We start from the raw sequence: 57,671 nt of genomic DNA, 5'->3' as shown, positions 1-57,671 counted from the left end.
TCCCATAACTTTTCCAATTTCTTCTAAACTCTGATCTTCGAAATAAAATAAAGTCAATAAAAAATTCTCTTCTGCCGGCAGCAAATTCAAACAGTTCTGAATCGTTTGCTTTCGTTCTTTATCTTCTAAAGCACTCAAAGCATTGTCCATGGTCTTAATTAAATGTGCCGAAAATTCATCTATCGAAATATTCAGATCTTCTTTTTTACTTTTCTTCAAACGATCCAGACACGTATTATAAGCTACTTTGTAAACCCAGGTCGAAAATTTCGAATCTCCTTTAAATTTACTCAGCGAATTATAAATTTTAATAAAAGTGTCCTGCGAAACTTCTTCAGCCTCTTCTCTGTTTTTAACCATTTGAAGCGCCAGAGTAAAGATCATATTTTTATAGCGATCTACCAGCACGGCAAACGCATTGGTCTCGCCCCGCAAAATTCTATCGATATAATGTTGATCCGGTATTGTACTCATATTATATAGGACGACAGTTTATTATTGCAGGTTACAAGAATTTTAAAATAAATCTCAAAATCCAGGTTTCAAGTTTCAGGTTTCAAGTTTCAGGTTTCAGGTTCCAGGTTTCAAGTTCTAAAATCTGATTATTGAATACATTAGCGCTTTGTCAAAGTTTCAATATTCAAAATTAACTCATAATCAGCATGTTTTGGAATTTGGAATTTATTTTTTGATTTTTTTTACCTAAAGTTGTAACCTAAAATTTAAAGCTGTCGTCCTATGGAGTATCAATCAATTAAACAATAAAAAATATGGGACCAGAAATTTTAGTACCAATAAGCCTGTTTCTAATGATCTTCGGGATTATTTATCTTATTTATTCCACCAGAAACAGAGAGCGCTTAGCGCTTATAGAAAAAGGCGTTGATGCCAGTATCTTTTTAAAAGGAAGCGGAAAAGGCGTTCCAACCTGGAAGGTTCTTGTTTTAAACCTGGCCTTCTTATTAATAGGAAGCGGTGTCGGGATTTTCGTTGCTTTACTGATTACAACCTACACTTCACTGGAAGATTCAGCAGTATATCCTTCTATTATTTTTATTATGGCAGGAGTTGGTTTACTTGCCGGATTCAGCAAAGCAAAAGAATTAGACAAAGAGTAAAAACAGTCCGTAATACTTTTAACAACAAAAAACGCGTCGAAAGAATTGTTTTCGACGCGTTTTTTTTTATGATTTTGAACCTATGGTTTCGTAATAAACGTCTACAGAAAGTTTTTTCTGCATCGATGCCATAACAGCCAACTCATCACAGCGTTCGTTCTGCGGATGATTGTTATGTCCTTTAATCCATTTAAAATCGACCTGATGTTTGCGGTAAATAATCAGGAAGCGTTTCCACAAATCCGGGTTTTTCTTACCGGCATAGTTTTTTTTCTCCCAACCAAAGACCCATTTCTTTACCACAGAATCGATGACATATTTAGAATCTGAAACTACCAGAACCTTCATATTGGGCTTTTTTAGCTTTTCAAGCCCCACAATTACAGCCAAAAGCTCCATTCGGTTATTAGTAGTAAGGCGAAACCCTTCATAGAATTCTTTCTTATGCGGAGTTCCAACCAATTCCATCACCACTCCGTACCCCCCGTTTCCGGGATTCCCTTTTGCAGCACCATCTGTATATATATGTACTTCGTGACTCATTTTTTTTTAGACTTCTTAGATTTTAGATTGTTAGACTACTTAGATTTTTGTTTTTGGATCTCTTAGATTTTTATATTCCAGACTTCTTAAATTTTTATTATTTGAAATTAAAATCTAAGAAGTCTTATGTCTAAGAAATCTAAAGTCTAATCCTCTAATAGTCTCGAAATAATTTCCGGAAAGTACTTTTGTTCGAGCTCGTGAATCTTTTCAGCCACAGTTTCCGGGGTATCTTCTTCGGTTAAGGCCACACTTTTCTGAAAAATGATACCGCCTTCATCATAATTTTCATTTACAAAATGAATAGAGATTCCGGTTTCTTTTTCTTTATTATCCACTACAGCCCTGTGTATGTGCATTCCATACATTCCTTTGCCCCCGTAGTTAGGTAAAAGTGCAGGATGAATGTTTATTATTTGATCGGGATATTGCTCTATGATGTTCTCCGGAAATTTCAACAGGAAACCTGCAAGAACTATCAGATCCGGACCTATTTCTTGTATTTTTTGTAATACATTTCGCTCCAAAAGTTCGTTTTTAGAGAAGATTTCGACTGGAATTTGATGATTTTTTGCTCTTTCTATAACTTTTGCCGAAGCGTTATTTGTAAAAACCGAAACGACCTTCGCAATTTTGGTTCTCGCAAAATACTTTATAATGTTTTCAGCATTAGTCCCTGATCCTGAGGCAAAAACAATAATTTTTTTCATAATCCAATTTATTTTTAGACTGCAAAAAACGGAATAAAAATCGAAAATAAATAGTCTTAAAAAGTCTTTCTTGAAATTAATTTTATAAATTAGTGTTACATTTATAAACTAAATAGTTGTTTTAAAATAAAGTTTTTTATTTTTGCCAACAAATTAAATTCTAAAATTAAAGATTATGTCAGACATTGCATCAAGAGTAAAAGCGATTATCGTAGACAAATTAGGTGTTGACGAAAACGAAGTTGTAACAGAAGCAAGCTTCACTAATGATTTAGGAGCTGACTCATTAGACACTGTTGAGCTTATTATGGAATTCGAAAAAGAATTTGATATTCAAATTCCAGACGATCAAGCAGAAAACATTGCTACTGTTGGTCAAGCTATTTCTTATATCGAAGAAGCTAAAAAATAATAATACCGCACCCGATTTCTAAAAATCCCCATTTTTTGAAATTCCAAACTCCAGTTATTGGTATTTGTTTTTTAAAATTTGAAATTTTTAAGGATCGGGTGTTATTATTTTTTCTCAAAATTAAATTTCGATTGATTTTCAATCAAAAAGATATATTTATATTGTAATGCCCATGGCTCTTAAGTAAACAGTACAGTTAAGAAAGCGTGGGTTTTATTTGTTTAAAGTACAAAATACATATTTATGGCATTAAGGCGAGTTGTTGTAACAGGATTAGGTGCACTTACTCCTATCGGGAATAATATCCAGGAATATTGGAATGCACTTGTGAATGGAGTTAGCGGAGCCGCTCCTATCACATATTATGATACAGAGAAGCATAAAACGAAATTTGCCTGTGAAGTAAAAAACTTCAATATTGAAGATTTTATGGATCGTAAAGAATCTCGTAGATTAGATAAATTCGCTCAATATGCAGTTGCTGCAAGCGATGAAGCTATTAAAGATGCCGGACTTACTAATGATAATATAGACAAAACAAGAGTTGGTGTTATCTGGGGAGCAGGAATTGGTGGTCTGGAAACTTTCCAGGAAGAAGTAATTTATTATGCTAAAGGAGACGGAACACCAAAATTCAATCCTTTTTTTATTCCTAAAATGATTGCCGATATAGCACCTGCACACATTTCGATGCGTAACGGTTATATGGGACCAAATTATACTACTGTTTCTGCATGTGCCTCTTCTGCAAATGCTTTAATTGATGCTTTCAACTACATTCGTTTAGGAATGTGTGATGTTATTGTATCCGGTGGTTCAGAAGCTGCCATTACCATTGCAGGTATGGGAGGTTTTAACTCTATGCACGCTTTATCAACAAGAAACGAAAGCCCTGAAACAGCTTCAAGACCTTTTGACGGAACCAGAGACGGTTTTGTATTAGGAGAAGGAGCCGGAGCATTAGTTCTTGAAGATTACGAACATGCAAAAGCAAGAGGAGCAAAAATTTACTGTGAAATTGGCGGTGGCGGTATGTCATCTGATGCTTACCACTTAACAGCACCACATCCGGAAGGAATTGGGGTTATTGCAGTAATGAAAAATACTTTAAGAGATGCCGGAATGAATCCTGAAGATGTTGATCACATCAACACACACGGAACTTCTACTCCTCTTGGAGACGTTGCGGAATTAAAAGCAATTAGTGCTGTTTTTGGAGATCATGCAAAAACAATCAATATTAACTCTACAAAATCAATGACAGGTCACTTACTGGGTGCTGCCGGAGCTATTGAAGCAATTGCTTCTATTCTGGCTATGCAACACGGAATTGTACCTCCAACGATTAATCATACTGTAGTGGATGAGAACATTGATCCTTCATTGAATCTTACCTTAAACAAACCTCAAAAAAGAGAGGTAAATGTTGCTATGAGTAACACTTTTGGTTTTGGTGGACACAATGCTTGCGTATTGTTTAAAAAATTAGTGGACTAATTTCTGCATATGAATATTATCAAAAAAATATTTTCTAAATCCCGTTCTCAAGAAGACGGGATTTTTTTTGACACTATTCAGAAAATACTTGGATTTCAGCCTGTTTCTATCGATTTTTATAAGAAAGCATTTACACATCGCTCTTCCAATAAATTAGACGAATCAGGGCATCCGATTAATTACGAACGTTTGGAGTTTTTAGGAGACGCAATGTTAAGTGCCGTTATCGCAGCACATTTGTTTAATAAAGCGCCCAAAGGCGACGAAGGTTACCTTACCAAAATGCGCTCGAAAATTGTGAGTCGCGAACATTTGAATGAATTGGGCAAAGACCTCAATCTCGTTCGATTTGTAGAAAGCAAAGTTCCTATTCAGCATTTTGGCGAAAATATTCATGGTAATATTTTTGAATCTCTTATTGGAGCTATTTATCTCGATAAAGGATATTCGTTTTGCGAAAAATTTATTCAAAAAAGAGTGATCACTCCTTATGTCGATATAGCACGACTTGAAGGAAAAGTAATTAGCTATAAAAGTTTGGTTATCGAATGGTGTCAGAAAGAAAAAAGAATCTTTCATTACGACATTTTTGAAGATAACGGCATTGATGGCCAACGTTTGTTTGGCGTAAAATTAAGCATAGACGATAAAGTCATTGCAAGAGCAAGAGCAACCTCAAAAAAGAAAGCAGAAGAAAAAGCCTCACAAAGGGCATATTTTGCATTTCAGGAAAAAATAGACAAGAAATAGCTACAAAACACTTGTAACTATCTTAAAGCTATAACGTTTTCGTTTATAATTTAACAAAAACATACACTTCTTAACTATTGATGCTCCGTTAGAAATAGTATATTTACACTTTATTTTTCATGACATGGCTATTCATAGATTGGATTTAGACGAATTTGACGAAATTGATTATTATTTAATGGCAATTCACACTTCATTAGAAGATTACAGATTGGCCTATTTTATCAATAAAAACCTTCCGATAAACTTAAGTAAGAGCAAAAACGAGATCCATGCTCAGACTAAAGAAGGCGAGGCAAATTTTTCGAGATTTTATTATTATGACTCCGAAAAAGCAGTTTCATGGAATCTGATTCAGAATAAAAATGAGATCATTTCAGTGAGTAAAAATGATTCTCAAGATTTGTTTTCCAATGAAACAAGTGAGGTTTCAACAACAATTCATTTACTTCCTGAATTCAAAAAAGTAGATTTTTTCCTGAAAATAGACAATAGCGAAGAGGCTCTTGACTTTTCAGAAATTCAACAGCAATTAAACAAAATAGAAAGTATTGCAGCAATTTATGCTGTAGATACTGACAAGATAAAATCAAAAAACAATCTAATTTTTTAAAAAAAATGCTAAAAACAAACAAAAAAACCAAAATTGTTGCTACACTTGGGCCTGCATGTAGTACGAGGGAGATTATCAAGGATATGATCGAGGCAGGGGTTAATGTGTTTAGAATCAATTTTTCGCATGCTGATTACGACGGAGTAAAAGATAAAATTAATATTATTAGAGGTCTTAATGAAGAGTTTGGTTACACTACTGCAATCTTAGGTGATTTACAGGGACCAAAACTTAGAGTTGGGGTAATGGAGGAAGGAACAGTAGTAAATGATGGTGATGTTATTACTTTTACAACTGCTGAAGATATCATAGGAAACGCTCAGAAAGTGTTCATGAAATATCAAAATTTCCCAAATGATGTTAATCCGGGAGAACGTATTTTATTGGATGACGGTAAATTAATCTTCGAAATTCTTACCACAGACAAAAAAACAGAAGTTACCGCTAAAGTAATTCAGGGAGGAGAATTAAAATCTAAAAAAGGAGTTAATCTTCCAAACACTAAAATTTCTTTACCGGCTTTAACAGAAAAAGATATTGCTGATGCGATTTTCGCGATCGAACAAAAAGTAGACTGGATTGCGCTTTCGTTTGTAAAAACACCTCGTGATTTACAAGATCTTCAAGAATTAATCGCAAAACATTCAGAACATAAAATTCCAATTGTAGCTAAAATTGAAATGCCGGAAGCTCTTGAGAACATGGATAAAATTGTAGCATATTGTGATGCCTTAATGGTAGCTCGTGGAGATTTAGGGGTTGAACTTCCTGCTCACGAAGTACCATTGGTACAAAAAGATCTGATCCGCAGAGCAAAAACGGCAAGAATTCCGGTTATCGTTGCAACACAAATGATGGAAACAATGATTACTAGTTTAACGCCTACAAGAGCTGAAGTTAACGACGTTGCTAACTCAGTAATGGATGGAGCTGATGCAGTAATGTTGTCAGGTGAAACGGCTACAGGAAACTATCCGGTACAGGTTATTCAAAAAATGACACAAATTTGCGAGGCAGTTGAAGACTCTCCGCTTATTCAGGTTCCGCAAAACACACCACAAATTAAAACAAAACGTTTTGTTACTAAAACAGTTTGTCATCAGGCAGCTTTATTGGCTAATGAAATCAAAGCAAAAGCAATTTGTACTTTGACAAATAGTGGTTATACTGCTTTCCAAATTTCAGCCTGGAGACCATCTGCACATATTTTAGTATTTACTTCAAACAGAAGAATCCTGACACAATTGAATTTATTATGGGGAGTAAGATCTTACTTCTATGACAAAGACGAAAGTACAGATGATACCGTAACTGATGTTAACGAAATTGCAAGAGAAAAAGGATATGTTGTAAAAGGAGATTATTTAATCAATCTTGCAGCAATGCCAATTAAAGAAAAAGGAATGGTAAACACCATGAGAGTTTCTGAAATAGAATAGTTTACTTCTTAAAGTTTACATGGAAAGCCATTCGATTATCGAGTGGCTTTTTTTTTATTCCTGCATTTTAATACCAATTGTATATTGATAATAGTCCTGTTGCATTGTACTATTTTCATATTACATCGGCATTTATATCAGAAAACATTGGGCTAAAATATAAGTAAAATTGATTATACTCTCCTCTTTTCATCAAAAGCAAGGACCTCGCATTATGCCATTTAAATAAAATCATTTATCTTTGACAGAGAAGCAATTAACTAAATTACAACAACTTACAACAAACACCACTATTTTCATTTAACACAACTTTACCTATACTCCGGATTTAATCAATATTTTAATAATATCAAATTAAACTAATTTAATCATTAATTTAAATACCAAAAGATGAATATTAAAAGAAAGAATCTTCGTATAATCCCACTGTTTTTATTGGGTTTACTGTACAGCTGCTCTCCAACTGTACGAGTTACCACCGATTACGATCGTGACACCAATTTCAGCGAGTATAAAACTTTTGCTGTTTACGACTTAAAAGCACAGGAAGGTCAGATTAGTCAATTAAATGTTGATCGTGTTACAAAAGCCATCCGCAGCGAAATGCTGAGTAAAGGTTTTACAGAAACTACAGCTAGCCCGGATCTAAAAATCAATGCTATATCAATCTTAAAAAACAAAACTGAGGTAACGGCAAACACTGACTTCTATGGCTATGGTGGCATGTATCGTCCGTATGGATATTGGGGTAGAGGTGCCATGATGGGAGGTGCCAATACCATCGTCAACACCTATGATTATGTCGATGGCTCTCTAATCATCGATATTGTATCAACGAAAACAAAAAAACTGATATGGCAAGGAATAGGTAATGCAAAAATAGACAGCCAACCTAACAATCCGGAAGAGTTTATTGCGTCCTCTGTCAAAAAAATCCTGGCAGGATTTCCTCCCGGACTAGCAAAAAAATAAAATTATCTACTTCTAAATCTAAAATCTGTACAGATGCTAATACGGCAAAAAAACCTCAAGACTTAGCAACTAGTAAGAGGTTGCCTAGTAGATTCTCTATCAACATCAAACCCTACCGGTTGAAAAACTGGTAGGGTTTGATGCTGTTTGTATTTTGCGTATTTTGTAAGTTTATATAGCTTAACAAAAACATTTTATAAAAATTAACGGTTACAGGTTAGTTTTATTAGTTAAAATTTAATTGTTTTGTAACAAATTAGAAACACGAGAGACTAATTTATCAAAATCTTAAACATAAATTATGAATACATTTTCATTCAAATCAGTACTGGCAGCTTCTGTATTTTTTGTTGGGGCAACTGGATGTTTTGCACAGGACATTTTAGTGAATTCACTAAAACTGAATGCAAGCGAAAAAAGTAAAGAAAACTTTAAATTCACTGAAGTTATTAATCTTGGAACTACCTCAGTAAAAGCTCAGGGTTCATCAGGAACTTGCTGGAGTTATTCGACCAACTCTTTCTTAGAATCAGAAATGATTCGTTTAGGAAAACAACCGGTTGAATTGTCTCAGATTTTTTCGGCAAGAAACGTTTATGTTGAAAAAGGAATCAATTACGTACGTATGCACGGAGCGGTTAGCTTAGGCGACGGTGGTGCATTGCACGATGTAATTAATATGTACAAAAAATACGGAACCGTTCCGAGAGAAGTTTACACAGGATTAAACTACGGAACCGACAAAAATAAATTTGGCGAAATGGCCGCTCTTATCGAAGGTGTTTTGGCTGCTGTAGTGAAAAATCCAAACGGAGAATTAACTCCAAACTGGCAAAAAGCATACGCTGCTGTTATCGACTCTTATTTAGGAAAAACACCGGATAACTTTACTTACAAAGGAAAAAACTATACTCCGCAATCTTTTGCTAAAGAAGTAGTAGGAATTAATCCTGATGAGTATATCGAAATTTCATCTTTCACAACTTCTCCGTACTACCAAAAAACAACTATGATGGTACCGGACAACTGGTCATTTGATCAGGTTTACAACGTAAAAGTAAACGACATGACAGATGTTATCGACAATGCTTTGAAAAAAGGATACACTGTAGCATGGGCAACTGACGTAAGTGAGAAAAGCTTTAGCTGGAAAAATGGTGTAGCTTATGTAGCTACTAAAAAATTCGACGATATGACGGCTGAAGAAAAAGCAGACATGTTTAACGGACCAAAAGCCGAGCCAGAAATCACACCGGAAATGCGTCAAACAGCATTTGACAACTACACGACTACAGATGATCACGGAATGCACATCATTGGTTTAGCCAAAGATCAAACCGGAAAAGAATATTACATCGTTAAAAATTCATGGGGAGAAACAAACGACTACAAAGGTTTCTTGTTTGTAACTAAAAACTTCGTGAAATACAAAACAACTGCCTTAATGGTAAACAAAGGAGGAATTCCTTCTGATCTTGCTAAGAAATTAGGGGTATAATTACCTTAGAGTTTTAAAAAATAAAGAAGCGCTGCAATGAAAATTGTGGCGCTTTTTTATTTTAACCGAAAAGAGCGCAAAGGTTTACGCAAGGAACGTAAAAACACCTTATCAGTAACCAATATCAAAATACTGTGTCCAAATTAACATTACAAAAATGGAACGCGGATTACGCAGATTCGCTTTGCGAAAACGCTGATGAAAACGGATTTCTCAGAAGTTAACCAATAATAAAAAAAATCCGTGCTAATCCGCGTTTTCGCAAAGCGAATCCGTATAATCCGTGGGCTATTTTTTAACCGCAAAAACCGCAAAGGTTTACGCAAGGAACGCAGAAACCTTTTATAGGTAACCAATAATAAAAATCCGCGCTGATCCGTGCTTTCGTAAAACGAATCCGTACAATCCGTGGGCTATCTTTTTAACCACAAAAGGCGCAAAGGTTTACGCAAGGAACGTTAAGCTCTATTTTTTCGCCTAAATCAGGTATAAGTACTTGGATGAGTTGTTTTTAGTATCCATAAATTCGTCTTGCTTAAGCAATTAAGAGGCACCTCCGAAAAGCCTGAAAAGAGTAGGACAAACAAATCAACTATTAAAACATGTCAACATCACAAGTAATTACAGTACCTATTACAGAGCAGCAACATCTGCTATTTTTATTTCTTCCGTTAAAAAAAGGCCTTTTGGCAGAGGCACTAAAAGCTTCTCAGCTAATTAGAGAAGCTGCTGCTCCTGCAACAGCTCCAAACGGAGATCTCCGCAAAACAACCGGCGTTCATTATTTTACAATTTATGCACAAGAAGACGGAAAACCTACTCCGGGAATTCCGGTTCCGGGATTTCAATCTTTTCCGGGAAAAGACGTAATGGTGGTAATGTCAATCTACGACGGGCAATTTGATGCTTATATCAATGCTTTTTTTGAAATTGACGCCGTTGTAAATGGCTTAAATGGGCTGTTACATTTAATAGATGAAACAGGAATTCCTGGTGTAGACCCGGACGGACCAACCTCAGCAAAACATATCATAAAAAAGAAAGGAGTTAAAAAAAATGCAGCAGCATTCTTTTGTTTCCTAATGCGTTATAATTTTGGAGATCCTGTTTTTTCTGCCGGCGATAAAAACGGAAAATATACTTTTGGCACCAATTTCCCGGGTCTTACAGTCGCCAAGATTATTGATAAATATCCAAAAGCCAGTGAAATATGGCCACCGGCTCCAAGTGATGTCACTTATAGTTTTCCAAAAGCCCAAAAACCGGATTGCAAATAATTCCTAATCTTATTGCGATAAAAAATGAGCAATTCAAATCAGGCTGAGATGAATGATGTGCAGGGATTAATACTCAAAGGGTATAATTTCCCCCATATCAGGTACATTATTCTAAGCATAAAAGACATTAATGGAGCAAAAAAATTCTGTGCCGGTCTTGCTTCACAAAATAATACCACAGGTTTGCATATTACCACTGCTGAACCTTGGGAAAACATGGTTAAACCCGATTATTGTCTGAATATCGGGTTTACGTATTGGGGTTTGGAAAAACTTATAGGAACAGTCAATTGCGACGAAATAAATGATGATTCAAGTGCCGAAGTCTTTGCTTCGTTTAAAAAAGGAGCTATAGCTGACGCAACCGAAATGGGAGACACAGACGAAAGTGCTCCCGCTAACTGGTGGAAAAACGGAGGCTGGATACCAAAACAAAAACCGAAACCGGACGGCAGTGATCTTCATATTCAATTAACGCTTTTTACTTTAACACCCAAAAACAGAGAAAAATATTATACCGATTTGTTGCAAATGATTCCCAAAGCAGCATCGGGAGGAGCATCAGTAATTCCGGTTTACTATCAGGATTCAGATCCTATAACGGTCGATGGTAATTCAGATTATGTACATTTTGGTTATCGGGACAGTTTATCTCAGCCGCGTATTGATGATATTGTCTGGAACAAACCCAAACTAAAAAAATTAATGAGAATAAGCAGTATCGACGACAGACCAAAAGTTCCTCTGGATCGTTTTGTAATAAGTTCGGATGCCGATGATTATAATGCACATCCCCTTTTGGTAAACGGTTCCTTTGCGGCATTTAGATTATTGTATCAAGATGAAGCGAAGTTCAACAAATTCATCCATTCAGACCCTAAAACGTCACCCGAATTGATGGCTGCCAAAATGTGCGGACGCTGGCGCGATGGTACACCTCTTGTGGTCTCTCCTGACAAAGAAGATAAAACTCTGGGAGAACCAAGTTCTAAAAATTTCAATTTTACGAACTTCAATTATTTAGCACCAAGTCCCAACCAGCATGGCGATCAAAGCAGTGACGAAAATGGGTTAAAGTGTCCTTATGCAGCACATATACGAAGAGCAAACCCACGGGACGATTTTAATGTAACCGGAAACAGTAACAATGCCGAAACCCACAGAATTGTAAGACGCGCTTCACCTTATGGTCCCGTATACGATCCTAATGAAAAAGCCGGTATACAAAGAGGACTCGTTGGACTGTTTATTGGAGCTGTTCTCGATTTTCAATTTCGCTTCGTTACGAAACTCTGGTTAGAAATGGGTGGTTTCAGAAATCCCGATGATTCTCCAAATTACAGCGGTGTTGATCCACTATTTGGTCCACAAGTTTCGGATACCAATCCCTATGATTCCATTTTTGCTTTCAATAAAAACGGCACCTATAACGAAGTTCCAGGTCTGACCCGTTTCATTCGTACTGATGGAAGTTTGTATTTGTTTTTACCGGGAATTACCGGTTTAAAATATATTTCAGAAGGAAAAATTCCACCGTCATCATAGATTGAGAATTCTTTTTGATCTTGTTAAGAAATTAGGGGTATAATTACCTTAGAGTTTTAAGACTAAAGAAACGCTGCAATGAAAATTGTAGCGCTTTTTTTTTTAACCGCAAAGAATGCAGAGGTTTACACAAGGAACGCGGATTACACAGATTCGCTTTGCGAAAACGCTGATAAAAACGGATTTCTTAGAAAGAAGAATTATTCTCTAATCAATAATAAAAAAATCCGCGCTGATCCGTGCTTTCGTGAAACGAATCCGTACAATCCGTGTGCTATTCTAACCGCAAAGAGCGCAAAGGTTTACGCAAGGAATCTGTAACAAATTATTTTTTTATTCCAATTTGTTACAAAAGCTGTAACAATTTTAAAAAAATTTCAATTTTGTTTCAAAAACTGTAACAAAATATTTTTAATTTATTTTTTGTTACAAAAACTTTGAAATACAAACAGACACATTAAAACAAAAAAAGAGAGATCTCGTTTGAGATCTCTCTTTTATATAAATGATATGTTTTAAAAAGAATTACTTCTCTTTCAATAATTTTTCTAAATATTCTACTTTCTCTTTTTCAGCCAGAACCAAGCGTTCGTAAAGCTCCACCACTTTATCGAGAGGGTTGAAATTACAGCTATATGCACTTCCATTAACAACATTGCTGTCGTGATAAGTATTTCCAATAATATTTAAAACTGCCTCATCTGAAAAGTTTTTGATAGCTTCCGCAGAAACACCAAGTACCTCAGCAATTTTCGCCAATTTCTCCTCATCAACCGTTTCGCTTCCTTCGATATTAGAAACCGATTGCTGGCTTACACCAATAGCAATTGCTAGGGCTTCCTGTTTCATTCCTCTAAGCTCTCTGATTCGGCTAATGTTTCTGCCGATATGTTTTGGTTTTATTGCTGTGCTCATAATTCAAAGATATTTAAAATTGTTGAGAATTTATGACGATTGTGAAACACAAGCTTTGCTTAGTGGTTTACAATCTTACTTTTTTCGATACCACGCTATCTATCGCTTAATTGCGGCTCAAACAAAAGTACGTTTTTTCGTATAATTAATAATCATAAACTAAACGCCATGTCAAAAGAAAATCAAAGCCCTGAAGATCAAAATAACGTAATAACTGCTGTAGCTCAATTTCTCTCAGCACTCTGGATGGAAGGAGAATTTAGAGACCAGCCCGCTTATCTAACGGAGATTTTTGAAGAGATTCTTAAAACCGAAATTGGAGACGATCTTGATCTGCGAACCAAAATGATCAGCTGTATCAAAACCAGTAAAATGCTGGCAAAAGCCTTAGATCCTTTTACCGATCAGGAAATCGAAAAAGCCAGTATCGAAATGTTGAATACAAATTAGCACTAAAAAAAGGAACGCGGATTACGCAAATTCGCTTTGCGAAAACGCTGATAAAAACGGATTTCTAAAGGACATCTAAAAAGAACTTATAACATTAAGAATAAAAATTATCCTCAGACAAATAATATAAAAAAATCCGTGCTGATCCGTGTTTTCGTGAAACGAATCCGTACAATCCGTGGGCTATTTTTTAACCGCAAAGAGCGCAAAGGTTTACGCAAGGAGTGCGGAAACCTTTTACTGATCAGGAAACAGAAAAAACCTGCCTTAAAATCAGGAATATTTAGAAGGATTAAGCAGTCCGAAAGAGCGTTTTAACGTTTTTAAAAGGTCGTTGGTAGATTAAATAAAATATACCAAAGAACTATAAGTACCTTTAAGTAAAGTTCTGATATTTTCAACAAACTAATTTAAACATCATGAAAACGTATGCAACACTTTTACTCATTATGGTGCCTGTTTTTTCGTTTAACTCATTTGGTCAGCATTCAGCTCCCACTCCGGCAGCAATCGAAAACGCAACTTTACTATTGGACGGCACCCCTAAAGACGGACTTGTTATTGTGGGCTATTATGTCGAAGAAACCGTTAATATGGCTTTTGGAAAAAGAATTACCCAATACGAAGTCCCAAAAATAAGTATGATCGATACCTACAATCTGGGTCCGAACAACACCCGAACAGTAACTCCCATTTATGGAAAAGCAAAAGTAAAAATAGCGGAAGAAAACTTGCAGCCTAAAACTGTTTCTAAAACGGTTACTAATGTCATTAACCCCGTTAAAGTCGCGGTAATTGCTCCCACTAAACCTCAGAAATACATCAATGTAGATGTGGTAACGACCTACGAAAAAGTAATCGACAAAGGTTACAAAACACCGGAAATGCTTGCAAAAGTGGCTGACAGAGCTTATTTTGAAGGTGATTTGGTTACGGCTGCTAAATATTATGGCCAGCTTATTGAAATGAATGCTGATCTGGAGGCCATGTATTATTACCGCTATGCACAATCCTTAAAAGAAATTAATCAGATCGAAAAAGCCAATGAAATAATGAAACTGTTCGAAATTAAAAATTCGGCTAGTAAAGTGGCCCGAAAATAATATAACTGTAAAGTTGAGACTTCTACTTATTTGCTGTTGCTTTAAAATCACAGAAGTTCACTAACAGAAATAAAGGTTCTAAACCTCACAGCTCCCATGATGTGAAACAGGAAAATTGCAGGAATTGGCAATAAAACACAATTGGTTGGCCTTGGTATGAAGTGCATTGGCCTGTTCAATCTGATCGGCGTTTGCAATTTTTACTTTTGGATTGAGATGAACGGCAACAAAGCGCCCGCTTCCATCAGGAGAAACTTCAAGGGTTGCTTCTGCATGATCTGAATATTCCAGAACTTCTATTCCGTTTTGAGAACATACATACAGATAGGACATCATGTGACAGGAAACGAGACTGCTCAGCAATAAATCTTCGGGATTATACAATTCAGGATCTCCTTTAAAAGCTTTGGCAGCCGAAACCTTTAAAACTGGTTTCCCTTCTATGGTAATCTGATGGCTTTTGCTGTAAAATCTTTTTGTTGCGTCTTCTCCTTTTTCTTTAAAAGTCCATTTTACGGCTGCCTTGAATAAATGTTTCATCACGATTGCATTTTTGTTCTTGCGAAGTTAAGATTTTATATGGTTTGCGAATTAGTCTTATCTGAATGTGACGTTTTTTACAAACTCATCCCAAACAAAAAATGGCCGGAATTTCTTCCGGCCATACTTACTCAATTAGAAACTTGAGTTTACTATTATTTTGTTGGATGTGGAGCTATTAAATTAACTGTAACAGAACCTCCGCCATCTAAAGTAGTTCCTTTTTTGAAAGCTCCTGTAGCAGGATCAACTTCGTAAATTGAGGCTACAGCATCAACAGGACTAATTGCGGTGTAATACTTTCCTTTGTATACCAATGGTGAACGCACCATTGAAACCGGGCTTAAAGGTGTATTAATCAACGAAACTGTTTTGTTTTTCAAATCAATTCTAACCAACTGCCCTACGTTTTTTAAACGGTCTCTTACTGAAGTCATTAACTCTTCGTATTGAACGGTACCAATTGCAATTCCGTTACCCACATAATTGATTCCCATCAAACAGGCTTGTTTTCCTAATGGTGTTGTCACATCAATAAAATAATCTTTATCAAAATCTGCTGCGCCTTTTTTAATACGTACCACTCCTGATTTTCCGCCTACACCTGTCCAGAATTTACCGGCACTCGCTACAAAGTAATGGTTTCCTTCTTCGTCTTTGTCTAATGAATTTAAGTAGTCATAACCCACTCCACCTTCAGTTGCAGTACTTTTGATTACTTTTAAGTTATTCATTGCAGGATAATCATAAACTAAAGCTCTTACGCCATCAACAGTATATGATTTTGATTCGTTGTCGTAAAAATAACCTCCCAGAATAAGCTTTCCGTTGTCTACAAATGCTCTTCCAACAGAAAACTGAACTCCTTTTTTAGCAGCGTCGTATGGTACGGCCAATGTTCCTTTTGCTTCGATTGTGAAATCACTTAGTTTGATTCTGGCCCAGCCCACAGTACCATTATTGATATCCAGTCCTCCAAGAACCAACATGGTATTATCGTCTACAATATTCAGCGATTGAAAGTAATTCGGAACCACTCCGTCTGTAAGTATAGCCCCTTTTTCTTTTAAGCTTCCGTCTTTACCCATTTCGTATTGGATGAATTTTTTCTGCGGAAGGTTCATCAAATAAACATACTGTTTGTGCCAGATATAACGAGATCCGTTAGCCTCAATACCTTTGCCTTTAAAAGTTAAAGATCCTTCTGATAATGAAGGTACCGATGCGATATATTGCAAATCCTGAGTCCAGCTGGCAATTGTAAAATGCTGTGCCGTTTCGACTTCTACTTCATCTGACTTTGAACTGCAAGAACTTACAACTGCAGCAAACACAGTAACAGCAGAAACCATAAATGTTGTTTTCTTTAAGAACGATTTCATTTTCATTGATTTTAAATTTAATTGGTTATTGTAAAAAATATCTTAGTTTCAAACTGAAAAACCTTCCCGGCTTTTGCAGTAAGTAATTGTCATAAACTTGCTTGTCTAAAATATTGCGGCAGGCGAAATTGGCACTGTAACGTCCGTTTCCAAAAGTGTAACCAAAACCGGTATCCTGAACGAACTGGGTTGGAATGTACATTTTCTCGCGTGCTTCTCCCAGACTTGGCCAGCCTAAGTAATACTGATGAACATAATGTGTGCTAACAAAAAATGAAATTTTAGGTTTCATTTGAAACATCTCATCCAGAAATAATCTCGCCTCTGCATTTGCCATTACGTAAGGCGTATTTCGTAATCGGTCTCTATAAACATGATTTGGTGCACCGTTTCCTTCAAAACGTTGCATGTTTCTGATATCCTGATACGTAAAATTGAATGATGTTTCAAGCCATTGCTTTCGGGCATAATTGGCTTCAACCTCAACCCCAAGCGTACGTATTTTTCCTAAATTTTCGTAGCGGGCGGTTCCCATCAAGTCCCCCTCTGTTAACCAAATCAGATTTTTGGTGTCTCTGAAAAAAACATTAAGACCGAAATTTACATTCTGAACCGTATTACGGATTGTTTTCTGAAGGGATGCATTCACATTGAAACTTCTTTCAGGCTGTAAATCCGGTGCATTTACAATCGTATTACCATTGCCCAGAAGCTCTATGGCTTCAGGTAACCGGGCAGTATTTTCGGCAGAAAATTTTATGGTATAGTCTTTTGGTAATAACCATTTAGAGCTGTATCCAAAAGCCCATGCATTGTCTTTTGTATTCTGATAAAAAGTTTCCTTAGAACTCCCGCCATTGTAATCAAATACAACAGCATTGGCTTCATAAGCAAAATACTTTGTAAAGAAAATATTCTTCCAACGGTCCTCAAATGAAGAAATCTCATACGATAAACCTGCGATATGTTTGTTCAGATCCTGAGGTTGTCTAAGCGGAATTGTCCAATCAGCTTCCGCAATAGCGTCACTGCCTTTTCTTCTGGTACCGGTAAACACATAATTTAAGTTAACCTCCTGATTTTCTTTTAGGTGATATACAAAATTAATTCTCGCCAACTGTGTACGATCCTGAAACGAATAAATGGACTTTCCTGATCTAATTCCGCCCAATTCTCCATCTACTGTTCCGATAGGTTTTCCTGTCCAGTTGTATTTATAGGAACTGGTATCTGTAGTTGTACCTCTTAACTTGTTTATAGAAGCATACAGATCTACATCTAAATTTGAAAACAAAAACCCTTTCTTAGAATAGCGCAGAGAAGGCATAACAAACTTCTCATTATAGCGTACGTCTCCATACACATAAGCCATTGTTCTTCCGGTCTGTATTCCTCTGTCCTGATCTGCTAAAGTAAAACCTAACAGCAAGGCATCTGCCCATTTGACATTGGTAAATCCAATATCAGTTCTAATGGTGTACGATTTATAATCGTCGTTAAATCTTCTGAATCTTGGATAACCGGGAATAGGTCTTCCATTTTCTCCCGCAACTTCTACCGTTGGCCCCCAAACGGGATAATTATTATCGGAATAATTAAAAAAAGAATTGGTTTGCAACGTAAAACCGGATTCATTTCTCCATTTTCCGGAAACCGCTGTACGATAGGTATTAAATGAACCTATGGTTTGCGACACATCGATATAATTTTTAAGTCGGCTGCGTGTTACCAGGTTTACAGAACCTCCAAGTGCATCGGCACCAAAGGACACCGGAGTAACTCCTTTATAGATTTCGATTCTTTCGAGTGTATTGATGGAAAAATTATTGATGCTGAAGGATGATCCGAAGTTTTCCATCGGAATTCCATCTACAAAAAACTTTACGGCTTTACCGGATAATCCATTAATCGAATAATTGGTTTCAGAGCCCATTCCACCAGATTCCTGTACGCGAATACCGGATACTCCATCCATTAAACGATTTAAATCGACATCACGTTCGGCTAATTTTTTTGTACTGATAACAGAAACGGCAAACGGCTGTTCTTTGATTTTGGTTTCAATCGTTTTGCCAAACAAATCAACAGAATTTAACACAACCGAATTCGATTTTAACGCTATAACAATTTCTTCTTTTTGATTCTGTCCAACAACAACAGCCATTTCCCGGATTTGATAACCCGTCATCGATACCACTAACTGATATTTTCCTGATGCAATATTTTGAAAAACAAATTTCCCTGAGCTATTACTTTTCACTACTACAGCAGTATTTTGCAATTGAATTTCGGCACCGGCAACAGGCTGATTGTCATCGTCAAGTATATAACCTGTAAAACTGGCATTCCCATTATTCTGAGCATAAACTGCAGTACATATGATCGTTAAAATAACCGTTAAAAAAAATCTTTTAAATTGCATCACTGATAATTTGTTCCCAAAACCAATAACATCTCTATTTCAGTTATATCGGTTTTTCTTCTCTATTCTTCTTATTTGTATTTTCTTATAACTTAAAACGTTCCGACAGTCTGGAGCTAAATACTCTTGGCAAACCTTCGGCAATTTCATCTCTGGTTGCCGTTATCACCTCATAGTCAGCATCTGTCATGGCGAGATACGTTTGTCCTTTTTGCAGTTTTACCTTGTCCTGATACACCGTTGTACAACCTGAAGTTCCGGTGCCAATATTAAATTCCTGTACTTTTGCCGAATCGCTAATAACCGAAACGGCCCCGCAAAACTTAACATCGCTTGCCTCACCCAAAAAATCCATTGAAATGTTGCACTGGCTGCCCGGCTCAACCAAAAAAGATAAACTGCCAATATTTATTTTCTTAATCTCCTGACCGTTTAAATTGTTCACTAAAATCTGCGAAGCAAATGTTGATGAATTGTAGTAATGTAAACTGACAATCCCAAATAACACACAGGCCGCAGTTGTTAGTGCAGCATAAAGAAATCTGTTCTGAGATTTTGGTTTTGCAAGAATCGTTCTGGAAGCAATATTGCTCCAGATCTCTTCTTTTAACCCGGCTTGTTGCGGAGAGGTAATAACTTCACGTTCTAAATCTATAACACTTAACCATTGCTCCACTGTTACCCTTTCGGCAGCATTGCATTCCTTTCGCGCATATTTTTCTAATAAATCGGATGTAATAAACACAGTCTTGGTTTTGTTATATAATGATGTAGTTGCACAAGTCCTCGCTAACCCTACATAGGGGAGTAAAAAAAATGACCAAACTGCGAAAAACTTTTAAATGGTCGCGAATATGCCTAAGCGCTCTAGTGATATTTCCTTCAACGGCTTTCTCTGTAATAACAAGAGAGGCGGCAATAGAGCGATTGTCCATCCCGTCTTCTCTGCTCATTAAATATACCTGCCTGCAACGTTCCGGAAGTGTGCTGATGGCTAACTGTAGTTCCCGAAGCAAATCTTTATGCAAAATATGCTCTTCTGTATTGTTTGAAACTTTATTCATTTCGGCAAAATGAGTACTTTCGTGCTTCTTTTTAGTAACCTGCTTTCGATGATATTCTACTATTTTGAGTTTTGCAGCACCGTATAAATATGCTCTGACGGAGGTTTCGATTTGTAGTTGTTCCCGCCTTTCCCAGATACTGATGAAAATTTGCTGTACAATTTCCTTTGCTGCTTCTTCATCGCCTGCATGATGTCTGCAAAAACAAAACAGTTCATTCCAATACAAATCATAAATCTCCGGGAAATTTTTGGCGTTAATGTTTAGATATTGCTTTTCCATAGAAATAAAAATATGACGCAAAACTATCTTATTTAGACTAAATAAAATTAAGAATTTTTAAAATTTGTGCTGTATTTTTAAATCTGCTTGTGTAATATTCTGGTAATTTGCCTTTTAAAAAAGCAAAAAAAATCACGATATAGCCTCTATTTTACTGGGATTAAACCAATATTTGCCTTAGAGCTGTAAGGAAATACCGCAATGTTTTCTTTGTTATAAATTGTATTTCCTTTCATCAGGTCCTATCAGAATCGTCTTTCTTTTTCAGTAATGCTTATTCATTTCGCCAAAGCATCACTAGATCAAAAATTGATCAATTGACAACGCCAACTCCTTTCGCTTCGGAATCAATTTAGCAGCAAAAAATGGTCCTGAAAGCATTTATGACAAGTAAGAATTATCTTCTTATTTTATTGTGTAAAAGTGACGCTTTGCTATGTAAAATGATATTTTATTTAAAAAAACTTGTGAAAAAGGTTAAAAAATGACCGCTTTAATAATGATTTTAGCATTAAAAAACCATTACTTTTGTAGCAGAAGTCTCAATCAAAGCAGTTAATGTAACTTTTACAGACGGTTACATTTATTAAGTGTATACACAACGTTTAAAAAATTGAGAAACGAAATTAACAGGATTATATATTTACCACTAAAAATTTGAATATGCTTAACAGTTATAGCTCTGCAGATAAAGTTTTATTAGCAGTAGATTGTATTATTTTTGGGTTTGATCGCGAAGGTTTGAAAATTCTCTTAATCAAAAGAGGATTCGAGCCTGAAAAAGGAAAATGGTCTTTGATGGGAGGTTTATTAAAGCAAGACGAAGTACTCGATAATGCTGCGATAAGAGTTTTAAAAATGTATACGGGATTAAACGATGTGTATATGGAACAACTTTATGCCTACAGCGAAATTGATCGTGACCCCTTAGAAAGAACCATTTCAGTTTCGTACTATGCTTTGATTAATATTGAAGATCACAATGCCGAACTTATTGAAAATTATCATGCGCAATGGTTTAGTGTTGCCGATGCTCCGAGTTTAATTTTTGATCATAACGAAATGGTGCAGCAAGCGATCAGAATATTACGTTATAAAACTTCGATTAAGCCAATTGGTTTTGAATTACTTCCTGAGAAATTCACCATGCGCCAATTATTGGAGTTGTACGAAGCTATTTTGAGCAAAGAACTGGACAAAAGAAACTTTATCACTAAGATTAACACGATGGGAATCCTGAACAAACTGGACGAAAAAGACATGCAGTCTTCCCGAAAAGGATCGTATCTCTACACTTTCAATAAAGAAAAATACGAGGAAAAACTACGCAACAATTTTGTTTTAAACTTGTAAAGTAATTCGTCTGTAATTTCTTAAATCCGGAAGCGCAGACGGAATAATTATAATGAGTTTCGAATCAAAAGAGATGATTTATTTTCTATCTGCTGCTTGTGTCCGTGAAGCACCATATCGGCTAAAATTTCTCCCATCATTTCAAAATCGGTCGAAATGGTGGCAATGCCGTTAGCCACAATCTTTTTCAAAGGAGTTTCGTTATAAGAAATAATTCCAAAATCCGTTCCAAGTTTAAGGCTTTGCGATTGGGCATTTTCAATAACGCGAACCAGGTCACGATCGTTTGGTATAATGTACAAATCGCCTGCATTGATTTCTCCGTTTGTAAATTCTGTGATGATATCAAACTTAAAATCATACTTTGTACAAAAAGCAATAAAACCGGTTTTCATTCCCAATGGTTCTCTAAATCCCGGAAAAATCAAAATAAGCTTTTTGTACTTATCCATTCGTGATTTCCCTTTAACTAAACCTTCGAAAATATCTTTTTCGTGATTTTGATAAACTGCCGGATACAATTTCAAATCCGGATTGGTCTGATCCAATATGATAACCTCCCCTACTGGTAGGTTTTTTATCGCCTCTGCCACATCGGTTAAATTGGTAGGCATAATAATGTACTTGGTGTAATTTCCGTTACTGTCAGTAATCAGTTTTTGAAATACCTGAACATTAAAGTGATGAAAGAAAATATCAACCTGAACGTTCTTTCCAATATTCTGTATAAATGAATTATAGATGTCTTCTTTGAAACTGTTTAACTCATCAAAAAGTAAAAAAATCTTTTGCTTGATATTGATTTCAACGCTTTTAACATAATACCCTTTACCCGGAATGGCATAAATAATACCTCTTTTTTTAAGCTCGTCATATCCCAACAATACCGTATCACGTGACAGCGAAAATGCCAGGCAAACTTTATTGACAGACGGAAGCCGATCGCCTTTTACCAATTTTTCTTCCTCAATTGCTTTCTCTACGGAGAGAATAATCTGTCTGTATTTTGGCAAACCAATATTACTTTGGATAGAAATTATATTCATACAAAATGGATTTTGGCGCAATATACAAAAAACTGGTAGGTACTGGTATGTAAAAACAGATATTGTTTCTATTTTTGGTTTTCATTTTTGGCAAAAAAAATATGAATATAAAACAAATATCGCACCTTCCGAATACATCTGCCATGGAATCATTTGGTTTATTGCCCGATAACGAAGAAATTCTTTCTTGTGAATTGTGCAACAAAAACGGAATGAAAGCAAAAATTATCAATTACGGTGCAACCCTGACCTCTTTGTTAATTCCGGTTGCAACAGGTGGGGGTGTTGATGTTGTTTTAGGTTTCGATACTTTAGAATCTTATCTGGCTTCTTATCATTTACCAAGCGCTCCTTACTTTGGCGCTACCGTTGGGCGTTATGCCGGACGAATCGACAAGGGTCTTTTTGCCTTAAACGACCAGACATTTCAATTGAATACCAACAACAATGGCAATGCTTTACATGGCGGGAACATTGGCTTTGGACAAAAAACATGGAACATTACCCATATTACTTCGGGCGATAATCCTTCGGTAACTTTAAGCCTTTTGAGTGAGAATTTAGAGGAGAATTATCCGGGAGCTTTACAGGTTGATTTGACGTATACTTTAACAGAAGAAAACGAATTAAAACTGGAATATAAAGCGACCTCAACTGAAGATACGATCGTGAATCTTACGCATCACACTTATTTTAATCTTGACGGACATCATCGGGATTTGTTAAACCAAACACTCTTTATTGATTCTGACAAAATGTTGGAAACGGATACTGAGAATATTCCAACCGGGAATTTCATTACTCTTTCTGGCCATGATTTTGATTTTAGAACGGCTAAAAAATGCCCGGAATTTATTGACAATTCGTTTGTAATTGAGTCTGAAAAAGCGGTTTCCGCCACTTTATCCAGTGTCGAAAACAATTTGCAGATGAAGGTTATTACGGATCAGCCCAGCGTACATATATATGTAGGCGGAAATTGTTTTGGATCTATAAAAGGAAAAGAAAACACTAATTATCATACATTTAGTGGAATCTGTTTTGAAGCACAAAATTTTCCGGATGCCCCAAACCACAAAAATTTTCCGAATTCGGTTTTACGAAAAGGGGAAACCTATCATCAAAAAACCCTTTACCGATTTGAAACCATAACCTAATATTTGCTAAAAAAACAACCAAAACGAAAAGCTATTTCTTTCAACCACTACCTAATGAATGATATTTTAATACAAAACACAACCGCTTTTTTTGAAAAGTCTTTTGGGTCGGCTCCGCAAAAAGTGGTGCTCTCTCCCGGAAGGATCAATATTATAGGAGAACATATTGATTACAACGACGGCTATGTTTTACCGGCGGCTATTGACAAGATTATCTGTTTTGCTTTTGAAAAGAACAATACCAACAGCTCTAAAATAATAGCCATCGATTTGAACGAAGCCTTTGAAATTGATTTAACTGCAGAAATTCTTTTAAGCGAAGAGGTCTGGACCAATTATATTCGTGGCGTAATCAAACAATTACAGGACAACGGTTTTGTGTTTGAAGGTTTCAACTGTGTCTTTAGCAGCAACATTCCAGTAGGTTCCGGTTTATCCTCTTCTGCTGCTTTAGAATGTGGAATGATTTTCGGAATTGCATCGCTGTTCGATTTAAAAATCAAAAAAGCCGACATCGCTTTGTTAGGGCAAAAGGCAGAACACTGGGTAGGAATCAATTGTGGCATTATGGATCAGTTTTCAAGTGTTCATGGTCTTGAAAACAAGGTCATAAAACTGGATTGCAACACCTTGGATTTTGAATATCACAATGCCGATTTTAAAGATTACGCTCTGGTTTTGTTTGACAGTAATGTAAAACATTCTCTTTTTACCTCTGAATACAACACCAGAAGACAGGAGTGCGAACAGGGGCTGGCAATTATAAAACATCATTTTCCTCAAATAAAAAGTTTTAGAGATTGTACCGAAGAACAGCTTTTGACGCTGCAGAATCAAATGTCAGCAACTATTTTTAAAAGAGCACATTTTGTAGTAAAAGAAATTGATCGTGTTAAAAAAGCTTGTGAAGCGTTAGATCAGGGAAATATTACACTTTTAGGGCAATTACTTTTCGAAGCCCATTATGGTTTATCGCAAGAATACGAAGTTAGCTGTAAAGAGCTGGATATGCTTGTAAATACGGCAAAAACAGACGCTTTTATTAGTGGATCACGCCTCATGGGGGGTGGTTTCGGGGGGTGTACCATAAATTTTATAAAAAAAGGGCATGAAAATGAGGTGAAAAATAAGTTTTCAAATCTTTATTTAAATACATTTGGGATTGAATTAAAATTTTATGATGTAACAATCTCTAATGGAACAAGACTACTTCTTTAACATCACAAAAACTATAAATGAAAAACTTTGACATCAACGAAGATCCACACAGACGTTTCAATCCATTACTAAACGAATGGATTCTGGTATCACCTCATCGAGCCAAACGTCCGTGGCAAGGGCAAAACGAGACTCTTGCAACTGAAACCCTTCCAAAGCACGACCCAAACTGTTATCTCTGTCCGGGTAACGTTCGCGCCAATGGAGAACACAATCCGACCTACAAAGACAGCTTTGTCTTTGAAAATGATTTCGCCGCAATGAAGCAGGACGAAATTATATTTGAAGAAGACATCAAGCACACTTTTTTTAAAACCAAACCCGAACAGGGAATTTCAAGAGTAGTCTGTTTTTCACCAAGACATGATCTTACTTTACCGGAAATGGAAATTGAAGGAATTGAGAGCATTGTAAAAGTTTGGCAAAAAGAATACGCTGAACTGGGAAGCATCAAATACATCAATCACGTTCAGATTTTTGAAAACAAAGGAAGTATTATGGGCTGCAGTAATCCGCACCCTCATGGTCAGATCTGGGCGCAGTCGTCGCTTCCAACTCAGGTTGAAAGAACGCAACAAAATCTCAAATCTTATTTTGATAAAAACAACCGAACACTTCTTCAGGATTATGTTCAGGCAGAATTAAAAACGGGTGATCGTGTAGTAATCGAAAACGATGATTTTATTGCTTTAGTTCCGTTTTGGGCAATCTGGCCTTATGAAACAATGATTGTAAGCAAAAGGGTTGTAAATAAAATTACTGATTTTACGGAAGAAGAAACCAATTCCTTTGCCGTAATTTTAAAACAACTCACCATCAAATACGATAATTTATTCAGTACTTCTTTTCCGTATTCATCAGGAATCCATCAATCACCTACAGATGGTTTAGAACACCCGGAATGGCATTTCCACATGCATTTCTATCCGCCTTTGTTGCGATCAGCCACAGTAAAGAAATTTATGGTGGGTTACGAAATGTTAGGCGAATCTCAAAGAGACATTACCCCTGAAAGATGTGCCGAAGTTTTAAGACAGCAATCAGACATTCATTACAAACAAAAATAAAATAAACTTTAGCCTATTTTGCCCCACAAATTGTTACAGCTTTGAACAACATACTTAAAAAAACAGGTACGTCTTAGCTCTTTTTTACCCTTTAATACAGAATCACATTAATAAATCAAATCAAAAACGAATAATCGACCCAAATCAAAAAAAATAAAAAAAACAATATTTAAACCACCTCAGACAAATATTGTTTTTTACCCTCTACTAATCAAACAATCACTATCTAATTATTAAAAATAGTACTATCAATGAACCAGAACCTTGCTTTCGCAGATTATGCGGTTTTTATTATTTACTTCATCGTAGTTTCGGCCTACGGTTATACGGTTTACCGAAAACGTAAACAAGACGAACAGGATGCTAAAGCTTACTTTTTGGCCGAAGGAAACCTAACCTGGTGGGCTATTGGAGCTTCTTTAATTGCTTCAAATATCTCGGCAGAACAATTTATCGGAATGAGTGGTGAAGGTTTCTTTTTAGGAATTGCCGTTGCGGCTTATGAGTGGATTGCAGCCATAAGTCTTATTGTGGTCGCCGTTTGGTTTATTCCCGTATACCTAAAGAATAAAATCTATACGATGCCACAATTCTTAAAAACACGCTATAATGATTCTACTGCGTTAATCATGGCCGTTTTCTGGTTGTTCTTGTACGTTTTTGTAAACTTAACTTCTATTTTATATTTAGGAGCTGTGGCCATTAACGGTATGGCCGGTGGAGAATATCTGCATATTATCATGATCGGATTGGCATTGTTTGCCCTATTCATCTCTCTTGGAGGTATGAAAGTTGTTGCTTATACCGATGTTATTCAGGTGGCCGTTTTAATCATTGGAGGTTTAGTTACCTCATATATTGCTCTTACGACTGTAGGACAATATTTTGGAGTTGGACAAAATGCAATCGAAGGATTCAAAGTTTTAATGAAAGAAGCACCGGAACATTTTAAAATGATTATTCCAAGGCCAACTGCAACATCTTCTCAGCTTGACATCAACAAATACCTTACTTTCCCTGGTCTGATGTCTTATCTTGCTGGTATTTGGATCATCAACCTGAATTACTGGGGGTGCAACCAATACATTACGCAAAGAGCCCTGGGTGCCGATTTGCAAACTGCACGCACCGGTATTTTGTTTGCCGGTATGCTCAAATTGTTAATGCCTTTAATCGTAATGTTACCGGGTATTGCTGCCTATGTTTTATATCAAAACGGACATTTACCACAATTAGTCGGAGGAAAAGACGGAGCTTATTCTGCTGTACTGACTTTCCTTCCAACCGGATTAAAGGGACTTTCAGTAGCGGCACTAACCGCAGCAATTGTAGCTTCGTTAGCCGGAAAAGTAAACAGTATCTCGACAATCTACACTTTGGATATTCACAAAAAATACATTCAAAAAGAAGCTGGTGAAAAACAGCAGGTAAACATTGGAAGAATTGCCGTTTTTGGAGCGATGCTTTTAGCAGTATTATTTACCTGGAATGATATTTTAGGAATTGGAGGTGTTGGCGGATTTACCTATATCCAAAAATACACGGGCTTTATCAGTCCGGGAGTTTTTGCCATGTTTGTTTTAGGAATGTTCTGGAAACGAACTACGGGAGCTGCAGCTGTAGTAGGTGTAATTTTAGGTTTTGTATTATCCGTACTATTCAACGAATATGCTCCTGCCTTATTTGGAAATGAGACTTTATTGTATACTGCTTATCCAAACGGAAAAGGAGCTTTTGAAATCCCTTTTCATATTTGTATGGGATTATCGTTCATCTTTACCACTTTGGTGATGGTTTTAATCAGCTTTGCAGGTCCTAAAGTGAATCCTAAAGCATTCGAAATCGATGCCGAAATGTTTAAAGTAAAACCACAAACGACTGTTTTAATCGTCATTACATTATTGATTATTGCAGCCCTGTACATTAAATTTTGGTAGTTTTATTGTATTCTTTTTTGAAAAATAAAACCGTACCGGGAAAATCACATTTTTTAAATATTATGTTATTAATTTAAAAAAAAATACACTTTTTTAACCATTGTTAATCAGGCTTTTAAGTGCGAAATTTTATTAAACCCGACAAGTTTTAGAGCTTGTCGGGTTTTTAATTATTGTAGGTCACCGCCTTATTTTACACTATTTCCCACAAAATCTTCATCACTAAATTCTTTGCCTTTTTTCAGAATAAAAAAAACCAAATCATTGAAATTCAAATATTTTACCTACAACAACTGGTATTTGTGCAAAGTAATTTCTTACTATATTTGATTTACGTATGGTTAATCTTTAGACTTTAGGTACCAAATTTAAAGAGGCAAAAACGATACGTTTTTTCAAACAATCACAATTAACGGAATGTATAACGCATTAAATGTTTTTACTATGATAAAAAATTATAGACTTTTATTCTTCTCTTTTCTTGTCTGTTTTATTCCAACTCTGGCCAAAGCCCAGTTAGGCAGCTCCTGTGGAATTCCAGCTTGGTATTCCGCCACACAATATTCCAGTAACTCTTATGTCCGTTACAATAATATAGTGTACAAAAACAATTCCTGGTCTCAGGGAGCTGGCAGTACTCCCGGATCTAGTAGTGTCTGGTCGGCAGTAGGAAGCTGTGACGAGCAATTAATTATTAATAATCCATCTCTGGCTTATACTGCCTGCAATACCGTTTCTGACTGGAACAGCGCAACACCCAACTACAATGTAAACAACATTATACGATACAACAATGGTGTCTATAAAGCCAAATACTGGGTCGCCGGAACAGAAATTCCTGATCAGTCTTCTGCTTACACTTTTCTTGGTGTGTGTATCAAGCCCATAGCTATTTCTCCTGCCTACGCCGATGGACAAATTATTATAAAAAGTACATTATCGGCTATCAATCTTACCGCATCACTCAATCTGTACGGTTTTTCGGCAACACAAAATAAGGTCGAAATAAAAAAGACAACAGAGTCTTCTTATACAACTTACAATATGAGTTTATCTGGCAACACGATATCGTATAACTGGACCCCGACCGCTTATGGAGATTACAACATTCGATATACCACTGTAAATTCGATTGGAATAAGCACCGTAGTAAACACAACTATTAAAATTGCGATTACTGCTCCTGCTGTAATAACGATTACCGGTCCGCCAAACGCCACTTCCTATACTCAACTTAATTTTTCGCCTATAAGCATTACTTTTACTATTCAGCCTTCGTCCGGAAGTTCAATTAGCAATATACTGTTTAAAGATCTTACCGCCGGAACTAATGCTAATGTGAGTACCAATTCACAAAATTCTTATACCTTTAATTGGACCCCTCAGAATTATGGAAACAATTCACTGCAAATAGCAGTCACAGACAACAATGGGACCATAGCAACAACCGGTTTACAACTTACTATTGTGAATCCTGCCACACAAAATATTTCCTTTGCTTCACTTCCAAATCAAATAAAAGCGGTTAACGGAATACCTAAAACATTCGTATTCGATAAGGCTATCACTTCATTAAAAAGAAGAAACACTACCGTATTTGATTATACTATTACCGGAAATACTTTAAAAATTATCCCTAAAAAAGCAGGCAGATCCGGACTTCAGATAACCACTTCAGATGGTACCATATATCATCTTGGTTTAAGAATAGACAATACCAATGGAAGCGTATTAAAATATCCTGATTATGTTTCTGTAGGATCTGTATCTGAAGACACTACCGACGATGTCAATTTTTACAACAACAATATCGACGACAGCAATCTGCTCAAAAACAACAGAATGGATGTAAGATACATCTATATCAATGGAGGGCCAATCGCAGGATGGAATACCTGGCAGCCTGACAGAGCTATAAAATTTGCAAGGAATTCTTTAAAAATGGGGCTTATTCCTTTCTTTGTTTTTTATAACATTCCCGACGGAAGCGAATCTTACGAACTGGATCTGGCACACGTAAAAGATGCTTCCTATATGACGGCTTATTTCAATAATCTCAACCTTTTTCTGAATCAGGTTAAAGCTGAACTGGGAGATGAGTTTTTTGGAGTGGTATTAGAACCTGATTTTCTGGGCTATATGCAGCAGTTTAACGAACCTATAACGACTACAACTGCCGTAAATGCAACAAGTATTGCCCAAAATGCAGGTACATTAAAAACCCTCGTAGAAAGAATCAATTTTGAGCTCAACAAGAAAAGAACAGACGAAAACCTGAATATGGAATTTGGATGGCAGCTTAATCTTTGGGCAAAAGCTGGTGTAGCCGGTCCAAAAGGAATTATCAGAGAAACGGATACCGGAACTTTTACTACCCAGCTTAACAAAATTAAACAAACCGCTGCAGATATTTTTCAGTACACCAATAGTATGGGAATTATGTCTAATAATGCAGACTTTATTTCTATAGACAAATATGGTCTTGATGCCATGGGCGCCGGAAGTACCGGAAACCCTGCTGATCCCTTCTCTTATACCTGGTTCTGGAATAATGACCACTGGATGAATTACCTGAATTTTGTTCAAAAACTTTACGAAGCCTCTGGCAAACATGTTGTCCTCTGGCAAATCCCGGTAGGACATATCAATGGTTCAGAAACCGTAAATGAACGAACAGCAGGTCCTTTTCAAATTTTAAATAATACCAGCCAGCACTACGAAGATTCTGCTTCTACTTTTTTCTTTGGAGATACCGTAAATTTCTCAAATGACGCGACTCGTTATAACTATTTCAGTCAGAATAAACATGCCGACCCTAAACTTCTGGTTAATCCCACTACAAAAAAAGTGACTTTTGGAAATCACTTTGCAGAAGTAAAAAATAGCGGAACCAAACTTGTCTTAATGGGAGCAGGCGTAGGAGCCAGTACGGATGGAATTGGAAACCCGGGAACTACGCTGACTGATGATCATTTTTGGATTCAAAAATTACAGGATTATTATATCAATCAAACTTCCGGCGCTAGCACGTCCAGTGCTGCTGCTCTAAATGATGATCTAACTTTTAATTCCTCTCTGATTATCTACCCTAATCCCGTTAAGGAAGAGCTAAGTATCGACACAAAAGAAAAAGTTGAAGTCGTATATGTTTTTGATATGAATGGTGAAAATGTTATCACCCTGAAAAATAAAACTAAAATCAATCTCTCCGAACTTAAAAACGGCTGGTATATAGTAGCTGTAAAACTTGAAAATGGTAAAAAGATTTCTAACAAAATATTAAAAAATTAAACAGGATCTTAAACCTAAAATTATTTTTTAGATAATAAAGGAGGCGTTTACTAACGCCTCTTTTTTTGTTTTGGTGTATCTGTTACCTTTTCAAAGTTTTTGTAACAAAACAGGAAATAAAAATATTTTGTTACAGCTTTTGAAACAAAATTGAAATTTTATAAAAATTGTTACAGCTTTTGAAACAAATTGGAATAAAAAAATAATTTGTTACAACCTCCTTGCGTAAACCTTTGCTCTCTTAGCGGTAAAAACCATTTTTAACTTTAGCGTATAGATGATTTTATTTTAACAGGAAAAATATTTGTACAAACATTTTAATTACTTTTAACACACTAATTAACCAAAAACAAAACAAAAAATGAAAAAATTAATCTTTGCTTTATTTATTATTTCCGGAGCAGCTTTTGCACAGGACATGAAAGTAGTAAAAGGAAACTTTGATTTCTTAAAAGATCAGAAAGAAATCAATACCGAATTTGATTACAGCAACTTCACGATGATGAAGGAAAAAAAATCGGAAGCACAGTATGTCCAGGAGCATAAAGCCGAGTTAGATCAAAAGGCAAAAGGCAACGGAAACATCTGGGAAAAAAAATGGATTAGTGCAAAAGACCAAATCTGGACGCCTAAATTTTTAGAAATTGCCAATATTGTTTTAACCAAAGAAAAAAAGGATTTGAACTTTCAGGAAAATTTAAAAACTCCTTATACTTTAATCGTGACTGCAGTATGGATCTATCCGGGTTGGGATGCCGGAATTATGAAGCAGCCCGCAAAAGTAACAACCAACTTAAAATTTGTTGAAACTGCTAATAAATCAAATGTCCTTTTAGAAATTACAAGCGAAGAAGCTCCGGGTGATCAATGGGGCAGTAATTTCAGTAACGAAACCAGAATTGGTGAAGGTTTCGCCAAAACAGCAAAATCAATGTCTAAACTGATAGTAAAAAAAGCATATAAATAAAACGATAAGAGGAGAGCTGTTTTATGACAGCTCTCCTCTTTATTACCCTATATTGATTTTAAAAAACGATAAAACCTAAAATATGCCGCTCCTCCGGAATCTATAAATATTTTGCTCCGATGGAGCAATCCGCTGGTGCTTTCTTCCCCGTATAAATCTATTTGCTATAAAGATTTTGCTCCGCTGGAGCAAATAACAGTAATTTTCTAACTAAAAAAACTACTTCCCTTTTTTTATATCCCGGAGGGATAACATATTTATAGAAATAAAAGGTTTATTTATAAATTAGAGCCCTGTAAGGGCGAAATATGACGCTGCAATGAAACAATCATCTAAACAAAAGCCCTGATTATTCAGGGCTTTGTTCTTTTTGCATATTTAGTAAATACGCCATATTTTTAATTACGTGATCGTGTTTCTTCACAAACGGATTTTCTTCGTTCCAGACATATCCTGCCAATACCGAACAGATCTTTTCTTTCACATCCGGGTTTTCCGGCTGATGAAAAAACAAAGTCTGAAGATTCCCAGTGTACCATTCCTGTACATACGTGGTAAAAACAGCTATCCCCCTTTTCATATATCCGGTAAATTCTGTTTCCCAGTCTACTTCGATTCCCTGAGATTCTTTAAGGTACAATTTAGCCGCCAACATTCCGGATTCGGTTGCAAAGGCCACTCCAGATGAAAATACCGGATCTAAAAATTCAGAACTGTTTCCGGTCAGGGCAAAACCATCACCGTACATTCTTTTTACCGCTCTTGAATAATTCTCCAATTTTACCGGCTCAAACAAAAATTCTGTTCCTTTAAATCTTTTAATATAATAATCTGATTTCTGAATCGCATTTCTTAAAGCAGCGGCATTGTCTTTATTTTCTGAAAGCGAATTAATAAAATCGGTTGGTCCTACAACCCCCAGACTCGTATTTCCGTTTGAGAAAGGAATTACCCATAACCAAACTTCGGTTTCCAGAATATCAAAGGAGATTTGAGTTCCCTCTTCTCCTTCTTCTCTGTTAATATCTTTTACATGTGTAAATATCGAAGAATGCGGATCTAATTTTGATGGGGTGTCCAAGTCTAAAAGTCTTGGTAAAACACGGCCGTATCCACTGGAATCAATAATGAATTTAGCGTGTATTTCTTTTAGGTTTCCATCCTTATCTTTTACAATTGTTTTAGAGTTTTTACCCTCAAAAGAAACCTCCAGAACCTCTGTTTCAAATTCCAGATCAATTCCTTTTCTAATCACTTCCTGCGCCATGGTGTTGTCAAAATCAGCACGCGGTACCTGCCAGGTCCAGTCCCAGCCTTCACCAAATTTTTTGCTGAAATCAAAAACACAAATTTCTTCTCCTCTGATAAAACGAGCGCCAAGTTTTTTCTCAAAATTCATCGCATCCAAACTCTCAAAAAGCTCAGCCTCAGCAAAATGATCCATTACTCGAGGAATCAGACTTTCCCCTACTACAAGTCTTGGAAACTTTGTTTTTTCAACTACTTTTATCTTAATGTTGTTTTTGTGAAGATACGATGCCGAGACACATCCTGATGGTCCTGCGCCAATGACTAAAACATCAACAAACTCCTTTATCATATTAATATTATTATCAATTATTAACCTACATTTGCCATCATCAAAATAACTACATTTATTTTGATAAATAAAATTAAATTAGCACAACCAAAAACGATTTAATGAACACAATTAATGAATATTTAAGTTTAGCAGAATTCGAGTCTATTATTTTTGGAAATAATAAAGTTGTCATCAGCGATATTGTTTTAAACAGAGTGAATGAAAGCTTCAATTTCCTAAAAGAATTTTCAGGAAACAAAGTAATATATGGTGTCAACACTGGTTTCGGACCAATGGCCCAATATAGAATTAAAGAATCTGATCAAATACAATTACAATACAATTTAATCCGAAGCCACTCTTCGGGAACGGGAAAACCTTTAAGCCCTGTTTGTGCGAAAGCAGCAATTTTGGCTCGTTTAAACACTTTATCATTAGGTAATTCAGGGGTTCATCCTTCTGTAATTCATCTGATGGCAGAGCTGATCAACAAAGACATTACTCCTCTTATTTTTGAGCATGGCGGTGTAGGTGCCAGCGGAGATTTAGTACAATTATCACACTTAGCTTTGGTTTTAATTGGCGAAGGCGAAGTTTTTTATAAAGGAGACAGAAGATCAACCGCTGAAGTTTTCGAAATTGAAGGTTTAAAACCTATTCAGGTAGAAATCAGAGAAGGTCTGGCTTTAATCAACGGAACTTCGGTAATGACCGGAATTGGAGTTGTAAATGTACATCTTGCCAAAAAATTATTAGACTGGTCTTTAAAATGTTCCTGCGCAATCAACGAATTGGTTCAGGCATACGACGATCATTTCTCTGAAGAATTAAACCAAACCAAACGTCATAAAGGACAACAGGAAGTAGCCTCAAGAATGAGACAAAATCTTTCAGACAGTACCTTGATCCGTAAAAGAGAAGATCACTTATATTCTGGAGAAAACACCGAAGAAATCTTCAAAGAAAAAGTTCAGGAATACTATTCTTTGCGTTGTGTTCCTCAAATTTTAGGACCGGTTTTAGAAACTATAAACAATGTCGCTTCAATTCTTGAAGACGAATTTAACTCGGCAAACGACAATCCTATTATAGATGTAAAAAACAAACACGTTTATCACGGAGGAAATTTCCACGGCGATTATATCTCGCTTGAAATGGATAAACTAAAAATTGTTATTACCAAACTAACCATGCTGGCAGAACGTCAGCTGAATTATTTACTGAATTCAAAAATCAACGAAATCCTTCCTCCGTTTGTTAACTTAGGAACTTTAGGATTCAATTTCGGAATGCAGGGGGTTCAGTTTACCGCTACCTCAACCACTGCCGAAAGCCAGATGTTGTCTAACCCGATGTACGTTCACAGCATCCCGAACAACAACGACAATCAGGACATTGTAAGTATGGGTACCAATGCTGCCGTTATTACTTCAAAAGTAATCGAAAATTCCTTTGAAGTTTTAGGTATCGAAATGATCACCATCGTTCAGGCTATTGATTATTTAGGACAAAAAGATAAAATTTCATCCGTTACCAAAAAATGGTATGACGATATCCGAAACATTATTCCTGAATTTAAAGAAGATCAGGTGATGTATCCTTTTGTTCAGAAAGTAAAAGATTACCTGATTCACAGTTAATACTTATTTTTACATTATTAATATTGAACCTTTAAAATCATGAAAAAGACACTTATTATTTTATTTGCATTCACTATTCAATTTGTTAATAGTCAGGAATTGGCGTTAGTTAAAAAAGATTCAAAAATTGGATATCTTTCCAAAGACGGAAATTTTAAAATTGAACCTCAGTATAAATCCGCAAGAAGCTTTTCTGAAGGATTGGCAGCTGTGGAAAATAATGGAAAATGGGGGTTTATAGATGCTAAAGGAGCCTGGGTAATTCCGGCAGATTTTAAAAATGTTAAAGATTTCAACAGCGGAATTGCAGTTGTACAAAAAGACAAAGACTGGGTTTATATCAATACAAAAGGAGAAATTCAAAACGCTCCTGTATCAGACAAACTTTTTGATTTCGAAAATGGCGTAGCGTTCATTCGACAAAATGGCAAAGTAGGATTAATCAATTCGAAAATGACTGTTGTTTTAGAACCAAAATACGATCAGATCAAATCTTTTGAAAACGGTTTTGCCAGAGTTGAAAACAATAAAAAATGGGGAATTATTAATACTTCCGGTAAAGAAATGATCGAGCCTGCGTATGAAGAAATAGGCAATTATTTCAAGAACACAAGCTGGGCAAGAAAAGATAAAACCTTTGGAATTGTTAGTTCAGGAAGTTTTATTCCTGTTGACGGAGCTGAAAAAATCTGGGATTTTGACACGCAGGATCTTACATACGCCAAGAAAAATGGCAAAATTGGATTCATTGACTTAAAAGGAAATTGGGTAATTACTCCAATTTATGACAAGGTGAAAGCGTTTTCAAAAAGTTTAGCTCCGGTTTGTGTAGGTTCAAAATGGGGGTATATCAATCCGAAAGCTGAATTTGTAATTGAACCTACCTACAGCGATGCCGAAGTTTTTAGTGCTGATGGACTGGCTCCTGTAAAAGAAAAAAACTGGGGATTCATCAATCAAACCGGAAAATTAGTTATTCCAACCCAATACAATATTACAGCAAATGGTTTTGTTATTGCGCTGTTCGTAAAACAAGACAAAGGCTTTATCGATGGTCTGGCCCGAGTAAAAAATGAAGGGAAATGGGGTTTCTTAAAACCAGATGGAACGGTATTAGGCAACCAATGGTTTGAAAATGCCGAACTATTTTCACAATCAAAAGAAAGAATCAGCACAGCAGAAATCGCCGCAGAGAAACCAAAAGCTGAAGCCAAAACGACTGAAAAGTCAGAGACAAAAACTACCAAAAAACCGGTAGCCAAAAAGAAGAAATAAAACCTATTAACCAATAAGTTCTGCAAATGAAATTGCTAAAAAAAGTGATTTTATACCGAACAAATAAAAATAAATTCTGAATATGAAATGTGTATTAGTAACTGGCGGTTCACGAGGAATTGGAAGTGCTATTTGTAAAAAATTAGCCGTTGATGCAAATTATCATATCCTGATTAACTATCACTCGAATAAAACAGCTGCTGAAGTAACACTTCAGGAAATACAAAAACTAGGAGCAACGGGAGAAATCTTAGGTTTTGATGTTTCCAATTTTGAAGACGTACAAAAAACGCTAACACAATGGCAGGAAGCTAATCCGGAAGCAATTGTAGAGGCAATTGTAAACAATGCCGGAATTACAAAAGATGGTCTTTTTATGTGGATGAGTCCCGAAGACTGGAACGGTGTAGTAAACACGAGTTTAAACGGATTTTTTAATGTTACACAGTTTTTTATTCAAAAAATGCTGCGCAATAAATACGGCCGAATTGTTAATATGGTTTCTGTTTCAGGAGTAAAAGGAACAGCCGGACAAACGAATTATTCGGCAGCAAAAGGCGCAATTGTTGCAGCAACCAAGGCACTGGCTCAGGAAGTTGCCAAACGAAATATTACTGTAAATGCTGTTGCACCCGGTTTTATTAAAACGGACATGACCAGTGAACTGGATGAAAAAGAATTATTAAAGCTGATTCCGGTAAACCGTTTTGGAGAAGCGGAGGAAGTTGCAGATTTGGTAAGCTTTTTGATTTCAAAAAAATCAAGTTACATTACAGGAGAGATTATCAATATAAATGGAGGAATATATTCTTAATAATCCTATGTTTGTGAGATTGTTTTAAGTTTTTTTAAACGTCAAAAATTGCTCACAAAGACGCAGAGCCCCGAAGTTTTATTAACAAAACTTCAAAAAAATACACTTTAAGGATAGAAAATACTTTGAAATACCACCATGAATAAAAGAGTTGTAATTACTGGAATGGGAATTTATTCTTGTATCGGAACTTCTTTAGATGAAGTAAAGGAATCTTTATACCAGGGAAAATCAGGTATTCAGTTTGATTCTGAAAGAAAAGAATTTGGTTTCCAATCGGCCCTAACGGGAATGGTTCCGAAGGCTGATTTAAAAAATTTATTGACCCGCAGACAGCGAATGAGCATTGGTGAAGAGACCGAGTATGCTTATATGGCTACGATCGAAGCATTGAAAAATGCGAATATAGATGATGCCTTTTTTGAAGAACGCGAAGTGGGAATCATGTATGGAAATGACAGTGTGTCTAAAGCTGTTATTGAAGCTACTGATATTGTCAGAGATAAAAAAGACACCGCTTTGATAGGTTCAGGTGCTATTTTTAAATCGATGAATTCAACGGTAACCATGAATTTATCAACGATTTTTAAACTTCGCGGTATCAATCTTACTGTAAGTGCAGCCTGTGCCAGCGGATCACACTCTATAGGACTCGCTTATTTTTTAATCAAAAGCGGATTTCAGGACGTTATCATCTGTGGAGGCGCACAGGAAATCAATAAATATGCGATGAGCAGTTTTGATGGTTTGGGTGTTTTTTCGGCCAGAGAAAACGAACCGGAAAAAGCTTCCCGTCCGTTCGACAAAGATCGTGACGGATTAATTCCGAGTGGTGGCGGTGCAACGTTAATTCTGGAGAGCTACGAATCGGCTATTGCCAGAGGCGCAACCATCATTGCCGAAGTTGCAGGTTACGGATTCTCTTCTAACGGCGGACACATCTCGACACCTAATGTTGAAGGACCGTCTATAGCCATGCAACGAGCGCTTGACGATGCACAGCTAAAAGCAACGGATGTTGATTATATAAATGCTCACGCAACCTCAACTCCTGTTGGAGACGGAAATGAAGCCAAAGCTATTTTTGAAGTTTTCGGAGAAAGAAATCCATATGTAAGTTCTACCAAATCGATGACAGGTCACGAATGCTGGATGGCAGGAGCAAGCGAAGTAATCTACTCTATCCTAATGATGCAGCACGATTTCATTGCTCCAAACATCAATTTAGAAAATCCTGACGAAGATGCTGCTAAATTAAATTTGGTCAAAACTACTTTAAACAAAAAATTTGACATATTTTTGTCCAATTCCTTCGGATTCGGAGGAACCAACTCTGCGTTGGTGGTTAAAAAGTTTAAATTGAACGATGAATAAAGAAGAGATTATAGCAAGAATTAATGGTTTTTTGGTTGATGAATTTGAAGTAGACAATGATGATATCGAACCGGATGCTAATTTAAAAAACACACTTGGATTAGATAGTTTAGATTATGTAGATTTAGTAGTCTCGATCGAATCTAACTTTGGTGTAAAACTGGTAGAAGCTGATTTTGTTGGAATTGCTACTTTTCAGAATTTTTATGACCTTATTGAAACCAAACTAAAAGCTAAAGCTGTTTAATGAGTCAATGGGATGGCAAATCAAAAGGAACAGTTTTAGGCTATAGAATATTCGTTTTTTTAATACAAAAAGCGGGTATTAAGGCTGCTTATGTCCTGCTTTATTTTGTTGCTTCATATTACTTTTTGTTTTTAAAAAAAAGCAACAAAGCCATTTTCTATTACTTTAAAGAAAGGCTTCAATATTCCTGGTTCAAATCTAAAAAAATGGTCTTCAAAAGTTACTATACTTTTGGACAGACGATCATTGATAAAATTTCCATTTCTGCAGGAATGCGAAACAGATTCACTTATGAATTTGACGGAATTGAGGTACTGAAAAAACTTCTGGCCGAGAAAAAAGGAGGTGTTTTAATTAGTGCTCATGTTGGAAATTTCGAAATTGCCGAACATTTCCTGGGTGATATTGATCTTAATTTTCAAATCAATCTGGTTACTACCGATTTGGAACATTCTGCTATAAAAAACTATCTGGAGAGCGTTACCCAAAAACCTACCGTAAAATTTATCATCATTAAAGACGATTTGTCTCATATTTTTGAGATCAATGCTGCTTTGACCAATAACGAATTGGTTTGTTTTACCGGCGATCGCTACTTTGAAGGCACCAAATCTCTTTCGGAAAATATATTAGGTAAGGAAGCTAATTTCCCTGCAGGTCCATTTTTAATTGCTTCACGATTAAAAGTTCCTGTTGTTTTTGTTTACGTAATGAAAGAACCTAACTTACATTATCATTTGTACGCCAGAGAAGCTGCCTCGAAACATCGTGATGAAAAAGGATTGCTGAAAGAATATGTACAAAGCGTTGAGACTATTCTGCAAAAATATCCGTTGCAATGGTTCAATTATTTTGATTTCTGGAACAAAGCTCATTAAAAATCAGCCCGCGGATTACACGGATTAAACTGGTTTACACGGATTTATTTTCTTGGGGCTCTTGTAAAAGTTATTCTATAAAAGTAAAAATGAAGATTTACAAAAACCGTATCACTGTTTAAATCCGAACACAAGACACTACATATAAACTACTTACACTTAGGAATCACTTTCTTTTTGACATTCTACGAAAAGAAAAAACTGTGAAAACCAGTTTAATCCGCAAAATCTGTGGCCCAAAAACAATTCATTTAAACAAGAAAATTCGTTTAAATAAATTTGCCTATTTTTGTTCGCAACCAAAAGCAAATAAACCTCAATGAAAAATGTTCTTGTTATTTATTATACGCAGTCTGGACAACTGGGAACAATTGCACGAAATATTGCAAAACCCTTCCTGAATTCAGAGGAGATAAATGTAACTTTTCACGAAATACAACTGCAGAAATCTTTTCCTTTTCCATGGAATAAAGACGCTTTTTTCGACGCTTTTCCCGAATCATTTCTGCAAATTCCAACCGAACTAAAACCGGTTCCGGAAGAAATTCTAAACACCAAATACGATCTGGTATTGTTTCACTATCAGGTTTGGTATTTGTCCCCTTCTATTCCGATTAACTCTTTTCTGAAAAGTGCCGAAGCGAAAAAAATATTAAACAACACACCTGTTATCACCATCAGCGGCTCTCGTAATATGTGGATTATGGCGCAGGAAAAAATCAAAGTTTTACTAAAAGAAGCCAATGCTCAGCTTGTTGGAAATGTGGCTTTAGTAGATCGTGTTGGAAATTTAATCAGTGTAATTACGATTGTAGAATGGATGTTTTCGGGCGTAAAGAAAAAATATCTTGGTATTTTTCCACTGCCGGGAGTATCAGAAAAAGACATTCAGGAGTCAGATAAATTTGGAGAAACAATACTTTCTGAATTTAAGCAAAATCAATTACAGAACTTACAGCCCAAATTAGTTGCCATTGATGCCGTTAAAATCAGCCCTTATTTGGTCACCGTTGATAAAACGGCAAATAAAATTTTTAATAAGTGGTCGAATCTGATTTATAAAAATCAAAAAAACAGAAAAACACTTCTTAAAGTATTTAATGTTTATTTATTCCTTGCAATATGGTTAATCTCGCCAATAGTGTATATATTGCACCTTATTACCTACCCCTTTAAGTTAAATACCATAAAAAGAGAAACTCAATATTATCAAGGAGTTTAGAAGACGAAATTAGATTATGTTTGAAGTATATATTACCAAAGCCGCAAAGTATTTGCCAAATGAAGCCATTTCTAATGATGAGATGGAAAGTTATTTAGGCCTCATTAATGATGCTGCCTCTAAAGCAAGACGTATTATTTTGCGCAATAATAAAATCACAACTCGTTATTACGCAATAGATAAGTCCGGGAAAAGCACGCATAACAACGCCGAGTTAACCCGAAATGCAATTCTGCAATTGTTTGATGAAAACTTTACAGCACTGGATCTTGAAGTACTTTCCTGCGGAACCTCAACACCTGATATCTTTCTTCCTTCACATGCTGCGATGGTACACGGTTTATTGAAAAACAAATCTGTAGAACTAAATTCTTCAACAGGAGTTTGCTGTGCAGGTATGAATTCTTTAAAATTTGGTTTCCTGTCTGTAAAATCCGGAAACTCTAAAAATGCCATTTGTACGGGATCTGAAAAAGTTTCGACCTGGCTCAATGCCCAAATGTACAACCACGAAGCGGCGAATTTGAAAAATCTGGAAGAACAACCCATCATTGCCTTCAAAAAAGATTTTTTACGCTGGATGTTATCTGATGGTGCAGGAGCGTTTTTATTAGAAAACCAACCAAAAGGAGCGATCTCATTAAAAATTGAGTGGATGGAAGCCTTTTCGTATGCTTACGAATTAGAAACCTGTATGTATGCCGGTGGTGATAAATTAGAAAATGGTGAGATCAAAGCCTGGAGCGATTATGCACCGGAACAATGGTTAAACGAATCGGTTTTTGCCATCAAACAAGATGTAAAATTACTGGACGAATTTATTCTTTCCAAAGGAGCAGAAAGTATGAAAGATGCTATGGATAAAAACAATATCACATCAGATCATGTCGATTATTTTATCCCTCACGTTTCTTCTAACTTTTTTGTGGAAGGACTAAAAAAAGGACTGAATGAAAAAGGAATCGGTATGGCCGATGAAAAATGGTTCATGAATCTTTCAAGAGTTGGGAATGTCGGTTCTGCCTCTATTTACTTAGCTTTGGAAGAATTAATGAATTCAGGAAATTTGAAAAAAGGAGAACGTATTCTATTATCTGTCCCTGAAAGCGGAAGATTCTCTTTTGCGTATGCTTATTTAACTGTTTGCTAATGGAAACTGCTTTACTTTTAGAAAAAAACGCTGTCGAAAATTTATTGCCACAAAAGTTTCCTTTTGTTATGGTTGATAAAATGTATTCGTTTACCGAGACCTCATTGGTTGCGGGATTAAAAATTGAAAACGATAATATTTTTTCTGACAACGATACCTTTTTAGAAGCCGGTTTAATCGAGCATATGGCGCAATCTGTGGCTTTGCACACGGGCTATCAATTTTTCCTGAAAAACGAAACAGCCCCAACAGGCTACATTGGATCGATCAAAGAAATTGAAATAAAAAAGTTACCCAAAGTCAACGACACAATTCAATCGACCATAACTATTTTACAGGAGTTTGCCGGAATTACTCTGGTAGACATCGTAACGTATCTGAATAATGAAGAAATTGCGAACGGGCAAATGAAGACCGTTTTAGCTAAATAATATAATAGGAATGAAAACCGGAGTCGACATACAAAACTACCTACCCCACAGAGCACCATTGCTTATGGTGGATTTAATTTTGGATATAAATTCCAGTTTTGTAGAAACCACATTTTTGATCCGTGAAGACAATATTTTTGTTGACAACAACATTTTTATTGAAGCCGGGCTCATCGAAAATACCGCACAAACCTGTTCCTCAATTGTAGGTAAAAAATATTTTTTTGACGATGACGGAACAGAAAATGAAAATGTAAATGTAATTGGTTTCATCAGCGCTATAAAGAATCTGAAAGTACATGCGTTGCCAAAAGTTAATGACACTATTATTACCAAAGCAAATTTAGTTTCAAAATTTGCGGGTGACGATTATACTTTATGCACCATGAGCTGCGAAAGTTTAGTTGATGACAAACTACTTTTAGAATGCGAAATTAATCTGTTCATTCAACAAACGATTTCGGCTATTTCATAACTTCTCCCGAAAATAAAAAGGCCATGGAAAAAGAAAAAGTACCACAAGACAACGGCAATTTAACCAAAAATAATCTCAAAGAACTGCTTTACGCCACCGATGAAAATGGTGACTATACCACAACTTTAAGTACCGGTTGGGAACCTAAAACCATCGCACTATCCAATTCGATTGATGACATAAATGAACGAATTGCCGAAGCAAAACAACAGGTAGAAATGGGTGAAGTAAGTCCGATTTGTTATTATATGGAGCTTAATAAAATGGATCTTACCATTCTTTCCAGTTATGTTGGAATGTGGAAATGGCGTGTAAAAAGACATTTTAAACCCTCTGTTTTTGCCAAATTGAGCAACACTACTTTACAGAAATATGCCGATGCTTTTGAAATTTCAATAGCTGAATTAAAAAATATTAAAACCGCGTAATGCAAACTAATTTTACACATCATCAATCTGCCCATTGCGAAAATGGAGTAGCTTCGAATTTGTTAAAAAACAACGGACTGAATATCAGCGAACCAATGGTTTTTGGTATTGGCTCCGGACTTTTCTTCGTATACCTGCCGTTTATAAAAGTCAATCACGCTCCGGCCATTAGTTACAGAACTTTGCCCGGACAGATTTTTAACAAACTGGCGAGTCGTTTAAACTTAAAAATAAAAAGACAAAAATTTTCCTCTGTAATAAATGCCAACAAGGCCTTAGATGAAAATTTAAAAAATAATATTCCAACCGGATTACAAGTTGGCGTGTACCATTTGAGTTATTTCCCTGATGAATACCGCTTTCATTTTAACGCACACAATTTAGTGGTTTACGGAAAAACCGAAACCGATTATCTGGTGAGCGATCCTGTAATGGAAACCGTTACCACCCTGACACATGACGAACTCGACAAGGTGCGTTTTGCCAAAGGAGCTTTTGCACCAAGAGGACAAATGTACTATCCGATTCAAATTCCGAAGGATGTTGATTTAAAAAGTGCTATTATAAAAGGAATCAAAAATACCTGCCGCGATATGTTGGCACCAATGCCTATCGTGGGTGTCCGCGGAATCAAATTTGTTTCCAAACAAATCCGAAAATGGCCTGTAAAACACGGTACTAAAAAAGCCAATCATTATTTGGCACAAATGGTTCGTATGCAGGAAGAAATAGGTACAGGAGGCGGAGGTTTCCGATTTATTTATGCCGCTTTTTTACAGGAAGCTTCAGTTATTCTGAACAATGAAGAATTAAAATCCCTTTCAAAAGAGATGACACAAATCGGAGATTCATGGCGTGATTTTGCCGTTGAAGCCTCAAGAATTTACAAAAACAGAAGCGCCAAAGAAGATGCCTACAATACAATTGCCGATGAACTTCTGGACATTGCCAATCGTGAAGAAATCTTTTTCAAAAAACTAAAAAAAGCTATTAGCTAAGAATATTTTGCAATCCATAATAAAAATAGAATCCCTTTCGAAAAAGTACAAAAATGCAGATCTGTATTCTTTGAACGATGTTTCGCTGGAGATTAATCAAGGTCAAATTTTCGGGTTATTGGGACCAAATGGTGCCGGAAAGACCACTTTAATCTCCATGCTTTGCGGACTGATCAAACCAACTTCAGGGCATTTCACTATTGATAGTCTGAATTATACTCATCATTCCTCCAAAATCAAAAAAATAATTGGCGTTGTCCCTCAGGAATATGCATTGTATCCTACTTTGACAGCCCGGGAAAATTTACATTATTTCGGAAGCATGTACGGACTAAAAGGCAATTATCTAAAAGACAAGGTCATTGAAACCTTGGATCTTTTAGGATTATTAAAATTTGCCGACAAACGTATTGAGACTTTCTCAGGCGGTATGAAGCGCAGAGTCAATTTGATTGCCGGAATTTTACACAATCCTAAAGTTTTGTTTTTAGACGAACCAACTGTTGGTGTTGACGTACAATCGAAAAATGCCATCATAGACTATTTAAAATTCTTAAATCAAAACGGAACCACCATTATATATACGTCACACCATTTAGCAGAAGCGGAAGATTTCTGTACTCATATTGCCATTTTAGATCGCGGCAGAATTTATGCCCAAGGTACACCTTCGAGCCTAATTGCTTCTACTGAAGAAGCCCGCAATCTTGAAGAAGTTTTTATTTCATTAACCGGTAAAGACTTTAGAGATGGTATATAAAATTTGGATGTCGGTCGTAAAAGAATTCCTCCTGCTCAAACGAGATCTGGGCGGTTTGATCATTTTATTCATCATGCCTTTGGTTTTGGTGATTACAGTAACCTTGATTCAGGACAGTACTTTCAAAACCGTTAGCGATAACAAAATTCAGATTTTACTGGTTGATAACGACAAAGGTTCAGTGTCTAAAACCGTTTTTGATAATCTGGAGAAAAGTCAGCTTTTTAGTGTGGTCACACAAATTGATCATAAACCCATCACGGAAGAAATTGCCAGGGAAGCCGTTTACAAAGGAAAATTTCAGCTGGCCATTGTAATTCCGGAAAAACTAAGTGTTGATCTGCAGACCAAAATTGATCAGAATGTCGAAAACATTGTGAGCAAAATGGGGTTAACAGAAACAGATACCTCGGCTCAAGCCAAAAAACCGAAAGTAATTAAAGAAAAAGAAGTCAAATTGTATTTTGATCCGGCAGTTCAAATGAGCTTCAAGAATGCCGTGATGAGTTCCATCGATAAGATGATTTCACAGATCGAAACCAAATCAATTTATACTACTTTTCAAAATCAGCTGGGAGAAGGAAATGCCGAATTTGAACAAAAAAGTTTCATCACTTTTAAAGAAATTATTCCTAAAATAAACAACAAAGAAGTGCGTCCCAACTCAGTACAGCATAATGTTCCGGCCTGGACACTTTTTGCTATATTCTTTATTGTAATTCCATTGTCTATCAATATTGTAAAAGAAAAATCACAGGGAACGTTTGTTCGTTTATTGACCAATCCGGTTTCTAATATTGTGGTTATAATTGGTAAAACCATAACCTATTCTGTCATTTGTATGATACAGTTTTACATGATGGTCGCTGTGGCAATCTTTTTATTTCCGCATATTGGTTTACCTCCTTTGAATGTTGAAGGCCATTTATTTTTAATGAGTGTTGTAGCCTTATTTTCAGGTTTCGCTGCCATTGGTTTCGGAATTTTATTGGGAACGGTCGCGAGCACGCAGGAACAATCAGCTCCTTTTGGTGCGACAAGTGTTATTATCCTGGCGGCGATTGGCGGAATCTGGGTTCCCGTTTTTGCAATGCCGGGCATCATGCAGCTTATAGCCAAATCATCACCCATGAACTGGGGATTAGAAGCTTTCTATGATGTTTTACTCCGCAACGTATCTTTCCTTGAAATCATTCCAAAAATAAGTTTGCTATTTTTGTTCTTCATTATCACAACATCCATTGCATTATTCTATGACAAAAAGAAAAGAACAGTTTAACGAAGCAACCGAACTAACCGTTTCACATGAAATCAGAATTCGTTTTAACGAAACGGATCCGCTTGGAATCGTGTGGCACGGCAATTATATCACCTATTTTGAAGACGGACGTGAAGCTTTTGGTCGCCAACACGGACTTACCTATTTGGATATTGCCAAAACAGGCTACACAACTCCTATCGTAAAATCGAAATGCGAACACAAATTGTCTTTGCGTTATGGCGATGTGGTAACCATAGAAACTACGGTAATTGACACACCCGCCGCCAAAATGATCTATCGTTTCAGAATACTGGACGATAAAGGTGAAGTGGCTTGTACCGGAGAAACCGTTCAGGTTTTTTTAGATCAGGAAGGAAATCTAATGCTGACTAATCCTCCTTTTTATGAAGAATGGAAACGAAAAGTCGGGCTGTTGAAGTAAAACACGAATGACACGAATTTTCACAAATTTAAGAATAAAACAAGCAGTGCAAATCTGCCTAATCTGCTAAATCTGCGTGCTATAAAAATCACGCTGAAATAAAATCATAAAATGTTAAGAGAAATATACATTACACAAACCAACTGCATCACACCATTAGGTTTTGATGTCGAATCAAACGTTGAAGCGATTCTTCGAGGAGATTCCGGCATTCAGCTTCAAAATGATATTTCTTTAATGCCCCATTCATTTTATGCTTCTATTATTTCTGATGAAAAACTCAACAGTGCTTTTGCAAAAATAAGTACTGAAACTAAATATTCCCGTTTAGAGAAAATGATGATTTTGGCTTTAGAACCAATTATCAAAAACTCGGGAGTTGAACTAAATTCCAAAGCAGCCTTTATCCTTTCGACAACCAAAGGCAATGTAACGGCTTTAAAAAATGATTCTGCTGACAGTTTTAATAATGCACATTTAGACGTTCTGGCAAAAAATGTTGCCGCTTTTTTCGGATTTCAAACACCCCCCATTGTGGTATCGAATGCCTGTGTATCAGGAATTTTAGCCATTTCTATTGCCAAAAGAATGATTCAGTCAGGTCTTTATGACCATGCTTTTGTCGTAGCGGGTGACGAAGTTTCAGAATTTGTTTTGTCTGGTTTTAATGCTTTTCAGGCTATGAGCGACTTGCCTTGCAAACCGTATTCTAAAAACAGAACCGGTGTAAGTTTGGGGGAAGCGACGGCCGCAGTGTTAGTTACCGCCGAAACTGCAAATGCCAAAATAAAAGTGATCGGAGACAGTTCGATAAACGATGCCAATCATATTTCGGGTCCATCGAGAACAGGCGAAGGTTTGTTCAGAAGTATTCAAAATGCTTTGAAAGAAGCTCAAATTGAAGCTGACAAAATCGATTATATTTCAGCACACGGAACTGCAACGCCTTTCAACGACGAAATGGAAGCCATCGCTTTAAATCGTTTAGGTTTACAAAATGTTCCTGTAAATAGTTTAAAAGGATTCTACGGTCATACCTTAGGTGCTTCGGGATTACTAGAAACCGTAATTGCCATTGAATCTGCCAATCAAAATAGGCTTTTCGAATCAAAAGGTTTTGACGAGATGGGCGTGAGCGAACCAATAAATGTTATTGAGAAAAAGGAAGAAAAGACAATTGATTTTTTCCTGAAAACAGCTTCCGGATTTGGAGGTTGTAATACGGCGGTGATATTTGAAAAGGTAAAAAATGATTAACCGCGAATTGCACTAATTTTCACAGATTAATTAGTGTAATTTAACCCCAAAATCAATTCGTGCTAATTTGTGCAATTAGTGTTAAATTAAAATAATGAATCCAAACAAAACCAACATACAATCCTATTGCACCATTGAAAACAACGAAATTGTTTTGAACGGAACTTCGATATTCAAAATTGAACCGACCAATTTTAGTGATTTCTCTAAACAGGCCTATCGCAATTTTGACCTGCAATATCCAAAGTTTTTCAAAATGGATGCGTTGAGCAAACTGGCTTTTTTAGGAGCCGAGTTACTTTTGAGTCCGATAACTTCTGATGAAAAAGAGAACAATATTGCCTTGGTTCTGGCCAACAAATCCTCGAGTTTAGATACCGATGTGAAATACCAGGAATCTATTTCCGACAAAGAAAACTACTTTCCGAGCCCTGCGGTTTTTGTCTATACCCTGCCAAATATATGTCTGGGCGAAATAAGTATCCGCCATCAGCTGAAAAGTGAAAATTCTTTCTTTATATTTGATGCCTTTAACACCGAATTTATATCCAATTATTCTGCTATTCTTCTGAATACAAATAAAGCCGATATAGTTCTTTGTGGCTGGGTAGAATATTTTAATGACGAATACAAGGCGTTCCTTTGCACGATTAGCAAGGAAGAAAGCACAAAATATACCAACGAAACTATCAATACATTATACAATAAATAATCATGGAAGCATTAAAAGAAGAATTAAAAAACAAAATCATTACTACTTTAAACCTTGAAGATATCGCGATCGAAGATATTGCAGATAACGATCCTTTGTTTGGAGATGGTTTAGGTTTAGACTCCATTGATGCGCTTGAACTGATCGTGATTCTGGATAAAGATTACGGAATTAAACTGGTAGACCCAAAAGAAGGAAAAACCATTTTTCAATCCATCGAAACTATGGCGGCGTACATTAGCGCTAACAGAACTAAATAGACTGCTTAGACTTTCTTAGATCTTTAGACTACTTAGGTAAAATTCTCTAAAACCTAGAACCCTCAAAATCTAAGAAGTCTAATATCTAACAATCTAAGCAAGTCTAATATCCATTAATCTAAGCAAGTCTAAAAATGAAAGGTGTTGCAATAACCGGAATGGGAATTATCTCCTCGATTGGAAATTCAGTCGAAGAAAATTACATTTCGTTAATCGAAAATAAAGTTGCGGTAACGCGTATCGAAAACATTGAAACAATTCACGCTGCTATAAATAAGGTAGGGGAGATTAAAAAAACCAATGATGAATTGGTTCAGGAATTAGAACTTACTCCCGATAATAACTTTTCGAGAACTGCGATGATTGGCACTTTTGCAGCGAAACAAGCTGTTAAAAATGCCGGAATTACGGCAATAAACGAATTCAGAACCGGGCTCATTTCGGCGACAAGTGTGGGTGGAATGGATATGACCGAAAAACATTATTACGATTATTTCAAACATCCTGAACTTGTCAAATACATTACCTGTCATGATGCCGGCGATGTAGCCGAAAAAATTGCCGAAGAGTTAGGTTTAAAAGGAATTGTTACCACTATAAGTACAGCTTGTTCATCAGCAGCAAACGCAATTATGCTGGGTGCAAGACTTATAAAATCCGGAAAACTGGACCGCGTAATAGTAGGCGGAACCGACGCTCTGGCAAAATTTACAATCAACGGCTTCAAAACCCTCATGATTTTATCTGACGAATACAACAAACCTTTCGACAACAACCGAAAAGGACTAAATCTGGGTGAAGCAGCTGCTTTTCTGGTTTTAGAATCTGATGAAGTCGTTCAGAAACAAAACAAAAAAGTGCTGGCCCGTGTTTCAGGTTATGGCAATGCCAATGATGCTTTTCACCAAACGGCTTCTTCAGAAAATGGAGACGGTGCTTACCTGGCCATGAAAAAAGCGTTTGACGTTTCGGGTTTAAAACCAAGTGAAATTGACTATATCAACGTTCACGGAACAGCCACTCCCAACAATGATTTGTCTGAAGGAAGAGCTATACTTCGAATTTACGGTGATGAAAAAGTACCCGATTTTAGTTCGACGAAACCTTATACAGGACATACTTTGGCAGCTGCGGCGGCCATTGAAGCTGTTTACAGCGTTCTGGCGATTCAGAATAATGTGGTTTACCCCAATCTGAATTTTGAAACACCAATGGAAGAGTTTGACTTAAAACCGCAAACAACTTTAAAGAATAAAAAAATTGAACACGTTTTATCAAACTCTTTTGGGTTTGGAGGAAACTGTTCCACTCTTATCTTTTCAAAATGCAATTAAAAAAAACATATATAAATGGAATAGGTTGTATTTCGACTCAAAAAACATTTGATACTGTTTTTTTAGAAGAAGCCACACACAACCTCGACGAGAATGTGCTTAAAATCGTTCCGCCGGTTTACAAGGATTATATTTCTCCTGCTGCCATAAGAAGAATGGCAAAAGGTGTAAAAAACGGAATCGTGGCCTCGGCAATTGCCATGAAAGATGCACAACTCGAAAATGTGGATGCCATTATTACCGGAACAGGATTAGGATGTATTGAAGATTCTGAAAAATTCCTGACCAACATCCTCGATAATAATGAGCAATTCTTAACACCAACTTCATTCATTCAATCGACACATAATACGGTTGGCGCTCAAATTGCGTTGCTACAAAAATGCAACGGTTACAATTTTACCTATGTTAACGGAGCGGTCTCTTTTGAATCGGCACTTTTAGATGCTAAAATGCAAATTGAGGAAGAAGAAGTACAGTCTGTTCTTGTGGGCGGTGTCGATGAAAATGGCGATTATACTACTGCGCTTTTTAAATTGTCAGGACGTATCAAACCAGACGGTCAGCAACCCTACAACCTTTTAGAGGCTACTACAAGTGGTGCCGTTTATGGAGAAGGTGCCAGTTTTTTTGTTTTAGAAAATGAGCGAAAAGAAACTACCTATGCTGAAGTACTGGACATTGCCATAGTAAATACTCTGGAAGAAAATGAAATTGAAGCAGCAATCAGATCGTTTCTGAAATCCAATCAATTAGAAATTTCAGATGTTGATGCCTTGATTTTAGGATTTGACGGTAATGCAGATTTTGAAAATTATTATAAAAATCTAACCCAAAAGGACTTCGCTCAAACTCCGCAATTGTATTACAAACATTTGAGTGGTGAATACGATACAGCTTCAGCTTTTGCTTTATGGATGGCGTCTAAAATTTTAAAAACTCAGGAAATCCCTGAAATTATAAAAGTAAATTCAGTCGAAAGACCGGCTTATAATACGATTTTATTGTACAATCAGCTCAACGGAAAAAACCATAGTTTCACGTTACTTTCAAAATGATAACGCATAAAAACATTTCGTTATTCTTTCTCTTTGTATTGCTGCTATTGCTTCTTCTGAATCTCTATACAGCAATTAACGGGGCATGGTTTATCGCAATTGTTTTAATTTGGTTAAGCATAAATGCTGTGGGCTCTGCTGTAATTTCTTCTAATTATCACGTAAAAGCTTACTGCAATAATTCCTCAGAAACCCAAAAGAAAATTGCGATTACTTTTGATGATGGCCCCTCTATTTTTACTCCGGAAGTTTTGGCTCTTTTAAAGAAATATGAGCTCAAAGCTACTTTTTTCTGCATTGGAAAAAACATCGAAACTCATCCTGAAATCGTACAACAAATTATAGCAGAAGGACATTTGGTTGGCAATCATTCGTACAGCCATTCTCCTTTTTTTGATTTTTACAATGCTAAAAAAATCACAGCCGAAATTCAGAGAACAGACGCTCTTTTAGAAAAATACACTTTCAAAAAAATAAACTTCTTCCGCCCGCCCTACGGAGTTACAACACCCTCCATCCGAAGAGCTTTAAAACGTACAGGCCACAAAGTAATTGGATGGAATATTCGCTCGCTGGACGGTGGCACAACCAACCAAAGTTTAATTTTCAACCGAATCATAAAACGTATTTCTCTGGGAGGAATTGTACTTTTGCACGACACTGGAGCACACTCTGTTTTGGTACTGGAACAGTTTTTGCAATTTTTGCAGCAAAACAATTATAAAGTAATTTCAACCGAAGAACTTTTGAATCTTAATGCTTATGAAAACTGAACGCGGATGAAGCAGATTCGCTTACGCGAAGACGCGGATAAAAAGCGGATTTTAATAATTTAATCTGTGAAAATCCTTTAATCTGTGGCAAAATAATAAAGCGCAATTCGTAATAAATATGAAAACTAAAATAGCACTCTTAATTTTATTCATCTCAGGCAATTTGTTCGCTCAGGAACAAAAAATGTCTGATGCCGAAATTAATGCTTTCAAGCAGGATGTAAATGTAGTTTCCAAAAAAATCAAAACCCTGAGTACCGATTTTGTTCAGTACAAACACTTGGACTTTTTATCGAAAGATATTGAAACTTCGGGAAAAATGATTTTTAAAGAACCTTCTTTATTACAATGGCAATACAAGAAACCATACAATTACAGCATAGTTTTTAAAAACGGAAAAATACTGATTAACGACGAAGGGAAGAAAAGTGCCGTTGATATTGGCAATAGCAAAATCTTTGGCAGAATCAACAAATTGATTGTCGGAAGTGTAAGCGGTAATATGTTTGACGACAAGGAGTTTGTCATTTCTTATTTCAAATCAAAAGGACAAAATATAGCGAAGTTTGTTCCTAAAGATGCTACTTTAAAAAAATACATCAAACAAATTGAACTGACTTTCGACAAAGAAGAAGCAACCGTAATTCAGGTAAAACTGTTAGAGTCCTCTGAAGATTATACCCGAATTGTACTTAAAAATAAAGTGATCAATGCAAAAATCGACGATTCAGTTTTTAATAATTAATTGCTTCCTTGCAATTGTTCTGGTTTCTTGCGGGTCTGTCACAAAAAACTATACTCCTAAAAAATTAGACCGAACGTCTTACCAGGTCCCTTATTTCGCAGATTCAAAAACCGATTACGTTTATAAAACCAACATCACAGTTTACGGTCATGAAATGTCTGGAATTTTCATCGCCAAAAAAATCAATGACACTACACATCGTATTGTTTTTACAACAGAATTTGGCAACAAATTAATGGATTTTGAAATTTCTGAAACAAACTTTAAAATCAATTCGATTGTATCCGAATTAGACCGAAAAATCCTTATCAATACCTTAAGAGAAGATTTTCGCTTGCTACTGAAAAAAGATTATATCTTTCAGCAACAATTCGAAAATGAATCAGCGGACATCTATAAATCACAGGATGGAAAACGTGACAACTATCTTTTTATCTCCAAAAAGGACCAAAAGTTAGAAAAGGTCGTTCAGTCTTCTAAAACAAAAGAAAAATTTACACTGACATTTAGTTCAGAAAACAATATTTTTGCTGAGAAAATTTTGATTAATCATCAAAATATTAAACTGAAAATTGAATTAAATTATTTGAAATCAGAGTAAAAATTTAAACTAAACCTAAACTTAAATCAAACCAAAAATGAAAAAAATAACCGTAATTGCCTTTGTTTTATGTATTGGAATTATAACGTCAAATGCCCAGGTAAAGGTTAGTCCGGGATTACGCGGAGGTTTAAATATATCGGATTTAAGTAATATGCCGGAAAATAGCAGTTCTAAATCTGATTTTTATGTGGGTGCATTAATGGCTATAAAATTCAATAAATATTTTACGTTGCAGCCTGAGTTGAATTATTCCAGACAGGGTTCTGAGATTCGTTTGTCTTATTTAGATTTTGACAACAATACTTCCCGTCGCAGAAGCCAGAAAGCCGAAATTAACTATCTTACACTTGGAGCTGTGGCTAAATTTAATTTTAAAGGAAAGGGTTTCCACGTATTAGCCGGACCCTCTATAGATTTTAAAACCAATGATAATTTTGACAAATTTGGAGAGAACCCTGTTGATGTTGACTTTGCTATTGTTGGCGGAGTTGGGTATACCCTTCCAAACGGATTAACTTTTGAAGCCCGATTAAAACAGGGATTAGTTGATATTTATGGCTACGACGGATATGATTATGATAATGAAAACAGACGCTATTATGATGACATTACTTTAAATCAGGTTTTCCAAATAGGTATTAGTTACACTTTCAAAGTAAAATAAATTAAATCATGAACAAAAGAAATTTAATAATTATCGTATTGGCCTTGTTTGCCTTAACAAGTTTACAGGCACAGGTTACCTTTAAACCCGGTTTGAGAGCAGGAGCTTCTTTTTCTACATTCTCCAATACACGTTCCGACTATAAAACTGATTTTTATATAGGTGGTTTTGGTGAAATCAAATTAACCAAAATTTACACTTTACAACCCGAAATCACGTATAGCCAGCAAGGAGCGAGTAACGTTAAAACTTTTATCAGTTATAATAACGGTAACGATGTTGTGAGTTTAAAAGATTTAGAAATTGATTATCTTTCCATTGCTGTAGTCAATAAATTTACTTTAAAAAATGGCTTTCAGTTTCAGGCTGGGCCCACTTTAGATTTTAGATTACGAGACAACTTACTTTATGAAAAATCAGATATTGATCTGGCTTTTATAATGGGTATTGGTTATAGATTACCTTCCGGATTGACTTTTGAGGCCCGTTTCAAAAAAGGAATTGTGGATGTTCTTGATAGTGATTATTACGGCAGCAACGGTAACAATAATGATTATTGGTTTAGAGATTATAATACAAATGTTAGTTTTCAAATAGGTGTTTCTTATCCTTTTGGCAAATAAAAAAATATGGTTTTAAAAGATTTTTACAAAGTTCTTTCCGAAGAAAAAACAGGAGATTCTAAATACACAATTTCGATTCTGATCAATGAAAAACACGACGTTTTCAAAGGTCATTTTCCGGGCAATCCGATTATGCCGGGAGTTTGCATGATTCAGATTATAAAAGAACTTACGGAGTCTATCACCAAAAGTACTTTGATCATGCAGACACTTTCCAATGTGAAGTTTATGGCGCTGATTAATCCGGAAGTAAATCCGGAATTACGCTTAGAACTTGATATTGTTACAACAGAAGAAGATTTGGTTAAGGTGAAAAACACCACTTATTTTAACGACACCGTTGCGCTGAAACTGAGCAATGTGTACAAAAAAATATAACTATGAAATTAGTATTGTCATTGTTTTTATGGGTTCATTTTGTGAGTACTCCGGATTTATCCAGCATTAGAAAAATGTATGCCGACGTCACAAAATCAGAAGCAAACGCTAAAGAATTTTCAGAAAAACTTTCCGGTATTTCTGCCGACGATGATAAAATTCTGGTAGCCTATAAAGCGGCTTCTATTTTATTGGATTCAAAGTTTAAAAACCGTTTAAAAGATAAAATGGATCGTTTTAAAGAAGGCGCAAAATTATTGGAATCCACTATAAAAAATGATCCCAATAATATCGAAATGAGAATGATTCGCCTGAGTATTCAGGAGAACGTTCCCGGAATTACAGGCTATAGAAAAAACATTAAAGAAGACAAAAAATTCCTCACCGATCATTACGCAGAGCAAAGTGCTGCTTTAAAAGAATATCTAAAAAACTTTGTTTTACAATCAAAGAGTTTCTCTGAGAAAGAGAAACAATTTGTGAAGTAGATAAAGGAAAAAAAACTCATGATACCTACTTTACCACAGCAGGAATTACTAAACGCTACAAATTTTTGTGTGATTGTTCCAACGTACAATAATCACAAAACGTTGAAAAGAGTGTTGGATTCTGTTTTAGATTTCACTTCAAATGTCATTATTGTTAATGACGGTTCGACCGATGAAACTTCTGAAATTCTGAAACACTATTCGCAATGCACTCAGATTCATCATCCTAAAAATCTGGGAAAAGGAAGAGCTTTACGAAATGGTTTCAGAAAAGCAATCGAGTTAGATTTTGAGTACGCGATTACAATTGATTCGGACGGACAGCATTTTGCTGCCGATATTCCGAATTTTATTGCCGAGATTCAAAACCATCCTAATTCATTATTGATTGGGAGCCGAAATATGACTCAGGAAAATGTACCCAAAAAGAGCAGTTTCGGAAATAAGTTTTCTAATTTCTGGTTTAAATTTGAAACCGGAATTCAACTCGACGATACTCAATCCGGTTACCGACTGTATCCCTTGAAGCTCATTCCGAAACAATTTTATACGAATAAATTTGAATTCGAAATTGAAGTAATAGTTCGCTCTGCCTGGAAAGGTATTGTGGTTAAAAATATTCCTGTTCAAATTTTGTACGATCCTGCTGAACGTGTTTCTCATTTTCGTCCGTTTAAAGACTTTACCCGTATCAGTATATTAAATACCGTTTTGGTCATTTGGGCATTGCTGTACATCAAACCCAGAGACTTTTTTAGAAAAGCAAAAAAAAAAGGTTTTAAAAAATTCTTTTTAGAAGACATTTTAGAAAGTAGTGATTCCAATTTCAAAAAATCGGCGGCAATTGCTTTGGGAATTTTTATCGGAATTTCTCCTTTTTGGGGGTTCCAAACCATCCTGCTTTTAACTTTTGCTACCTTATTTAAGCTTAACAAAGTGATCGCTTTTCTGGCTTCAAATGTAAGTTTTCCACCTTTCATTCCTTTTGTTATTTACGGATCATTAAAAATGGGAAGTTACTTTGTTTCAAACGATGTTATGCTAACTGCAAATGGTTCGGTTACACTTGATGATATTCAAAAAAATGCAACACAATATATCGTGGGAAGTCTTATTTTAGCATCCGTTTTAGCGCTCTCAGCAGGTCTGATAAGTTATTTACTTTTAACCGCTTTTAGCGCTAAGAACAAAACAAAGATTACATAACGTCTTGCCACAGATTGAAAGGAT

General features: G+C 36.0%; 58 protein-coding genes (1 of these 58 only partly in view). 47 read left to right on the top strand and 11 right to left on the bottom strand.

Going from position 1 to position 57,671, the window contains the following annotated elements; all coding sequences use genetic code 11:
- Nucleotides 1–474, bottom strand: the 5' portion of a protein-coding gene (locus B0A80_RS05400) for an RNA polymerase sigma factor (protein ID WP_089076677.1). 93 nt of this gene lie to the left of the window's left edge; 474 of the gene's 567 nt are visible here — the first part of the coding sequence; its start codon is at nt 472–474; its stop codon lies beyond the left edge, outside the window.
- A gap of 296 nt (nt 475–770) precedes the next feature.
- Here B0A80_RS05400 and B0A80_RS05395 point away from each other — a divergent pair, with 296 nt between their 5' ends.
- A complete protein-coding gene (locus tag B0A80_RS05395) occupies nt 771–1,118 on the top strand; it encodes a DUF6249 domain-containing protein (protein WP_089076676.1) in 348 nt (115 codons plus the stop codon).
- 66 nt (nt 1,119–1,184) lie between these two features.
- On the opposite strand, the gene rnhA is transcribed toward B0A80_RS05395, so the two are convergent.
- The gene (gene rnhA / locus B0A80_RS05390; protein ID WP_070906155.1) at nt 1,185–1,661 is read right to left on the bottom strand and encodes a ribonuclease HI; all 477 of its coding nucleotides are present in this window, start codon (nt 1,659–1,661) and stop codon (nt 1,185–1,187) included.
- 146 nt (nt 1,662–1,807) lie between these two features.
- Nucleotides 1,808–2,371, bottom strand: coding sequence for a phosphoribosylglycinamide formyltransferase (gene purN, locus B0A80_RS05385; protein WP_089076675.1), 564 nt, complete (start codon nt 2,369–2,371; stop codon nt 1,808–1,810).
- A 175-nt stretch (nt 2,372–2,546) separates the two neighbouring features.
- Between purN and B0A80_RS05380 the strand changes: the two genes are divergently transcribed.
- The 9 genes from B0A80_RS05380 (at nt 2,547) to B0A80_RS05340 (ending at nt 12,374) form a co-directional block, all read left to right on the top strand.
- A complete protein-coding gene (locus B0A80_RS05380) occupies nt 2,547–2,783 on the top strand; it encodes an acyl carrier protein (protein ID WP_007137004.1) in 237 nt (78 codons plus the stop codon).
- A gap of 243 nt (nt 2,784–3,026) precedes the next feature.
- Nucleotides 3,027–4,280: a beta-ketoacyl-ACP synthase II gene (gene fabF, locus B0A80_RS05375; protein WP_017496946.1), complete on the top strand. Its 1,254-nt coding sequence runs from the start codon at nt 3,027–3,029 to the stop codon at nt 4,278–4,280.
- A gap of 9 nt (nt 4,281–4,289) precedes the next feature.
- The gene (gene rnc, locus B0A80_RS05370) at nt 4,290–5,030 is read left to right on the top strand and encodes a ribonuclease III (protein ID WP_017496945.1); all 741 of its coding nucleotides are present in this window, start codon (nt 4,290–4,292) and stop codon (nt 5,028–5,030) included.
- 124 nt (nt 5,031–5,154) lie between these two features.
- Nucleotides 5,155–5,643: an IPExxxVDY family protein gene (locus B0A80_RS05365; RefSeq protein ID WP_017496944.1), complete on the top strand. Its 489-nt coding sequence runs from the start codon at nt 5,155–5,157 to the stop codon at nt 5,641–5,643.
- 5 nt (nt 5,644–5,648) lie between these two features.
- On the top strand, nt 5,649–7,082 hold the full coding sequence (gene pyk / locus B0A80_RS05360; RefSeq protein ID WP_070906157.1) for a pyruvate kinase: 1,434 nt from the start codon (nt 5,649–5,651) through the stop codon (nt 7,080–7,082).
- Between the two features lie 390 nt (nt 7,083–7,472).
- Nucleotides 7,473–8,054, top strand: a complete 582-nt coding sequence (locus B0A80_RS05355; RefSeq protein ID WP_089076674.1) for a DUF4136 domain-containing protein — start codon at nt 7,473–7,475, stop codon at nt 8,052–8,054.
- Nucleotides 8,055–8,355: 301 nt separating this feature from the next.
- On the top strand, nt 8,356–9,552 hold the full coding sequence (locus tag B0A80_RS05350) for a C1 family peptidase (RefSeq protein ID WP_089076673.1): 1,197 nt from the start codon (nt 8,356–8,358) through the stop codon (nt 9,550–9,552).
- Between the two features lie 602 nt (nt 9,553–10,154).
- Nucleotides 10,155–10,829 (top strand): hypothetical protein, encoded by a 675-nt coding sequence (locus B0A80_RS05345; RefSeq protein ID WP_089076672.1) that lies wholly within the window; start codon nt 10,155–10,157, stop codon nt 10,827–10,829.
- Nucleotides 10,830–10,853: 24 nt separating this feature from the next.
- Nucleotides 10,854–12,374: a Dyp-type peroxidase gene (locus B0A80_RS05340; protein WP_089076671.1), complete on the top strand. Its 1,521-nt coding sequence runs from the start codon at nt 10,854–10,856 to the stop codon at nt 12,372–12,374.
- Between the two features lie 525 nt (nt 12,375–12,899).
- Here B0A80_RS05340 and B0A80_RS05330 read toward each other — a convergent pair.
- Nucleotides 12,900–13,289, bottom strand: coding sequence for a helix-turn-helix domain-containing protein (locus B0A80_RS05330; protein ID WP_089076669.1), 390 nt, complete (start codon nt 13,287–13,289; stop codon nt 12,900–12,902).
- 168 nt (nt 13,290–13,457) lie between these two features.
- Here B0A80_RS05330 and B0A80_RS05325 point away from each other — a divergent pair, with 168 nt between their 5' ends.
- Nucleotides 13,458–13,739: a hypothetical protein gene (locus B0A80_RS05325; protein ID WP_089076668.1), complete on the top strand. Its 282-nt coding sequence runs from the start codon at nt 13,458–13,460 to the stop codon at nt 13,737–13,739.
- Between the two features lie 419 nt (nt 13,740–14,158).
- On the top strand, nt 14,159–14,842 hold the full coding sequence (locus B0A80_RS05320; RefSeq protein ID WP_089076667.1) for a tetratricopeptide repeat protein: 684 nt from the start codon (nt 14,159–14,161) through the stop codon (nt 14,840–14,842).
- A gap of 78 nt (nt 14,843–14,920) precedes the next feature.
- On the opposite strand, the gene B0A80_RS05315 is transcribed toward B0A80_RS05320, so the two are convergent.
- The 5 genes from B0A80_RS05315 to B0A80_RS05295 all read right to left on the bottom strand — a co-directional run bounded on the left by B0A80_RS05315 (nt 14,921) and on the right by B0A80_RS05295 (nt 20,532).
- Nucleotides 14,921–15,382, bottom strand: a complete 462-nt coding sequence (locus B0A80_RS05315) for an OsmC family protein (RefSeq protein ID WP_208861480.1) — start codon at nt 15,380–15,382, stop codon at nt 14,921–14,923.
- A gap of 155 nt (nt 15,383–15,537) precedes the next feature.
- On the bottom strand, nt 15,538–16,764 hold the full coding sequence (locus tag B0A80_RS05310; protein ID WP_233430711.1) for a DUF4374 domain-containing protein: 1,227 nt from the start codon (nt 16,762–16,764) through the stop codon (nt 15,538–15,540).
- A gap of 25 nt (nt 16,765–16,789) precedes the next feature.
- Nucleotides 16,790–19,186 carry a TonB-dependent receptor gene (locus tag B0A80_RS05305; protein WP_089076664.1) on the bottom strand — a complete coding sequence of 799 codons (2,397 nt, stop codon included), beginning with the start codon at nt 19,184–19,186 and terminating at the stop codon, nt 16,790–16,792.
- A gap of 85 nt (nt 19,187–19,271) precedes the next feature.
- Nucleotides 19,272–19,931 carry a hypothetical protein gene (locus tag B0A80_RS05300; RefSeq protein ID WP_017496931.1) on the bottom strand — a complete coding sequence of 220 codons (660 nt, stop codon included), beginning with the start codon at nt 19,929–19,931 and terminating at the stop codon, nt 19,272–19,274.
- A gap of 13 nt (nt 19,932–19,944) precedes the next feature.
- Nucleotides 19,945–20,532, bottom strand: coding sequence for an RNA polymerase sigma-70 factor (locus B0A80_RS05295; protein WP_017496930.1), 588 nt, complete (start codon nt 20,530–20,532; stop codon nt 19,945–19,947).
- Between the two features lie 663 nt (nt 20,533–21,195).
- Here B0A80_RS05295 and B0A80_RS05290 point away from each other — a divergent pair.
- Complete coding sequence (locus B0A80_RS05290; protein WP_017496929.1) at nt 21,196–21,885, top strand: NUDIX hydrolase; 690 nt, start codon at nt 21,196–21,198, stop codon at nt 21,883–21,885.
- A gap of 47 nt (nt 21,886–21,932) precedes the next feature.
- Here B0A80_RS05290 and B0A80_RS05285 read toward each other — a convergent pair whose 3' ends face one another.
- On the bottom strand, nt 21,933–22,931 hold the full coding sequence (locus B0A80_RS05285) for a GntR family transcriptional regulator (protein WP_017496928.1): 999 nt from the start codon (nt 22,929–22,931) through the stop codon (nt 21,933–21,935).
- 101 nt (nt 22,932–23,032) lie between these two features.
- Between B0A80_RS05285 and B0A80_RS05280 the strand changes: the two genes are divergently transcribed.
- From B0A80_RS05280 to B0A80_RS05255, 6 genes are all read left to right on the top strand, one after another.
- The gene (locus tag B0A80_RS05280; protein WP_089076663.1) at nt 23,033–24,088 is read left to right on the top strand and encodes an aldose epimerase family protein; all 1,056 of its coding nucleotides are present in this window, start codon (nt 23,033–23,035) and stop codon (nt 24,086–24,088) included.
- Between the two features lie 54 nt (nt 24,089–24,142).
- Complete coding sequence (gene galK, locus B0A80_RS05275) at nt 24,143–25,306, top strand: galactokinase (protein ID WP_089076662.1); 1,164 nt, start codon at nt 24,143–24,145, stop codon at nt 25,304–25,306.
- 17 nt (nt 25,307–25,323) lie between these two features.
- Complete coding sequence (locus tag B0A80_RS05270) at nt 25,324–26,373, top strand: UDP-glucose--hexose-1-phosphate uridylyltransferase (RefSeq protein WP_089076661.1); 1,050 nt, start codon at nt 25,324–25,326, stop codon at nt 26,371–26,373.
- Nucleotides 26,374–26,624: 251 nt separating this feature from the next.
- Nucleotides 26,625–28,310 carry a sodium/sugar symporter gene (locus tag B0A80_RS05265; RefSeq protein WP_089076660.1) on the top strand — a complete coding sequence of 562 codons (1,686 nt, stop codon included), beginning with the start codon at nt 26,625–26,627 and terminating at the stop codon, nt 28,308–28,310.
- A gap of 444 nt (nt 28,311–28,754) precedes the next feature.
- Nucleotides 28,755–31,601 (top strand): T9SS type A sorting domain-containing protein, encoded by a 2,847-nt coding sequence (locus tag B0A80_RS05260; protein WP_165769222.1) that lies wholly within the window; start codon nt 28,755–28,757, stop codon nt 31,599–31,601.
- A 361-nt stretch (nt 31,602–31,962) separates the two neighbouring features.
- The gene (locus B0A80_RS05255; protein ID WP_089076658.1) at nt 31,963–32,568 is read left to right on the top strand and encodes a hypothetical protein; all 606 of its coding nucleotides are present in this window, start codon (nt 31,963–31,965) and stop codon (nt 32,566–32,568) included.
- 349 nt (nt 32,569–32,917) lie between these two features.
- On the opposite strand, the gene B0A80_RS05250 is transcribed toward B0A80_RS05255, so the two are convergent.
- A complete protein-coding gene (locus B0A80_RS05250) occupies nt 32,918–34,168 on the bottom strand; it encodes an NAD(P)/FAD-dependent oxidoreductase (protein WP_089076657.1) in 1,251 nt (416 codons plus the stop codon).
- A 101-nt stretch (nt 34,169–34,269) separates the two neighbouring features.
- On the opposite strand from B0A80_RS05250, the gene B0A80_RS05245 reads away from it, so the two are divergent.
- The 28 genes from B0A80_RS05245 to B0A80_RS05110 all read left to right on the top strand — a co-directional run bounded on the left by B0A80_RS05245 (nt 34,270) and on the right by B0A80_RS05110 (nt 57,647).
- Complete coding sequence (locus B0A80_RS05245) at nt 34,270–35,790, top strand: HAL/PAL/TAL family ammonia-lyase (RefSeq protein ID WP_089076656.1); 1,521 nt, start codon at nt 34,270–34,272, stop codon at nt 35,788–35,790.
- 39 nt (nt 35,791–35,829) lie between these two features.
- A complete protein-coding gene (locus B0A80_RS05240) occupies nt 35,830–37,065 on the top strand; it encodes a WG repeat-containing protein (protein WP_089076655.1) in 1,236 nt (411 codons plus the stop codon).
- A gap of 82 nt (nt 37,066–37,147) precedes the next feature.
- Nucleotides 37,148–37,879, top strand: a complete 732-nt coding sequence (fabG, locus tag B0A80_RS05235; RefSeq protein ID WP_017496917.1) for a 3-oxoacyl-ACP reductase FabG — start codon at nt 37,148–37,150, stop codon at nt 37,877–37,879.
- 138 nt (nt 37,880–38,017) lie between these two features.
- Nucleotides 38,018–39,253 (top strand): beta-ketoacyl-[acyl-carrier-protein] synthase family protein, encoded by a 1,236-nt coding sequence (locus tag B0A80_RS05230; RefSeq protein WP_017496916.1) that lies wholly within the window; start codon nt 38,018–38,020, stop codon nt 39,251–39,253.
- The gene (locus B0A80_RS05225) at nt 39,246–39,500 is read left to right on the top strand and encodes an acyl carrier protein (protein WP_017496915.1); all 255 of its coding nucleotides are present in this window, start codon (nt 39,246–39,248) and stop codon (nt 39,498–39,500) included. The genes B0A80_RS05230 and B0A80_RS05225 overlap by 8 nt, the downstream gene beginning before the upstream one ends.
- A complete protein-coding gene (locus B0A80_RS05220; RefSeq protein ID WP_070906176.1) occupies nt 39,500–40,378 on the top strand; it encodes an LpxL/LpxP family acyltransferase in 879 nt (292 codons plus the stop codon). The genes B0A80_RS05225 and B0A80_RS05220 overlap by 1 nt, the downstream gene beginning before the upstream one ends.
- A gap of 319 nt (nt 40,379–40,697) precedes the next feature.
- Entirely contained in the window at nt 40,698–41,600 is a 903-nt protein-coding gene (locus B0A80_RS05215) for a hypothetical protein (protein WP_070906177.1), read from the top strand.
- 16 nt (nt 41,601–41,616) lie between these two features.
- Nucleotides 41,617–42,750 carry a beta-ketoacyl-ACP synthase III gene (locus B0A80_RS05210; RefSeq protein ID WP_017496912.1) on the top strand — a complete coding sequence of 378 codons (1,134 nt, stop codon included), beginning with the start codon at nt 41,617–41,619 and terminating at the stop codon, nt 42,748–42,750.
- The gene (locus B0A80_RS05205) at nt 42,750–43,181 is read left to right on the top strand and encodes a hypothetical protein (RefSeq protein ID WP_070906179.1); all 432 of its coding nucleotides are present in this window, start codon (nt 42,750–42,752) and stop codon (nt 43,179–43,181) included. The genes B0A80_RS05210 and B0A80_RS05205 overlap by 1 nt, the downstream gene beginning before the upstream one ends.
- Nucleotides 43,182–43,191: 10 nt before the next feature.
- A complete protein-coding gene (locus B0A80_RS05200) occupies nt 43,192–43,656 on the top strand; it encodes a hypothetical protein (protein ID WP_017496910.1) in 465 nt (154 codons plus the stop codon).
- A gap of 23 nt (nt 43,657–43,679) precedes the next feature.
- Nucleotides 43,680–44,084, top strand: a complete 405-nt coding sequence (locus B0A80_RS05195; RefSeq protein WP_089076654.1) for a hypothetical protein — start codon at nt 43,680–43,682, stop codon at nt 44,082–44,084.
- Complete coding sequence (locus B0A80_RS05190) at nt 44,084–45,082, top strand: BtrH N-terminal domain-containing protein (RefSeq protein ID WP_070906181.1); 999 nt, start codon at nt 44,084–44,086, stop codon at nt 45,080–45,082. Before B0A80_RS05195 ends, B0A80_RS05190 begins: the two co-directional genes overlap by 1 nt.
- 7 nt (nt 45,083–45,089) lie before the next feature.
- Nucleotides 45,090–45,842: an ABC transporter ATP-binding protein gene (locus B0A80_RS05185; protein ID WP_017496907.1), complete on the top strand. Its 753-nt coding sequence runs from the start codon at nt 45,090–45,092 to the stop codon at nt 45,840–45,842.
- On the top strand, nt 45,832–47,121 hold the full coding sequence (locus tag B0A80_RS05180; RefSeq protein WP_017496906.1) for an ABC transporter permease: 1,290 nt from the start codon (nt 45,832–45,834) through the stop codon (nt 47,119–47,121). The genes B0A80_RS05185 and B0A80_RS05180 overlap by 11 nt, the downstream gene beginning before the upstream one ends.
- Nucleotides 47,096–47,545, top strand: coding sequence for an acyl-CoA thioesterase (locus tag B0A80_RS05175; protein ID WP_017496905.1), 450 nt, complete (start codon nt 47,096–47,098; stop codon nt 47,543–47,545). Before B0A80_RS05180 ends, B0A80_RS05175 begins: the two co-directional genes overlap by 26 nt.
- A gap of 111 nt (nt 47,546–47,656) precedes the next feature.
- The gene (locus tag B0A80_RS05170) at nt 47,657–48,802 is read left to right on the top strand and encodes a beta-ketoacyl synthase N-terminal-like domain-containing protein (protein ID WP_089076653.1); all 1,146 of its coding nucleotides are present in this window, start codon (nt 47,657–47,659) and stop codon (nt 48,800–48,802) included.
- A gap of 94 nt (nt 48,803–48,896) precedes the next feature.
- Nucleotides 48,897–49,514 carry a 3-oxoacyl-ACP synthase gene (locus B0A80_RS05165; protein ID WP_089076652.1) on the top strand — a complete coding sequence of 206 codons (618 nt, stop codon included), beginning with the start codon at nt 48,897–48,899 and terminating at the stop codon, nt 49,512–49,514.
- A gap of 2 nt (nt 49,515–49,516) precedes the next feature.
- Nucleotides 49,517–49,774 carry a phosphopantetheine-binding protein gene (locus B0A80_RS05160; RefSeq protein WP_017496902.1) on the top strand — a complete coding sequence of 86 codons (258 nt, stop codon included), beginning with the start codon at nt 49,517–49,519 and terminating at the stop codon, nt 49,772–49,774.
- A gap of 134 nt (nt 49,775–49,908) precedes the next feature.
- Entirely contained in the window at nt 49,909–51,108 is a 1,200-nt protein-coding gene (locus B0A80_RS05155; RefSeq protein WP_089076651.1) for a beta-ketoacyl-[acyl-carrier-protein] synthase family protein, read from the top strand.
- Nucleotides 51,099–52,166, top strand: a complete 1,068-nt coding sequence (locus tag B0A80_RS05150) for a beta-ketoacyl synthase N-terminal-like domain-containing protein (RefSeq protein WP_070906187.1) — start codon at nt 51,099–51,101, stop codon at nt 52,164–52,166. The genes B0A80_RS05155 and B0A80_RS05150 overlap by 10 nt, the downstream gene beginning before the upstream one ends.
- Nucleotides 52,163–52,939, top strand: coding sequence for a polysaccharide deacetylase family protein (locus tag B0A80_RS05145; protein ID WP_089076650.1), 777 nt, complete (start codon nt 52,163–52,165; stop codon nt 52,937–52,939). Before B0A80_RS05150 ends, B0A80_RS05145 begins: the two co-directional genes overlap by 4 nt.
- Before the next feature lie 118 nt (nt 52,940–53,057).
- A complete protein-coding gene (locus B0A80_RS05140) occupies nt 53,058–53,684 on the top strand; it encodes an outer membrane lipoprotein carrier protein LolA (RefSeq protein WP_089076649.1) in 627 nt (208 codons plus the stop codon).
- Nucleotides 53,650–54,285: a hypothetical protein gene (locus tag B0A80_RS05135; protein WP_089076648.1), complete on the top strand. Its 636-nt coding sequence runs from the start codon at nt 53,650–53,652 to the stop codon at nt 54,283–54,285. The genes B0A80_RS05140 and B0A80_RS05135 overlap by 35 nt, the downstream gene beginning before the upstream one ends.
- A gap of 37 nt (nt 54,286–54,322) precedes the next feature.
- Nucleotides 54,323–54,952 carry a porin family protein gene (locus B0A80_RS05130; RefSeq protein WP_089076647.1) on the top strand — a complete coding sequence of 210 codons (630 nt, stop codon included), beginning with the start codon at nt 54,323–54,325 and terminating at the stop codon, nt 54,950–54,952.
- Nucleotides 54,953–54,960: 8 nt separating this feature from the next.
- Nucleotides 54,961–55,575 carry an outer membrane beta-barrel protein gene (locus B0A80_RS05125; RefSeq protein ID WP_017496895.1) on the top strand — a complete coding sequence of 205 codons (615 nt, stop codon included), beginning with the start codon at nt 54,961–54,963 and terminating at the stop codon, nt 55,573–55,575.
- A 6-nt stretch (nt 55,576–55,581) separates the two neighbouring features.
- Complete coding sequence (locus tag B0A80_RS05120; RefSeq protein WP_017496894.1) at nt 55,582–55,953, top strand: 3-hydroxyacyl-ACP dehydratase; 372 nt, start codon at nt 55,582–55,584, stop codon at nt 55,951–55,953.
- A gap of 2 nt (nt 55,954–55,955) precedes the next feature.
- Nucleotides 55,956–56,441, top strand: coding sequence for a hypothetical protein (locus B0A80_RS05115; RefSeq protein ID WP_089076646.1), 486 nt, complete (start codon nt 55,956–55,958; stop codon nt 56,439–56,441).
- Nucleotides 56,442–56,459: 18 nt separating this feature from the next.
- The gene (locus B0A80_RS05110) at nt 56,460–57,647 is read left to right on the top strand and encodes a DUF2062 domain-containing protein (protein WP_089076645.1); all 1,188 of its coding nucleotides are present in this window, start codon (nt 56,460–56,462) and stop codon (nt 57,645–57,647) included.
- The last annotated feature ends 24 nt before the right edge of the window (nt 57,648–57,671 follow it).

This window comes from Flavobacterium tructae (assembly GCF_002217475.1).
GTDB classification, from domain to species: Bacteria; Bacteroidota; Bacteroidia; order Flavobacteriales; family Flavobacteriaceae; genus Flavobacterium; species Flavobacterium tructae.
The sequence above is the reverse complement of the archived record's forward strand: the minus strand, read 5'-3'. Positions and strand labels throughout refer to the sequence as shown.

Bases quoted from the DNA above. Each gene is read 5' to 3' on its own strand.
- B0A80_RS05395 (WP_089076676.1), top strand. From the start codon at position 771: ATGGGACCAGAAATTTTAGTACCAATAAGCCTGTTTCTAATGATCTTC.
- rnhA (WP_070906155.1), bottom strand. From the start codon at position 1,661: ATGAGTCACGAAGTACATATATATACAGATGGTGCTGCAAAAGGGAAT.
- purN (WP_089076675.1), bottom strand. From the start codon at position 2,371: ATGAAAAAAATTATTGTTTTTGCCTCAGGATCAGGGACTAATGCTGAA.
- B0A80_RS05380 (WP_007137004.1), top strand. From the start codon at position 2,547: ATGTCAGACATTGCATCAAGAGTAAAAGCGATTATCGTAGACAAATTA.
- fabF (WP_017496946.1), top strand. From the start codon at position 3,027: ATGGCATTAAGGCGAGTTGTTGTAACAGGATTAGGTGCACTTACTCCT.
- rnc (WP_017496945.1), top strand. From the start codon at position 4,290: ATGAATATTATCAAAAAAATATTTTCTAAATCCCGTTCTCAAGAAGAC.
- B0A80_RS05365 (WP_017496944.1), top strand. From the start codon at position 5,155: ATGGCTATTCATAGATTGGATTTAGACGAATTTGACGAAATTGATTAT.
- pyk (WP_070906157.1), top strand. From the start codon at position 5,649: ATGCTAAAAACAAACAAAAAAACCAAAATTGTTGCTACACTTGGGCCT.
- B0A80_RS05355 (WP_089076674.1), top strand. From the start codon at position 7,473: ATGAATATTAAAAGAAAGAATCTTCGTATAATCCCACTGTTTTTATTG.
- B0A80_RS05350 (WP_089076673.1), top strand. From the start codon at position 8,356: ATGAATACATTTTCATTCAAATCAGTACTGGCAGCTTCTGTATTTTTT.
- B0A80_RS05345 (WP_089076672.1), top strand. From the start codon at position 10,155: ATGTCAACATCACAAGTAATTACAGTACCTATTACAGAGCAGCAACAT.
- B0A80_RS05340 (WP_089076671.1), top strand. From the start codon at position 10,854: ATGAGCAATTCAAATCAGGCTGAGATGAATGATGTGCAGGGATTAATA.
- B0A80_RS05330 (WP_089076669.1), bottom strand. From the start codon at position 13,289: ATGAGCACAGCAATAAAACCAAAACATATCGGCAGAAACATTAGCCGA.
- B0A80_RS05325 (WP_089076668.1), top strand. From the start codon at position 13,458: ATGTCAAAAGAAAATCAAAGCCCTGAAGATCAAAATAACGTAATAACT.
- B0A80_RS05320 (WP_089076667.1), top strand. From the start codon at position 14,159: ATGAAAACGTATGCAACACTTTTACTCATTATGGTGCCTGTTTTTTCG.
- B0A80_RS05315 (WP_208861480.1), bottom strand. From the start codon at position 15,382: ATGAAACATTTATTCAAGGCAGCCGTAAAATGGACTTTTAAAGAAAAA.
- B0A80_RS05310 (WP_233430711.1), bottom strand. From the start codon at position 16,764: ATGAAATCGTTCTTAAAGAAAACAACATTTATGGTTTCTGCTGTTACT.
- B0A80_RS05305 (WP_089076664.1), bottom strand. From the start codon at position 19,186: ATGCAATTTAAAAGATTTTTTTTAACGGTTATTTTAACGATCATATGT.
- B0A80_RS05295 (WP_017496930.1), bottom strand. From the start codon at position 20,532: ATGGAAAAGCAATATCTAAACATTAACGCCAAAAATTTCCCGGAGATT.
- B0A80_RS05290 (WP_017496929.1), top strand. From the start codon at position 21,196: ATGCTTAACAGTTATAGCTCTGCAGATAAAGTTTTATTAGCAGTAGAT.
- B0A80_RS05285 (WP_017496928.1), bottom strand. From the start codon at position 22,931: ATGAATATAATTTCTATCCAAAGTAATATTGGTTTGCCAAAATACAGA.
- B0A80_RS05280 (WP_089076663.1), top strand. From the start codon at position 23,033: ATGAATATAAAACAAATATCGCACCTTCCGAATACATCTGCCATGGAA.
- galK (WP_089076662.1), top strand. From the start codon at position 24,143: ATGAATGATATTTTAATACAAAACACAACCGCTTTTTTTGAAAAGTCT.
- B0A80_RS05270 (WP_089076661.1), top strand. From the start codon at position 25,324: ATGAAAAACTTTGACATCAACGAAGATCCACACAGACGTTTCAATCCA.
- B0A80_RS05265 (WP_089076660.1), top strand. From the start codon at position 26,625: ATGAACCAGAACCTTGCTTTCGCAGATTATGCGGTTTTTATTATTTAC.
- B0A80_RS05260 (WP_165769222.1), top strand. From the start codon at position 28,755: ATGATAAAAAATTATAGACTTTTATTCTTCTCTTTTCTTGTCTGTTTT.
- B0A80_RS05255 (WP_089076658.1), top strand. From the start codon at position 31,963: ATGAAAAAATTAATCTTTGCTTTATTTATTATTTCCGGAGCAGCTTTT.
- B0A80_RS05250 (WP_089076657.1), bottom strand. From the start codon at position 34,168: ATGATAAAGGAGTTTGTTGATGTTTTAGTCATTGGCGCAGGACCATCA.
- B0A80_RS05245 (WP_089076656.1), top strand. From the start codon at position 34,270: ATGAACACAATTAATGAATATTTAAGTTTAGCAGAATTCGAGTCTATT.
- B0A80_RS05240 (WP_089076655.1), top strand. From the start codon at position 35,830: ATGAAAAAGACACTTATTATTTTATTTGCATTCACTATTCAATTTGTT.
- fabG (WP_017496917.1), top strand. From the start codon at position 37,148: ATGAAATGTGTATTAGTAACTGGCGGTTCACGAGGAATTGGAAGTGCT.
- B0A80_RS05230 (WP_017496916.1), top strand. From the start codon at position 38,018: ATGAATAAAAGAGTTGTAATTACTGGAATGGGAATTTATTCTTGTATC.
- B0A80_RS05225 (WP_017496915.1), top strand. From the start codon at position 39,246: ATGAATAAAGAAGAGATTATAGCAAGAATTAATGGTTTTTTGGTTGAT.
- B0A80_RS05220 (WP_070906176.1), top strand. From the start codon at position 39,500: ATGAGTCAATGGGATGGCAAATCAAAAGGAACAGTTTTAGGCTATAGA.
- B0A80_RS05215 (WP_070906177.1), top strand. From the start codon at position 40,698: ATGAAAAATGTTCTTGTTATTTATTATACGCAGTCTGGACAACTGGGA.
- B0A80_RS05210 (WP_017496912.1), top strand. From the start codon at position 41,617: ATGTTTGAAGTATATATTACCAAAGCCGCAAAGTATTTGCCAAATGAA.
- B0A80_RS05205 (WP_070906179.1), top strand. From the start codon at position 42,750: ATGGAAACTGCTTTACTTTTAGAAAAAAACGCTGTCGAAAATTTATTG.
- B0A80_RS05200 (WP_017496910.1), top strand. From the start codon at position 43,192: ATGAAAACCGGAGTCGACATACAAAACTACCTACCCCACAGAGCACCA.
- B0A80_RS05195 (WP_089076654.1), top strand. From the start codon at position 43,680: ATGGAAAAAGAAAAAGTACCACAAGACAACGGCAATTTAACCAAAAAT.
- B0A80_RS05190 (WP_070906181.1), top strand. From the start codon at position 44,084: ATGCAAACTAATTTTACACATCATCAATCTGCCCATTGCGAAAATGGA.
- B0A80_RS05180 (WP_017496906.1), top strand. From the start codon at position 45,832: ATGGTATATAAAATTTGGATGTCGGTCGTAAAAGAATTCCTCCTGCTC.
- B0A80_RS05175 (WP_017496905.1), top strand. From the start codon at position 47,096: ATGACAAAAAGAAAAGAACAGTTTAACGAAGCAACCGAACTAACCGTT.
- B0A80_RS05170 (WP_089076653.1), top strand. From the start codon at position 47,657: ATGTTAAGAGAAATATACATTACACAAACCAACTGCATCACACCATTA.
- B0A80_RS05165 (WP_089076652.1), top strand. From the start codon at position 48,897: ATGAATCCAAACAAAACCAACATACAATCCTATTGCACCATTGAAAAC.
- B0A80_RS05160 (WP_017496902.1), top strand. From the start codon at position 49,517: ATGGAAGCATTAAAAGAAGAATTAAAAAACAAAATCATTACTACTTTA.
- B0A80_RS05155 (WP_089076651.1), top strand. From the start codon at position 49,909: ATGAAAGGTGTTGCAATAACCGGAATGGGAATTATCTCCTCGATTGGA.
- B0A80_RS05150 (WP_070906187.1), top strand. From the start codon at position 51,099: ATGCAATTAAAAAAAACATATATAAATGGAATAGGTTGTATTTCGACT.
- B0A80_RS05145 (WP_089076650.1), top strand. From the start codon at position 52,163: ATGATAACGCATAAAAACATTTCGTTATTCTTTCTCTTTGTATTGCTG.
- B0A80_RS05140 (WP_089076649.1), top strand. From the start codon at position 53,058: ATGAAAACTAAAATAGCACTCTTAATTTTATTCATCTCAGGCAATTTG.
- B0A80_RS05135 (WP_089076648.1), top strand. From the start codon at position 53,650: ATGCAAAAATCGACGATTCAGTTTTTAATAATTAATTGCTTCCTTGCA.
- B0A80_RS05130 (WP_089076647.1), top strand. From the start codon at position 54,323: ATGAAAAAAATAACCGTAATTGCCTTTGTTTTATGTATTGGAATTATA.
- B0A80_RS05125 (WP_017496895.1), top strand. From the start codon at position 54,961: ATGAACAAAAGAAATTTAATAATTATCGTATTGGCCTTGTTTGCCTTA.
- B0A80_RS05120 (WP_017496894.1), top strand. From the start codon at position 55,582: ATGGTTTTAAAAGATTTTTACAAAGTTCTTTCCGAAGAAAAAACAGGA.
- B0A80_RS05115 (WP_089076646.1), top strand. From the start codon at position 55,956: ATGAAATTAGTATTGTCATTGTTTTTATGGGTTCATTTTGTGAGTACT.
- B0A80_RS05110 (WP_089076645.1), top strand. From the start codon at position 56,460: ATGATACCTACTTTACCACAGCAGGAATTACTAAACGCTACAAATTTT.